Origin of the sequence: Paenibacillus algorifonticola, from assembly GCF_000971975.1 — a bacterium.
GTDB classification, from domain to species: Bacteria; Bacillota; Bacilli; order Paenibacillales; family Paenibacillaceae; genus Pristimantibacillus; species Pristimantibacillus algorifonticola.
Map to the genome: position 1 here is coordinate 1 of NZ_LAQO01000039.1, position 57,671 is coordinate 57,671.

The 57,671-nt window shown below is 48.8% G+C and carries 49 protein-coding genes and 1 pseudogene (1 of these 50 running past the window's edge); 31 read left to right on the forward strand and 19 right to left on the reverse strand.

Annotated elements, in window-relative coordinates; genetic code table 11:
* From WH37_RS36120 to WH37_RS28295, 7 genes are all read left to right on the forward strand, one after another.
* A partial coding sequence (locus WH37_RS36120; RefSeq protein WP_046234012.1) for a hypothetical protein occupies positions 1–3,016 on the forward strand: 3,016 nt, incomplete at its 5' end.
* A 4-nt stretch (positions 3,017–3,020) separates the two neighbouring features.
* On the forward strand, positions 3,021–3,545 hold the full coding sequence (locus WH37_RS28260; RefSeq protein WP_046234013.1) for a hypothetical protein: 525 nt from the start codon (positions 3,021–3,023) through the stop codon (positions 3,543–3,545).
* 708 nt (positions 3,546–4,253) lie between these two features.
* Entirely contained in the window at positions 4,254–7,124 is a 2,871-nt protein-coding gene (locus WH37_RS28270) for a CdiA C-terminal domain-containing protein (protein ID WP_046234014.1), read from the forward strand.
* Position 7,125: 1 nt separating this feature from the next.
* Positions 7,126–7,647, forward strand: a complete 522-nt coding sequence (locus WH37_RS28275) for a hypothetical protein (RefSeq protein WP_046234015.1) — start codon at positions 7,126–7,128, stop codon at positions 7,645–7,647.
* A gap of 120 nt (positions 7,648–7,767) precedes the next feature.
* Complete coding sequence (locus tag WH37_RS34015) at positions 7,768–8,967, forward strand: hypothetical protein (protein ID WP_052737271.1); 1,200 nt, start codon at positions 7,768–7,770, stop codon at positions 8,965–8,967.
* Between the two features lie 15 nt (positions 8,968–8,982).
* The gene (locus WH37_RS28285) at positions 8,983–9,471 is read left to right on the forward strand and encodes a hypothetical protein (RefSeq protein WP_046234016.1); all 489 of its coding nucleotides are present in this window, start codon (positions 8,983–8,985) and stop codon (positions 9,469–9,471) included.
* Between the two features lie 379 nt (positions 9,472–9,850).
* On the forward strand, positions 9,851–11,620 hold the full coding sequence (locus tag WH37_RS28295; protein ID WP_046234018.1) for a hypothetical protein: 1,770 nt from the start codon (positions 9,851–9,853) through the stop codon (positions 11,618–11,620).
* A 317-nt stretch (positions 11,621–11,937) separates the two neighbouring features.
* Here the strand turns inward: WH37_RS28295 and WH37_RS28300 are convergent, their stop codons facing one another.
* The 4 genes and pseudogenes from WH37_RS28300 to WH37_RS37550 all read right to left on the reverse strand — a co-directional run bounded on the left by WH37_RS28300 (position 11,938) and on the right by WH37_RS37550 (position 13,260).
* Complete coding sequence (locus WH37_RS28300) at positions 11,938–12,213, reverse strand: hypothetical protein (RefSeq protein ID WP_143088696.1); 276 nt, start codon at positions 12,211–12,213, stop codon at positions 11,938–11,940.
* A gap of 40 nt (positions 12,214–12,253) precedes the next feature.
* Positions 12,254–12,707 (reverse strand): annotated as a pseudogene (locus WH37_RS28305) (NAD(P)-dependent oxidoreductase).
* Positions 12,708–12,764: 57 nt separating this feature from the next.
* Positions 12,765–13,067 carry a Dabb family protein gene (locus WH37_RS28310; protein WP_046234020.1) on the reverse strand — a complete coding sequence of 101 codons (303 nt, stop codon included), beginning with the start codon at positions 13,065–13,067 and terminating at the stop codon, positions 12,765–12,767.
* Between the two features lie 28 nt (positions 13,068–13,095).
* Positions 13,096–13,260 (reverse strand): NAD(P)H-dependent oxidoreductase, encoded by a 165-nt coding sequence (locus WH37_RS37550; protein WP_414812493.1) that lies wholly within the window; start codon positions 13,258–13,260, stop codon positions 13,096–13,098.
* Positions 13,261–13,418: 158 nt separating this feature from the next.
* On the opposite strand from WH37_RS37550, the gene WH37_RS28315 reads away from it, so the two are divergent.
* A complete protein-coding gene (locus WH37_RS28315; RefSeq protein WP_046234021.1) occupies positions 13,419–14,276 on the forward strand; it encodes a helix-turn-helix transcriptional regulator in 858 nt (285 codons plus the stop codon).
* Positions 14,277–14,541: 265 nt separating this feature from the next.
* Here the strand turns inward: WH37_RS28315 and WH37_RS28320 are convergent, their stop codons facing one another.
* The gene (locus WH37_RS28320) at positions 14,542–14,904 is read right to left on the reverse strand and encodes a winged helix-turn-helix transcriptional regulator (protein ID WP_046234022.1); all 363 of its coding nucleotides are present in this window, start codon (positions 14,902–14,904) and stop codon (positions 14,542–14,544) included.
* Between the two features lie 177 nt (positions 14,905–15,081).
* Here WH37_RS28320 and WH37_RS28325 point away from each other — a divergent pair, with 177 nt between their 5' ends.
* The 4 genes from WH37_RS28325 (at position 15,082) to WH37_RS28340 (ending at position 20,730) form a co-directional block, all read left to right on the forward strand.
* On the forward strand, positions 15,082–16,284 hold the full coding sequence (locus WH37_RS28325; protein ID WP_046234023.1) for an MFS transporter: 1,203 nt from the start codon (positions 15,082–15,084) through the stop codon (positions 16,282–16,284).
* A gap of 220 nt (positions 16,285–16,504) precedes the next feature.
* A complete protein-coding gene (locus WH37_RS28330; RefSeq protein WP_046234024.1) occupies positions 16,505–17,986 on the forward strand; it encodes a carboxylesterase/lipase family protein in 1,482 nt (493 codons plus the stop codon).
* 301 nt (positions 17,987–18,287) lie between these two features.
* Positions 18,288–19,922: a GMC oxidoreductase gene (locus WH37_RS28335; RefSeq protein WP_231594408.1), complete on the forward strand. Its 1,635-nt coding sequence runs from the start codon at positions 18,288–18,290 to the stop codon at positions 19,920–19,922.
* Positions 19,923–19,944: 22 nt separating this feature from the next.
* Complete coding sequence (locus WH37_RS28340; protein ID WP_046234026.1) at positions 19,945–20,730, forward strand: sugar phosphate isomerase/epimerase family protein; 786 nt, start codon at positions 19,945–19,947, stop codon at positions 20,728–20,730.
* 120 nt (positions 20,731–20,850) lie between these two features.
* Here WH37_RS28340 and WH37_RS28345 read toward each other — a convergent pair whose 3' ends face one another.
* Both WH37_RS28345 and WH37_RS28350 read right to left on the reverse strand, forming a co-directional pair.
* On the reverse strand, positions 20,851–22,038 hold the full coding sequence (locus tag WH37_RS28345) for an MFS transporter (RefSeq protein ID WP_231594410.1): 1,188 nt from the start codon (positions 22,036–22,038) through the stop codon (positions 20,851–20,853).
* 73 nt (positions 22,039–22,111) lie between these two features.
* A complete protein-coding gene (locus WH37_RS28350) occupies positions 22,112–22,717 on the reverse strand; it encodes a TetR/AcrR family transcriptional regulator (protein WP_046234028.1) in 606 nt (201 codons plus the stop codon).
* Between the two features lie 137 nt (positions 22,718–22,854).
* Here WH37_RS28350 and WH37_RS28355 point away from each other — a divergent pair, with 137 nt between their 5' ends.
* The 5 genes from WH37_RS28355 to WH37_RS28375 all read left to right on the forward strand — a co-directional run bounded on the left by WH37_RS28355 (position 22,855) and on the right by WH37_RS28375 (position 26,645).
* Positions 22,855–23,721 (forward strand): YitT family protein, encoded by an 867-nt coding sequence (locus WH37_RS28355; RefSeq protein WP_046234029.1) that lies wholly within the window; start codon positions 22,855–22,857, stop codon positions 23,719–23,721.
* Between the two features lie 215 nt (positions 23,722–23,936).
* Positions 23,937–24,251: a metal-sensitive transcriptional regulator gene (locus tag WH37_RS28360; protein WP_046234071.1), complete on the forward strand. Its 315-nt coding sequence runs from the start codon at positions 23,937–23,939 to the stop codon at positions 24,249–24,251.
* 29 nt (positions 24,252–24,280) lie between these two features.
* On the forward strand, positions 24,281–24,481 hold the full coding sequence (locus WH37_RS28365; RefSeq protein ID WP_046234030.1) for a copper ion binding protein: 201 nt from the start codon (positions 24,281–24,283) through the stop codon (positions 24,479–24,481).
* Positions 24,482–24,687: 206 nt separating this feature from the next.
* Entirely contained in the window at positions 24,688–25,635 is a 948-nt protein-coding gene (locus tag WH37_RS28370) for a hypothetical protein (protein ID WP_143088697.1), read from the forward strand.
* Positions 25,636–25,667: 32 nt separating this feature from the next.
* Positions 25,668–26,645: an AraC family transcriptional regulator gene (locus WH37_RS28375; protein ID WP_046234031.1), complete on the forward strand. Its 978-nt coding sequence runs from the start codon at positions 25,668–25,670 to the stop codon at positions 26,643–26,645.
* Positions 26,646–26,779: 134 nt separating this feature from the next.
* Here WH37_RS28375 and WH37_RS28380 read toward each other — a convergent pair whose 3' ends face one another.
* From WH37_RS28380 to WH37_RS28400, 5 genes are all read right to left on the reverse strand, one after another.
* Positions 26,780–28,171, reverse strand: a complete 1,392-nt coding sequence (locus tag WH37_RS28380) for an allantoinase (RefSeq protein ID WP_046234032.1) — start codon at positions 28,169–28,171, stop codon at positions 26,780–26,782.
* A 100-nt stretch (positions 28,172–28,271) separates the two neighbouring features.
* Positions 28,272–29,381 (reverse strand): ABC transporter substrate-binding protein, encoded by a 1,110-nt coding sequence (locus tag WH37_RS28385; protein WP_046234033.1) that lies wholly within the window; start codon positions 29,379–29,381, stop codon positions 28,272–28,274.
* A 101-nt stretch (positions 29,382–29,482) separates the two neighbouring features.
* Entirely contained in the window at positions 29,483–30,364 is an 882-nt protein-coding gene (locus tag WH37_RS28390; protein WP_082111049.1) for an ABC transporter permease, read from the reverse strand.
* The gene (locus WH37_RS28395; RefSeq protein WP_046234034.1) at positions 30,361–31,107 is read right to left on the reverse strand and encodes an ABC transporter ATP-binding protein; all 747 of its coding nucleotides are present in this window, start codon (positions 31,105–31,107) and stop codon (positions 30,361–30,363) included. Before WH37_RS28395 ends, WH37_RS28390 begins: the two co-directional genes overlap by 4 nt.
* Before the next feature lie 121 nt (positions 31,108–31,228).
* On the reverse strand, positions 31,229–31,924 hold the full coding sequence (locus tag WH37_RS28400; RefSeq protein WP_231594411.1) for a GntR family transcriptional regulator: 696 nt from the start codon (positions 31,922–31,924) through the stop codon (positions 31,229–31,231).
* Positions 31,925–32,251: 327 nt separating this feature from the next.
* Between WH37_RS28400 and WH37_RS28405 the strand changes: the two genes are divergently transcribed.
* From WH37_RS28405 to WH37_RS28420, 3 genes are all read left to right on the forward strand, one after another.
* The gene (locus tag WH37_RS28405) at positions 32,252–32,671 is read left to right on the forward strand and encodes an S-layer homology domain-containing protein (protein ID WP_046234036.1); all 420 of its coding nucleotides are present in this window, start codon (positions 32,252–32,254) and stop codon (positions 32,669–32,671) included.
* 727 nt (positions 32,672–33,398) lie between these two features.
* Entirely contained in the window at positions 33,399–33,719 is a 321-nt protein-coding gene (locus WH37_RS34020) for a hypothetical protein (protein ID WP_052737273.1), read from the forward strand.
* A gap of 55 nt (positions 33,720–33,774) precedes the next feature.
* The gene (locus WH37_RS28420) at positions 33,775–34,092 is read left to right on the forward strand and encodes a hypothetical protein (protein ID WP_046234038.1); all 318 of its coding nucleotides are present in this window, start codon (positions 33,775–33,777) and stop codon (positions 34,090–34,092) included.
* A 169-nt stretch (positions 34,093–34,261) separates the two neighbouring features.
* Here WH37_RS28420 and WH37_RS28425 read toward each other — a convergent pair whose 3' ends face one another.
* Positions 34,262–35,689: an FAD-dependent oxidoreductase gene (locus tag WH37_RS28425; protein WP_082111050.1), complete on the reverse strand. Its 1,428-nt coding sequence runs from the start codon at positions 35,687–35,689 to the stop codon at positions 34,262–34,264.
* Positions 35,690–35,928: 239 nt separating this feature from the next.
* Here WH37_RS28425 and WH37_RS28430 point away from each other — a divergent pair, with 239 nt between their 5' ends.
* The 4 genes from WH37_RS28430 to WH37_RS28445 all read left to right on the forward strand — a co-directional run bounded on the left by WH37_RS28430 (position 35,929) and on the right by WH37_RS28445 (position 41,418).
* Positions 35,929–36,603, forward strand: a complete 675-nt coding sequence (locus WH37_RS28430; RefSeq protein ID WP_046234039.1) for a response regulator — start codon at positions 35,929–35,931, stop codon at positions 36,601–36,603.
* A 197-nt stretch (positions 36,604–36,800) separates the two neighbouring features.
* On the forward strand, positions 36,801–37,862 hold the full coding sequence (locus tag WH37_RS28435) for a DUF4198 domain-containing protein (RefSeq protein WP_046234040.1): 1,062 nt from the start codon (positions 36,801–36,803) through the stop codon (positions 37,860–37,862).
* 148 nt (positions 37,863–38,010) lie between these two features.
* Complete coding sequence (locus WH37_RS34025; RefSeq protein ID WP_052737274.1) at positions 38,011–40,512, forward strand: copper resistance CopC/CopD family protein; 2,502 nt, start codon at positions 38,011–38,013, stop codon at positions 40,510–40,512.
* 324 nt (positions 40,513–40,836) lie between these two features.
* The gene (locus tag WH37_RS28445; RefSeq protein WP_231594412.1) at positions 40,837–41,418 is read left to right on the forward strand and encodes a TetR/AcrR family transcriptional regulator; all 582 of its coding nucleotides are present in this window, start codon (positions 40,837–40,839) and stop codon (positions 41,416–41,418) included.
* A gap of 112 nt (positions 41,419–41,530) precedes the next feature.
* Here WH37_RS28445 and WH37_RS28450 read toward each other — a convergent pair whose 3' ends face one another.
* A complete protein-coding gene (locus WH37_RS28450) occupies positions 41,531–42,451 on the reverse strand; it encodes an alpha/beta hydrolase family protein (protein ID WP_046234042.1) in 921 nt (306 codons plus the stop codon).
* A 449-nt stretch (positions 42,452–42,900) separates the two neighbouring features.
* Between WH37_RS28450 and WH37_RS28455 the strand changes: the two genes are divergently transcribed.
* A complete protein-coding gene (locus WH37_RS28455; protein ID WP_046234043.1) occupies positions 42,901–44,895 on the forward strand; it encodes a methyl-accepting chemotaxis protein in 1,995 nt (664 codons plus the stop codon).
* Positions 44,896–45,080: 185 nt separating this feature from the next.
* Here the strand turns inward: WH37_RS28455 and WH37_RS28460 are convergent, their stop codons facing one another.
* The 5 genes from WH37_RS28460 to WH37_RS28480 form a co-directional block, all read right to left on the reverse strand.
* Positions 45,081–46,250, reverse strand: a complete 1,170-nt coding sequence (locus WH37_RS28460; RefSeq protein WP_046234044.1) for a MalY/PatB family protein — start codon at positions 46,248–46,250, stop codon at positions 45,081–45,083.
* An 18-nt stretch (positions 46,251–46,268) separates the two neighbouring features.
* Positions 46,269–47,009, reverse strand: a complete 741-nt coding sequence (locus tag WH37_RS28465) for an amino acid ABC transporter ATP-binding protein (RefSeq protein WP_046234045.1) — start codon at positions 47,007–47,009, stop codon at positions 46,269–46,271.
* A 10-nt stretch (positions 47,010–47,019) separates the two neighbouring features.
* Positions 47,020–47,688 carry an amino acid ABC transporter permease gene (locus tag WH37_RS28470; RefSeq protein WP_046234046.1) on the reverse strand — a complete coding sequence of 223 codons (669 nt, stop codon included), beginning with the start codon at positions 47,686–47,688 and terminating at the stop codon, positions 47,020–47,022.
* 3 nt (positions 47,689–47,691) lie between these two features.
* Positions 47,692–48,507, reverse strand: a complete 816-nt coding sequence (locus tag WH37_RS28475) for a transporter substrate-binding domain-containing protein (RefSeq protein ID WP_046234047.1) — start codon at positions 48,505–48,507, stop codon at positions 47,692–47,694.
* Between the two features lie 208 nt (positions 48,508–48,715).
* Positions 48,716–49,765, reverse strand: a complete 1,050-nt coding sequence (locus WH37_RS28480) for a LacI family DNA-binding transcriptional regulator (RefSeq protein ID WP_046234048.1) — start codon at positions 49,763–49,765, stop codon at positions 48,716–48,718.
* Between the two features lie 208 nt (positions 49,766–49,973).
* On the opposite strand from WH37_RS28480, the gene WH37_RS28485 reads away from it, so the two are divergent.
* The 6 genes from WH37_RS28485 to WH37_RS28510 all read left to right on the forward strand — a co-directional run.
* A complete protein-coding gene (locus tag WH37_RS28485) occupies positions 49,974–50,774 on the forward strand; it encodes an enoyl-CoA hydratase/isomerase family protein (protein WP_046234049.1) in 801 nt (266 codons plus the stop codon).
* Between the two features lie 74 nt (positions 50,775–50,848).
* On the forward strand, positions 50,849–52,444 hold the full coding sequence (locus tag WH37_RS28490) for an acyl CoA:acetate/3-ketoacid CoA transferase (protein ID WP_046234050.1): 1,596 nt from the start codon (positions 50,849–50,851) through the stop codon (positions 52,442–52,444).
* 377 nt (positions 52,445–52,821) lie between these two features.
* Entirely contained in the window at positions 52,822–53,409 is a 588-nt protein-coding gene (locus WH37_RS28495) for a nitroreductase family protein (RefSeq protein WP_046234051.1), read from the forward strand.
* A 141-nt stretch (positions 53,410–53,550) separates the two neighbouring features.
* On the forward strand, positions 53,551–55,527 hold the full coding sequence (locus WH37_RS28500; RefSeq protein ID WP_046234052.1) for an AraC family transcriptional regulator: 1,977 nt from the start codon (positions 53,551–53,553) through the stop codon (positions 55,525–55,527).
* Between the two features lie 231 nt (positions 55,528–55,758).
* Positions 55,759–57,459: a sensor histidine kinase gene (locus tag WH37_RS28505; RefSeq protein ID WP_046234053.1), complete on the forward strand. Its 1,701-nt coding sequence runs from the start codon at positions 55,759–55,761 to the stop codon at positions 57,457–57,459.
* Positions 57,459–57,671 carry the start of a response regulator gene (locus WH37_RS28510; RefSeq protein WP_046234054.1) on the forward strand. The gene runs 1,509 nt beyond the window's last position, so only the first 213 of its 1,722 coding nucleotides appear in the window; it begins with the start codon at positions 57,459–57,461; its stop codon lies off the right edge, out of view. Before WH37_RS28505 ends, WH37_RS28510 begins: the two co-directional genes overlap by 1 nt.

Here is a 57,671-nt window from a genome sequence, read left to right on the forward strand (position 1 = left end):
GCCTAAGGCGGAAAGCTGGTTTGCCGGGGGCATTACGCATGTAGACATTGAAATGGAGGATGGCATTCCTCACGTCAAGGTCGAGGCGCTGTCGCGCACGTATGCAATGGATTTGGAGCCGAAAAATCGATCTTACCAAAATAAGCATCTGACATACACGGATGCGATTCTGCAACTGGTTAAGAACTATCCCCGCGGAGATGCGCAAAATAGGGCGACGAGTGATCAAGCGACGATCGGCTCCTTGATGGTCCAGTTCGAGGAAACGGATTGGCAGTTTCTGAAGCGGTTGGCATCGCGGGTTGGGACGGTCATTTTGCCGGATGTGGTAATGGATACCCCACGCGTGTATTTCGGTGTACCCGATTTATCATGGGGGAAGGAGCTGAAGGCGAAGCGTTATACGGTTCTGAAGAATCGCGCTGCCTATGAAGAGCTGAAAGCCCATGCGGAAGGCATTGATGCGGATCGCATTCACGAAGCGGACTTCGTCAGCTACCGGATAACCAGCGAGCAATTTTGCCAGGTTGGGGATGATGTCGTATTCAAGAAGCAGATGTGGGTCGTAGCGGAGTCGGTCATCAGCTATGCCTCGGGGCTGCTGACCTATGAATATGTGCTGGTCCGTCGCCAGACGCTGAGGCGGAAATCCCGGCAAAATGAAGGAATTCAGGGTGTATCTCTGGAGGGCCGCGTCGTGAAGCGAGCGAACAATATGGTCAAGGTGCACCTAGATATCGACAACGCCCATGATGAGCAGGGAAATTGGTGGTTCCCGTATTCAGGGGAAGGCAACAATATGTTTCACGTGCTGCCCGATGAGGGAGCACGGATAAAGGTTTATTTTCCAAACGGTGTGGAAAAGAAGGCAATGGCGATCAATTCGGTGCGAGGCGGCAGCGAGGAGATGAAAAATCGGACGGTGTTCCAGAAGCCGACGACGAAGGTGTTCGAGTCGCCGGGAGCGGCCAAGATGCAGCTGGGGGACGATGGGGTTCTTTTTGAAAAAGGAACGGTCAGCCTGCATTTGGATGGCGGGAACATCAAGGTGAACGCCAGTGAAGATGTGCTGCTGGTCGCGGGCAATAAAGTGGAGCTGGGCAGCGGAAGTGAGAAGGGGATTCTCGAATCGATTCGAATGCGGGCGACGAATCAGGTCGCTTTGCAAACGAATGCGGATCATTATGTGCTGATCAGCGATAACCGGGTCGGCATCAAGAGCGGCAAGCTGGATTTTCAGAAGGTGGAAGTCCCGTTCACCGAGCTGCTGACGGATGAAGAGATTGAGCAAATGTATATCAACGAGCAAGTGGAAGCTGAGGTGGAGGAGAGGAAACTTTTTCGGCAGGCGGACCGGAATGTCGGTTCCCTGTCACCAGAAAGCTATAAGGACCAGATCCGTGCTGGTGTGGAAGCGAAAGTGAAGGCTGACCCGACAGCGGCACGAAGCTGGATGAGTGGGCTAACGGTGGATCAGCAGAGGTCGGCTTACGAGAATAGGAATGCTTCCTCCTCGAACGAGTCCAAGGATAAAGGGAAGAAGGACAAAGAGGCTGAACAGGCGAAGCAGCAGCAGCGCTATGATCAGCAGGACCGGGATCGAACGGCGGTTTATCAGTGGAAGAAAGAGGCAGTGGCGATAAGAGAGAAAGGGGAGAAGGAAGGGAAGTCGCAGGCTGAAATCGAGTCGATGCTGCCCGCACTCCCCGTGCTTTCCGCTAGCGGTTCGCAGGAAAGTGGCTTGTCGGGGATGATTCATCAGGCGCTGAATACGCCAGATGCCCAGCATTTTCTGGAGCTAATCGCCCCAATGGCAGATGCCTGGGCGTTGGAAAATGTGATTCCGCAAAAGCCGGAATACCTGAGCAAGCAGACGGTAAAAACGGTATACTTATCTCGATATACGTATCAGGAATTAGAACTGAACCCTCAGATTCTGATGGCACAAATGAACATCGTTTTTGGTACCGTGGCCATCGTTCTGGCTATTGGAACGGGTGGGGGATCGTTGTATGTCTTAGCGATAGCGGATGGTGTTCTAGGCGCGGCGATGGTTACGGTGAATGGAATGAAGGCGTACGCCTTATCTCACGGTAATGTAGATACGCCCCTATTGGATCTGGAGCAGAAAATACTGGATGACATAGGAATTACCTTGGCGGTTGTGAATTTAGCGCTTCTGCTGAAGCATGGTGTATATACGGTAGCTAACAAGATGGCGAACGGGCGGAACATAGCAGCGGTGGATGATGCTTGGAAAGCGTTCAAGCTGGATAATGTCACACCGCCTAAACCGAAGGAGCCACCTGAGCTGCCGAAAACGAAGCCCAAAACGAAAGAGCCTTCAAAAGGCGGTCCTGGTGTAAATCAGCCGATTGATGAGTTTAATGATGCGGCTATTTATCAGGGGGCGGGGAAGGGTAGACCAGAGCCTCCGAGTGCAACTGGTGGGAAAGTTGAGGGGACGGGGCAACCTAAGCCTGTTGAGCCAAGAGGTGAACCTAATGTATTTATCCCTGCATTTGAAGCGGAAATAACAGCATTAAAGATATATGATAGATTAAGAGAAACAGGATTAGATACAAAGGAACTTGAAATATTCTCTAAAAATACTGGTCTAAGTTTAGAGGAAGCTACTGCGGTGAAGAAACATTTATTTTTAACTAAGCATGTTAATTTAGTTGATGAAAATGGAAAATATTATTACGAAGGATACTTCACTCCAGATTACAATATAGCGTATGGATGGGGTAAAGCGTTGAAAACTGAACTCTCGTCTGAGGAAAAAGCGTGGTTTAGACAACTAGCTGACCATGAATTGGAAGAAAGTAAGTTGATGCAACAAGGAGAGCCTATACGCAAAATCGAATCGTGGAAAGGTGTTGGATCAACAGGAGATCCACCAGGTGCCCATGATTTGGCATCTCCTCAACCGGATGAATTTCCAGAATTTGTTAATAAAAACGAAAAATATATTAACACGAAAATGAGAGAGATATTAGCTGATAAGGAGTAAAAATATGAATAAGATATTTGAAGAAGCTAAATGCATTATTCAAGACATAAATTGGAGCCATCGGGAGTTTAATAGACCTTCATATGTTATTTTATTATCTGAGCACCTAAGAAGAGGCTCTTTATTCTATGATTATTTTCACAAAGATTCGATGAGAACATTAGTTTATAGTGCTACGAAATTAGCTGACATACAATTACCTGCAAATATATCGGATAATTGTGAGGAATTAACCCGAACTATAGAACTTAGATTTGTCAGACAAATGTGTACACATTATTTGGAGTGGGCTTATTTGATTGGTGAGGGTGTACCTACTGCTGTTAAATTTCAGGAGCTATATGTACCCATGATGAAGCTATTTGAAAGAGGGGGCAGAATACAGTATCATCATGGGCAATTGATAATTGGGGGTATAAGCCGTTCACAATTCATACCTTCGGATTTTAGTCAGGTTGAATCAAAGGATACTAGTGACAGTTATTTAGATTATATAGACAACAATGATTCGGATATGAAAAGTCTGTAAAATATTTTGTGTAGTGCAGCCGGGTAAGGTCGTTCATTCTAGTGGGTGGGAGTCACATCAGGATTATATTCTCGAGTTGATACCTGCCTTATTAGTTGATTTCTATAATAAAATATTACTATTTTGTTCTCCCAAACCTGCTTCTTTTGAAAGTTTTACCCCTGACGGTTGGAAAGGGAAGTATGAAGATTTCTAGGACAAAGTACCGACTGAATATAAATATTTGATTATAAATTTAAGGATTATTTTTGTTTTGATAATGGAAAGAGTGTTGAATAATATGGAAAATTAAAGCAAACTAAGTTTGTTAAGCGAAAAGTTTGTGAACGGAGAGACTGGTCAAGAGGTAGAGGGAATTACAATCATAATTGATGGCAAATTCAAACAGGCGCTTGATATAATTCTGAATCAAAAAGCTGAGTACACTAGTTATACTGAAGTTATGCGGGATGTTATATTTAATGGTACATCACAAATTATTGAGTCTATGAGAAAATAATATTGCTTGATTCTGTAGTAGAATCTTAGCAAAATCTCTTTGAAATTAATTCTGAATTTAAAATTATTTGCATACAACTGTTTACGGCATTTTAAACCTAATAAAAAGATTTTAAGTTAAAAGGCTTTTTCTACTTGAGTTTTGAGTAGGAACTAGCCTTTTTGCATTGAATTTTCTTCAAGAACTACCCTCGCGGGGACGCGCAAAATATGGCGACGAGCGATCAAGCGACGCTCGGCTCCTTGATGGTCCAGTTCGAGGAAACGGACTGGCAGTTTTTGAAGCGGTTGGCGTCGCGGGTTGGGACGGTCATTTTGCCCGATGTGGTGATGGATACCCCACGCGTGTATTTCGGCGTACCGGACCTGTCTTGGGGGAAGGAGCTGAAGGCGAAGCGTTATACGGTTTTGAAGAACCGCGCCGCCTACGAAGAGCTGAAAGCCCATGCGGAAGGCAGTGATGCGGATCTCATTCACGAAGCGGACTTCGTCAGCTACCGGATAACCAGCGAGCAATTTTGCCAGGTTGGGGACGATGTCGTATTCAAGAAGCAGATGTGGGTCGTAGCCGAGTCGGTCATTAGCTATGCCTCGGGGCTGCTGACCTATGAATATGTGCTGGTCCGTCGCCAGACGCTGAGGCGGAAATCCCGGCAAAATGAAGGGATTCAGGGTGTATCTCTGGAAGGCCGCGTCGTGAAGCGGGCGAACAATATGGTCAAGGTGCACCTGGACATCGACAACGCTAATGACGAGCAGGGAAACTGGTGGTTCCCGTATTCAGGGGAAGGGAACAATCTGTTTCACGTGCTGCCCGATGAGGGAGCACGGATAAAGGTTTATTTTCCAAACGGTGTGGAAAAGAAAGCGATGGCGATCAACTCGGTGCGAGGCGGCAGCGAGGAGATGAAAAGCCGGACGGTGTTCCAGAAGCCGACGACGAAGGTGTTTGAAACGCCGGGAGCGGCCAAGATGCAGCTGGGGGACGATGGGGTTCTTTTTGAAAAAGGAACGGTCAGCCTGCATTTGGATGGCGGGAACATTACGGTGAACGCAACCGAGGATGTCTTGCTGGTGGCGGGCAATAAGGTGGAGCTTGGCAGCGGGAGCGATAAGGGGATCCTCGAATCGATTCGGATGCGGGCGACGAGTCAGGTCGCTTTGCAAACGAATTCGGATCAATATGTGCTGATCAGCGATAACCGAGTCGGCATTAAGAGCGGCAAGCTGGATTTTCAGAAGGTAGAAGTACCGTTCACCGAGCTGCTGACGGATGAAGAGATTGAGCAGATGTATCTGGACGAGCAGCTGTCTGAGCAACTCGCTACGAATATGGAGCAAGAAAAGCAGAAGCATAACGGGGCTCCGATATCGGAGGAATATTTGTATCAGAAGGTTCATCCTGCAACCAAGGAACAAATAAAAAATGATCCGAACTTAGGCGCGAAAGCGAAGGACTGGATCAAGACTCAATCGACGGAAAAGCAGCAAGAATTTTATCAGAACCGATATGGTCCGAAATCGAGTGAACCAAGCAAAGATAAAGAGGCGGAGCTTGCGCGCAGACAGCAGGCGTATGATCAGCAGGAACGGGACCGAACGGCGGTGCATAATTGGAATCAAGAGGTAGCGGCGATCAGCAAGCGTGGTCGAAAGGAAGGGAAGTCGCTGGCGGAGATCCAATCGATGCTGCCCGCGCCGCCAGTGCTTTCGTCTAGTCCTCCGAAGGAGAACATGTTGTCAGGGATGATTCACGAGGTGCTGAATGCGCCTGGGGTTCAGAGCTTCTTGGAACAAATGGCTCCTGCGCTAGAGGCCTGGCAATTGGAAAATATGATTCCGCAAAAGCCAGATTACCTGAGCAAGCAGACAGCAAAAACGGTATACTTATCTCGATACACGTATGAGGAATTAATATTAGGTCCGCAAATGCTGATAGCAGAATTTAATATTATTTTTGGGGTTATCGCGATTATTGCGGCGATCCCGACAGGCGGAGGATCGCTGTATCTCTTAGTAGTGGCTGATGTCGCTTTTGGCGCAGCCATGATTTGGGTCAATGCAGAGAAATTAATGGATCTGAGGAACGGTGATGATAGCACAAATCCTTCCATATTGGGCATCGACCAGTCTATGCTGGACAAGTTGGGCATTGCACTGACAGTTGTGAACTTGGGTATTTTGCTGAAGCATGGCTTGTACGCCGCAGTGAATAAACTGGCGAATGGCCGAAATATAGCGGCATTGGATGATACTTGGACGAAGTTCAAGCTGGAAAATGTCAAACCGCCTAAACCGAAGGAACCGCCTGCGCCGCCGAAAACGAAGACAAAAACGAAAGAGCCTACAAAAGACGGACCTGGTGTAAATCAGCCGATTGATGAGTTTGATGATGCGGTGATTTATCAGGGGGCAGGTAAGGGTAGATCGGAGCCTCCGAATGCAACGGGTGGGAAAGTTGAGGGGACGGGTGATTCTGCAAAGATACCTAAAACAGGACCAGAATGGGATGAGTATTTCCGTTCAAAATATGGCGATCAGAATGTGGACTGGAAAACGAGTTCAGAATACAAGCTATATGGTGAAAAACATATTCCTTATACACCTAAAATTAGACCCAATGCTATAATTACAAAGCCTTCATTACCTAAGGGTGGCAAACCAGAAGGAAATTATGCTAAAGATACAGGTAAAGATGCTCGAGGATTAAAAAGACAAAATGAAGCTGCTGATGTTCTTGCAGAACAAGGATATCGTACGACAATGCTTGACGAATTTGATGATGGAAATGGTTATGGTCTTGATCCTAAAAAAAGTCCTGATTTCATCATAGAAGGGCAAGTATTTGATTGTTATTCTCCTAATTCAACTAATCTATCGAATATTCTTAGAATGCTTAGAGATAAAACTACGGATCAAGCTAGAAGAATAGTATTAAATTTAAATGATTATCCTGTTGACAAAAGGTCTGAACTTATTGGGTTTCTATTAAGTCAAACTCAGAAGGATTTAAAACATTTAGATGAACTATTAATCATTGAAGGTCGTCAAGTAACTAGAGCGTACTGGAGGTATGAGTAAAATGGATTTTTGGTTATGTATTGGTTCTAATTTGCCTAAAGAAGAATTGAGGAAATTGCTCTACAATATGATGTGCGAAGTATTATTTGTAGAATTAATTGATTATGAAGCAGAAGTATGGGATTGGTCCGATACTCAACGCGTAAGAATCGGTTGCACATATTTTTCAATGAGTATTAATTTAGAGGATGAGGATGACTATATAGAACGTTATCGGAAGGCGAACTTCGAAGCGTATGGTGTAGATACAAATGTGTTTATTAGTATTCAATTTATATCGCGAACTTTTGATATTGGGTGGTTAAAGATGCTTGAAGTTATTGGGAAACTACTGCGGTTGAACGATAAGGATTTGGTTGTTGAAGACGATACCTCTTACCCATTAATAAAAAGGATTAAAGGGGGGGTACTGATCAATACTCATTTAGATGAATATGAAGCTAATTATTTGACTAAAGAGAATCTAGAATTACTGAACTACCCTTATCTAGAAGATGATTTTTTTAAAGATAGGAGTCTGTAACAGTTTTGTGTAAGCTCGTTCCACAGTTCTGATAAGAGGATCGTACAATACAACTAACTAAGCCACAATGCGAGATAGCTATCCGTATTGTGGTCTTCTTTTGCGTATGTTCCTGTTTTAATGGTTGATGAGCAGCCCCACCCGGTAAAAACGGTATACTTATCTCAATATACGTATCAGGAATTAGAATTGAGCCCCCAGATACTGATGGCACAAATGAACATCGTTTTTGGTACCGTGGCCATCATTCTGGCTATTGGAACGGGTGGGGGATCGTTGTATGTCTTAGCAATAGCGGATGGTGTTCTAGGCGGGGCAATGGTTACGGTGAATGCAATGAAGGCGCACGCATTATCTCACGGAAATGTAGATACGCCCCTATTGGATCTGGAGCAGAAAATACTGGATGACATAGGGATAACCTTGGCGGTCGTGAATTTAGCGCTCCTGCTGAAGCATTGTGTATATACGGTAGCAAACAAGATGGCGAACGGTCGGAATATAGTAGCGGTAGATGATGCTTGGACAGCGTTCAAATTGGATAATGTCACACCGCCAAAACCGATGGAACCACCTGAGCTGCCGAAAACGAAGACAAAAACGAAAGAGCCTTCAAAAGGCGGTCCTGGTGTAAATCAGCCGATTGATGAGTTTGATGATGCGGTTATTTATCAGGGGGCAGGTAAGGGAAGACAGGAGCCTCCGAGTGCAACGGGTGGGAAAGTTGAGGGAACGGGTAAGGGTAATTATTTAACAAATCCTGAAGAAATGAGGCCGTATATCGTACCTCCTAAAGATGGATTTGACGCACTTGTAGAGAGGAAATATATAGAAATTAGAAAAGTAGGTTTAGAAGATGTATCAACGGTTGCTAAAAATACAGGATTAACTGAAGCACAAGTTACGAAGATGAAAGAACACTTATTTTTAACTATTCATAATTTATCTGTAGAGGGTCAACCATACAAAAAATTATATTTTCAGGCAGATGCTGATGTTGCTTATGCATGGCAATTAGCACAAAAGAGGGAGCTTACAGATATAGAAAAAGATTGGTTTAAAAGACTGGCAAATCATGAAATAAAAGAACAAGAAATTATGAAATATGGATATATAGATGGAAAGGGAAACAAAATAGGACCTTTGCCTTTAAGAGATCCAACTACTTGGGATATAGAAAATAGGTACAAACCAGATCCGACAAAAAATGCCCATGATGCGGCAAATGCTTTAGGAGCCAAACAGCCGTCTGAGGATTTTCCAGGGTATGATAAATTTAGTGAGTATCTTAAGAGTACCGATGAAGTTATTGAATATTAATTTTGAGGTGAGTAAATGTATCTGAATAAGGCATTAGATAAAATCAATAATATTAAATGGAATGAAGTGGGAACAATAATATCGAAAGAAGATGCAGACTTAGGTCGTGAGTTTTTGAGAAGAGTCGCTGGTTTTTATAAAGAAGAGTCTATAAAGCCAATGAAGCCTATGTTCACACATATTGCAAAATTGCTTGGTGACACTGAGGAAGAGGTGGAGATATCTAAATATTGTAGTTCATTAGTATTAGAAACGATAGTTAAAAATACAAGTGCAAAAAGGATTTTTGAATTTTATATACAATTATCAAAATATGTTGATAAAAATTCGGAATATGAAAAATACTTAAATGTATATGAACCTTTAATTAGAATTTTTGAAAGAGGAGGGTCATTTATTTTTAGAATGCATGAACTGGAGATAGAAAATGTTGCGTACATATCCATGAATGAATGGTATGACAGATTTGTAGAAATGGAGCCCATTAATATAGAGGGAATGTAATTCTATCTAATCTGTTCAGTCTGAGTCTATAAAATAGATTCATACTAAGAATAGGTTGTCGGGACTTTTTCGATAGCTTGACGAGTGTGCCCCTTTCTTATGTATGAACACAAAAAGAGAAACCCGATGTCATAATAATGATTGAGTTACTCAACAAGTAGAGGTTAACCAGCTAAGTCTAGTTAATCTCTTTTTGCTTTGAAATGAGCATTAGTCGAAGCGCTATACGGTTCTGAAGAATCGCGCCGCCTATGAAGAGCTGAAAGCCCATGCGGAAGGCAGTGATGCGGATCTCATTCACGAAGCGGACTTCGTCAGCTACCGCATAACCAGCGAGCAATTTTGCCAGGTTGGGGACGATGTCGTATTCAAGAAGCAAATGTGGGTCGTAGCGGAGTCGATCATCAGCTATGCCTCGGGGCTGCTGACCTATGAATATGTGCTGGTCCGGCGTCAGACGCTGAGGCGGAAATCCCGGCAAAATGAAGGGATTCAGGGTGTATCTCTGGAGGGCCGCGTCGTGAAGCGGGCGAACAATATGGTTAAGGTGCACCTGGACATCGATAACGCACATGACGAGCAGGGAAATTGGTGGTTCCCGTATTCAGGGGAAGGCAATAATATGTTTCACGTGCTGCCCGATGAGGGAGCGCGGATTAAGGTGTATTTTCCCAATGGCGTCGAAAAGAAGGCAATGGCGATCAACTCGGTGCGAGGCGGCAGCGAGGAGATGAAAAGCCGGACGGTGTTCCAGAAGCCGACGACGAAGGTGTTTGAATCTCCGGGAGCGGCCAAGATGCAGCTGGGGGACGATGGGGTTCTTTTTGAAAAAGGAACGGTCAGCCTGCATTTGGATGGCGGGAACATCACGGTGAACGCCAGTGAAGATGTGCTGCTGGTGGCGGGCAATAAGGTGGAGCTGGGCAGCGGGAGTGAGAAGGGGATCCTTGAATCGATTCGGATGCGAGCGACGAACCAGATCGGACTGCAAACGAACACCGATCATTATGTGCTGATCAGCGATAACCGGGTAGGGATAAAGAGTGGCAAGCTGGATTTTCAGAAAGTTGAGGTACCGTTTACCGAGCTGCTGACGGATGAAGAGATTGAGCAGATGTATTTGGACGAGCAGCTGTCCGAGCAACTCGCTACGAATATGGAGCAAGAGAAGCAGAAGTATAACGGGGCTCCGATATCGGAGGAATATTTGTACCAGAAGGTTCATCCTGCGACGAAGGAGCAAATGAAAAATGATCCTAACCTAAGTGCTAAAGCGAAGGATTGGATCAAGACTCAATCGACGGAAAAGCAGCAAGAATTTTATCAGAGCAGATATGGTCCGAAATCGAGTGAACCAACCAAAGATAAAGAGGCGGAGCTTGCGCGCAGACAGCAGGCGTATGATCAGCAGGATCGGGATCGAACGGCGGTTTATCAGTGGAAGAAAGAGGCAGTCGCGATAAGGGAGAAGGGGGAGAAGGAAGGGAAGTCGCAGGCTGAAATCGAGTCGATGCTGCCCGCGCTCCCCGTGCTTTCCTCTAGCGGGTCGCAGGAAAGCGGCTTGTCGGGGATGATTCATCAGGCGCTGAATACGCCAGGTGCCCAGCATTTTATGGAGCTAATCGCCCCAATGGCAGATGCTTGGGCGTTGGAAAATTTGATTCCACAAAAGCCGGAATACCTGAGCAAGCAGACGGTAAAAACGGTATACTTATCTCGTTATACGTATCAGGAATTAGAATTGAACCCCCAGATTCTGATGGCACAGTTGAACATTATCTTCGGCGTCGTGGCCCTTATTACAGCCTTTCCAACGGGTGGAGGATCGTTGTATGTCTTAGCAATAGCGGATGGTGTTCTAGGCGCGGCAATGTTTACGGTGAATGGGATGAAGGTGTACGCCTTATCTCACGGTGATGTAGATACGCCCCTATTGGATCTGGATCAGAAAATACTGGATGACATAGGAATTACCTTGGCGGTCGTGAATTTAGCGCTCCTGTTGAAGCATGGAGTATATACGGTAGCTAACAAAATGATAAACGGGCGGAATATAGCGGCGGTGGATGATGCTTGGACAGCATTTAAGCTGGAAAATGTCAAACCACTCTCGGCAGACTTCCACATTATCGGAAGTGCTAATCAATGACTTCATAAAGTGAGTTACTTTCAGTTAAAGGAGTTTAAATCCGGATAAATGGAGGGGAAATATGCTGCATTATTGGGAAAACCTTAGAGCGCAGAAAGAACCCCGTACTCAATATTACATCGATCCTGTTAAGATCATTTGGCAGTCGGATAATAGCCATTCAGTTGTAGAGCATGCAGAGCTACTTTTAACTGGACGTGACGGTCAAGCAGTGCTTAGGTACATCGATGGATAAGGCTTGTGTTATGCGCCATGAAGGAAGTGTACCTGGCATCCAACGAGCGCGGGGCTTGCCACCTTGGCAACAGGAATCCATATTAGCACTCCGATAACGTCGGCAATCCCCCAAATGCCCAGCGCTCCCCGACAGGCATGAAATCTCGCTTGCAGCGGCGCTGAGAGTCTGGATGCCAAGGCGCAGAGCCGATGTTGAGCGATATCGTATAAATCGCGATCATCGCAGGAACCTTGGCTGGAAAATGATGCTTGATAAAGCCGGATATAAGTGGCCCAATGGCCCAATCCCGACACCTACGATCGCTGCGGTCAGAAGCAACAGGAACGTTGCCGTCCCGAGACACAACGGTTCGCATATCGCTGAGCCGCATGTCTCGAATTAGGCTGCTTCGTTCGTTATTCCCGTTCGGAAACCAATGTGAATCGCTCGTTCAGATGCTGCGGTCGCTCTATTTCATCCACAATGGCAATCAAAAAAATCGGCGTAGCTGACATAGCTTTCCCCTTTTGAATTGTGGATCATATGGTCTTTGCCCTTCTGATAGGTTCTTGTTCGTTTGCCTTTAGGGTCGAAGATCGCCGCCGGACTGACAAATGTCCAGTTAACCCCAGAGTAACGCCGAAGCTGTTCCAGGTTTTTCGCTTGATTCGAGGCTCCCTCATAAAATTCGCGGAGAAAATGCAAATACGAACGATCCGGCAGCGTGCCGAATGCATTGACGACCGTATCGAAAGATTGAAGATCTTCGGTACGCAGATCCAAAATGTCCCTTTCGACGACTTCAGCCTCGGGCACAGCGATTTTGGCCGCATTTCGGACGATCGCGGTCACTTTGTGGCCTCGCTCCAAAGCCTTCTTGACGACTAGGCTGCCTACAGATGTTCATTTTTTCTTCTCCCACTTTTTTTAATCGATCGGGTAGTCCACAACAACAACGCCGTCAACCAAGGGAATTGCGCTTTGCAGCAGTTCCTGATGCAAAGGATGATGCATATAGTCCCGGCTCGCCTGCAAGTCTTGGAAGGTCACCCGTATCCCGACCGTATAGCCGTTGATATTCTCTACCTCCTCGGTGACGTTGATTCCGGCGGTCAACTCGACAATCCCCGGAATGGAACCTTTGAACGATTTCACCTTTCGAATGAGTTCTTCCTGTTTGTCCTTTGTACCGTTTCCGTTAAACTTAAAAAGTATAATATGCTCGTACATGCGATCAGCCTCCTTAGATTTCCTTTTATTATTTTTTCTGCTTTAACCAATTTACAAATTTATAGACGACCGAGTCCATAAATTCCATACTTCGAGGTCGAAATGATGGCGGTAATTGCTGAACGATGAACCGGGCCAGCATCAGGTTATACGAATGTTGGCGAATGCTTCCTACAATGGCTGCAACTTTCATATTGGAACACCTCGCGTAACTTCATCCAGTTCCTCCTTCTTGCCATTGATTTTTGGTCACCCGGTGACATAAGCTATTGTATATAAGTTGAAATCGCTCAGGAAGTGATCTGGTTATCCTGGGACTGGCAATCCTACTTTATTTGGAGGGAAAAAGATATGCAGCTAGATCGTTATCGGGAATTGGCCCACTTTTTGCGAACTCGCCGGGAACGAATCACGCCTGAGCAAGTCGGGCTGCCAAGCGGCGGACGCAGACGCACCCCCGGACTTCGCCGGGGAGAAGTCGCAATGCTGGCCGAGGTCGGCTTGGATTGGTACACCTACCTGGAGCAAGGTCGTCACATCAATGTATCGAGAGATGTCCTCGAACGAGTGGCCGATGTATTGATGCTTGACGCGACCGAACGCAAGCATCTGTTCTTCCTGGCCCACAAGCAATTGCCGCTAGAGCGCCGTCAGGATTCCCCCAAGGTCGGTCCGGCTCTTCAACGATTTTTGGACGGTCTCGGCGATTCCCCTGCATGCGTCATGGATACCAAGATGAATATTGTGGCCTGGAACTCCGCATACTGCGCATTAAACGGCGACTACTCCGTCAAATCCGAGCAAGAACGGAATTTTGTCTGGCTCACCTTTACCTCTTCGCAATTTCGTTACCTTAAGGGAGAACAATGGGAAATGCATGCTCGCCGAATCGTAGCTCAATTCCACGCCTGTTATGCGCGGTATACGGACGATCCTTGGTGGTCCAAGCAGTATGAAGCGTTGTCCAAAGTGAGTTCCGAATTCCGGGAGTTTTGGGAGACGCATGATGTACGGGAAGCGATCGACGCGCATAAAGCGCTGAATTGTCCGAATTTGGGCGTCTTGAATTTCGACCATATCTCCTTTCAATCGTTGGAAAATCCGAATTTGACCGTTTCGATTCACATTCCGCACCAAGACGGTACGATCGAGAAAATGCGGCAACTCATGAGCGGAAACAAAGTGGATATTTTAATTGCCGGAAAATAAGCAAGGCGATTCCACAAGTTGCCGAACGATAAAAAGCCCGATCCTGGGCAGGCTCGGGATACTAAAACGTCATTTAATTCTACAGTCAATCTAATTTCTTCTACTACGTCTAATTTCAGAATCGTACTTGAAGAACATTTTACATAGCGAATGGAAAAGGCTCGTTCCACTTGGATTACAAGTAGGAACAAGCCTTTTTTTATGATATCTGCATAAACACTTAAACTCCGATACTACCTCTACAACACCACTCAGTAGACCGTGCTTATTTATTCAAAACACTATCCTCAAGCATCGAATATTTATCGCCATAAATTCGGATAATATGCTCTTCGCCCCAGTTGCAGAGGGCACTGAGAATGCTGTCGAGGCTGAGTCCGTATTCGGTAAGCTCGTATTCGACTTTAGGCGGCACCTGATTATACGTAATCCGGTTCACGATTCCATCGTCCTCCAGCTCGCGGAGCTGCTGAGTGAGCATTTTTTGCGTGATTCCTGGCATGAGCCGTTTCAGGTCGCTGGTCCGTTTCTTGCCGTGAGTAAGATGGCAGAGAATGACGCATTTCCATTTTCCTCCGATAACCTCAAGCGTTGCCTCTACGGAAATATTGTATTTCTTCTTTGTCATGCTGCTCCTCCTTGCTGATCGGTATTTATAGGTACTTTTTAGTGCCTACATTACTGAAAAGTACGTACTATTCTTTTAGACAGATATAACCTATCATAGCACTTATCGATCCACTGCGGCTACTCGCGAAGTGAACCGTACCCAATAGATACACGACAGGATAGGAGGCAATATAGCATGACTGTTAATCAAAAAAGAAGCACGTTGGCATTGTTGGCTCTCGCCGTAAGCGCATTTGCCATTGGGACGACGGAATTTATAAGTGTCGGGCTGCTGCCCCTGATTTCAGAGGATTTGCACGTATCGCTGCGGGCAGCGGGGTTGACTGTTTCCCTTTATGCACTGGGTGTAACGGTCGGGGCGCCAATCCTTACATCCCTAACGTCCAGCTTGTCGCGCAAAACGCTGCTTATGTGGATTATGCTTATCTTTATTATCGGCAACAGCTTAGCAGCCGCATCGGCGAGTATTGAAGTGCTGCTGATCGCACGCGTCGTATCCGCTTTTTCGCATGGCATATTTATGTCGATTGGATCGACCATTGCGGCTGATCTTGTTCCGGCGAACCGCCGTGCCAGCGCGATTTCGATTATGTTCAGCGGATTGACCGTTGCGACGGTAACAGGTGTGCCGCTCGGTACATTTATCGGCCAGCTCTGGGGCTGGCGAACGGCTTTTGTCGCTATCGTGATTGTCGGCATTCTTGCGTTTATCGCAAACATGCTGCTCATTCCGGGCGATTTGCGCAAAGGTGCCCGTTCTTCCTTTAAAGATCAATTGCAATTGGTCAAAAATGGCCGACTGCTGCTGCTGTTCGCCATCACCGCTTTGGGCTACGGTGGCACGTTTGTCGTATTCACTTATTTATCCCCGCTATTGCAACAAATAACCGGATTTAAATCGGGAACGGTTACCGTTATTTTGCTCGTATACGGTATTGCGATTGCGCTCGGTAATATGATTGGCGGAAAGCTTGCCAACCGCAACCCGATAGTTGCTTTGTTTTATATGTTTATGGTGCAGGCCGTTGTGCTCGTTATCCTGACATTTACGGCGCCTTTCAAAATCATCGGTCTAGTGACGATTATTGCGATGGGACTGCTGCATTTTATGAACGTGCCGGGGCTGCAGGTGTACGTTGTGATGCTGGCAGAACGGTTCGTACCGCGAGCAGTTGATGTGGCATCGGCCATCAATATTGCTGCCTTTAATGCAGGCATTGCCATCGGCGCTTATCTCGGCGGCATTATCGCCGCTTCTATTGGGCTTATTCATACGACCTGGATCGGCGCGTTGATGGTGGTGGGAGCGGTGCTGCTGACTGGATGGAGCATGGCGCTGGAGCGCAAGGATCAGAGCAGAGGCCAGAAGGCGGCCTGATAATCCAATAACAATATTTGTGAAAGTGTTTAGTCTAATGCCAAACGACAGCTAATCTTGCGGGATTGGTTGTCGTTTTTTATGCTGGTTCAAAAAATTGATAAGCGGACGCCCATTTGCTATCATAAATAGTAAGAAAGTGACCAGAAAAACAAATCAGTCATTTCGTTAGTTCTCACTATTTTAACGTTTAATAATGGGCAATGAGGGAGAGTGAAGCATGACAACGATCGAGGTAAATATGAAGGATGGCACGGTTAAAGGTCAACAGTTGAACGGAGTTTCCGTTTGGAAGGGGATTCCCTATGCCAAGCCGCCAGTAGATGAGCTGCGATTTGCAGCGCCTGTTCCGTTTGGGCAGTGGGAGGGTGTCAGAGAAGCCTTCCATTTTGGCCCTGAAAACATACAGCCCAGGCAAAATGGGGCAGCAGCGGAGCTTGCCGCAGGTACGCGACTCGAATCGGAAGATTGCCTCTATTTGAATGTATGGGCACCAGAATCAGTCGTTGCTGGGGACGCAGCAGCCGCGCCGCTTCCGGTTATGGTATGGATTCATGGCGGCTCTTTTTTGACCGGAGCAGGAAGCTTGCCCTTCTATGATGGATCGGAGCTGGCGAAGCGGGGAAATGTGATCGTCGTGACGATCAACTATCGCCTAGGGCCGTTCGGGTTTCTGCATCTCGCGCCGCTTGGCGGCTCCTTCGTATCCAATGCAGGGCTTCTCGATCAAATAGCTGCACTGGAATGGGTGAAAAATAATATCGCGGCGTTCGGCGGCGATCCCGCTGCCGTCACTATTTTTGGAGAATCCGCAGGCAGCATGAGTATTGCAGCACTGCTGGCCATGCCGAAGGCGAAAGGCTTGTACAGTCGTGCCATTATGCAAAGCGGAGCCTCGCAATTCATTCCTCCGCAGCAAGCGGATGGCATCCGGGCAGGCCTGCTTCAATTGCTCGGCATTAGCCCGTCCGAGCTGGACAAGCTAAGGACCGTGCCAGCGGAGCATATTTTTGCAGCAGGGGAAAAACTGAAAGAGCAGGCTGGAAACCGGCTTGCGCTGCTGTTTCAACCGGTGCTCGACGAGGCAACGCTTCCGCAGCCGCCGCTGCAGGCGATTCATGAAGGAGCGGCTGCGGATATTCCTCTGCTAATCGGGACGAATTTGGATGAAGGGCATTTGTTCATCAGGCCCGATATGCCTTTTGATGATAACATCGATATGTCCGAAGCGTTGACCTTTATGGCGCCTGATATCAAAAACGTCGCAGCCGCCGCTGCCGCTTATCCGCCAACGACAGACGGACAGGCCCAAATGATGACCGAAGCTTTCTTTTGGCGCTCGTCCCTGCAGTTTGCCACCGCGCAATACGAGCATGCGCCTGTATGGATGTATCGCTTTGACTGGGTGCTGCCGGAGCATCCGCTGCTCCATAAATCGATTCATGGCATTGAAATCTTCTTTGTGTTCAACACGCTGGAGCATATGCAGAGCATGGGCGTTACACCCGATGAGTCCATGCAGCAGCTTGCCTGGCGCATGCAGGATGCATGGATTGCTTTTGCTAAACAGGGCACGCCTGAAGTTGAAAATGTCGCATGGCCTGCGTATAGCAAACCGGAGCGTTCGACACTTATTTTCAACCATAGCACTGAGGTCATTACTGACCCTGATGCGCAAAAACGTGAGCTGCTTGAGCTGTAAAGCATTAGCTTCTGTCCAGCAACCAGCACAATAACGCCTTTAAACGGATGAAACTCCCAATAAAATAAGCTTCAAATCGAAAAGCACCAATGAAGCAGGCGCAATCGCCTATTTCATTGGTGCTTTGTTATTCATTATCACATTATCCACTTGGCTGCAAAACCGCAACTAGAGTCGTATAGCCCACTGCCTCGCCATCGCCTCCTACTTCAACACTGGAATTAGTTAAAGCTTCCTGACTCATAGCTTCCCTCTTGCCGCATATACATCTAGAAGGATGAATGAGGAAAGGATGCGAACGATGAGGCTTTATATCGCGGGCAGCACCGACAATCTTCGAACAATAGCGCTTAAATACAAGGTCAGAATCGAGGAGCTTATTAGCCTCAATCCTCATATTATCGCCCCTTTATCGAATATTGCGGGCCAACAGATTAAGCTTCCGACTCTGGGAGGGGTATTGGATAAGACTACGGAGCTCCCTCCGTGCACCTTGCAGCTTATTAACCCGGAGGCATGCGAGCAATGGATCCCTTTAAACTCGTTGGACGAGATGCAGCATAAGGAATATGATGTGCTTATCGTCGGAACAGGAGCCGGAGGCGGTGCCGTTCTGAGGCGCTTGATACAGCAATTAGCCGACAGCGGGAAACGAATCGGAGTTATCGAGAGAGGCGGATTGTTAATCCCAACGCATGCACAAAATATCGAAACGATGAATTCGAGGCGGGTTTTTGATTATTACTCCAGTGAAGCTTATTATATCGACAATTATTTATCCGGCCAAATTTATGCCCTCGGGGGCAGAACCTTGTTCTGGAGCACGACGAGCCCACGTATGACGAACTCTGAATTGTTACAATGGCCTGTACCGCTCTCCGAGATGAATCGTTATTACGCCCTAGCAGAAAAGGCTTTGAGCGTCACGCCAAACTTTACCAAGGGTGCCCCGCTCACGCAGTTGCTGCTAGATCGCCTACAACGGAACGGTTATCCCGATGCCACTGATGAACCGCTCGCCGTTAATCTTGAGCCGTCCAATGCGTTCGGCGTCATGAATTCAAACCCGGTTTTCAGCTCTGTTCATTTTTTGGCGGAGGCTCTGAACCGCCCTTACGACCTCGCGATCCATGCAAGAGCAGTGAAGGTGCTGACCGATCAGAACCGCTGCGTCGGCGTCGAGGTGATTTCCCCGGATAAACAGACATTCAGATTAAAAGCAAAAAACGTCGTTCTGTCGGCAAGCACATTTGGAAGCGCGCAAATTTTGTTGAATTCGGACATTAAAGGGAGAGCCATCGGTCACTATATGACCAATCACTCCAGAGTGCTGGGTTTGGGCCAGGTAAATCGCAACGAGTTTCCCGAAGTGCTCGGCCCGCTTCGCATTTTGGTGCCAGGACAGATTGACCGTCCTTATCAAATTCAAATCGTCGGGCCTGGTGATTATCCGTGGGTGCAATATGCTGAACAGCCTTTGCAGGAAAAATGGAATTTTTTCCTTGGAACACTTGGCAAGGTTGAGGCACGCTATGATAATTACGTTTCGCTTGACCCGGTCAAGCGGGACGAAGACGGTGTGCCGGAGCTTAACATTCACTTTTCGTATAGCGTAAGGGACGAAGAGGTGATCCGGCAAATGGGCGAAGGCGTAAAGAAAGCGGCAGCCGCCATGAATGCTTCATTGGTATCGGCCGAGGGTCCAGCTTTGTGTCGGCTGCCGATTGGCTCGGACATTCATGAAATGGGTACCTGTCGAATGGGGGAGGACCCGTCAACATCGGCTACGAACCATTTCGGACAAATCCATGGCATAACCGGACTTTACGTGGCGGATAACAGCGTGATACCAACAAGCGGGACGGCTAATCCTACACTAACGACTGTAGCCCTTGCCTTTCGTACGGCGGATGAGATAGCAAAACGATTGAAATAATGAGAGCTGCGAGGAGATAACAATGAAATTTATAAGATGCGGCGACAAACTGAGGGAACTGACTGCTACCCCTCCGGGCCTGCAGCTTTATACACTTCGCAACGAGCTGGAGAAGGATTTCTTTGGGACGCTAGAGAAGATTGCAGCTATAGGTTATAAGCTAGTGGAGCCCTTCAGTTGGGGATATGCCGATATTCCAGCTGAGCGAATGAAGGCGGAGCTCAATCGTCTTGGATTAAAAAGCGTGTCAACTTACGTCTACCCGCTAACGCTGGAAAACCTGCAAAGTCAGCTTGACTATGCCCAAACCATCGGCGCCCATTACATTGTAACCTCCTTATTAAAGGAGAGCTATGCAGATGAAAGGACGCTTAAAGCGTCTATCGCTTTGTTGCGAAAGCTTGGCTTGGAAATCCAGCGCCGCGGTATGCAGCTTCTGTATCATCCTCACGCGGAAGAATTTGAAATACGGGATGGAAAAAGAACGATCGACCGCTTGCTGGCGGGCGTCGGCACCGACGTGATGAAACTTGCGCTCGATATGTATTGGGTGAAGAAAGCCGGAATGGATCCTTATTCTACCTTACTCGCATATAAGAGCTTATCACCTCTTATTCATGTGAAGGACATGGATGAGAGCGGTAATTTCACGGAGGTCGGGCAAGGCACGATTGATTGGGCTCCTATTTTCAGCAGCTTCAACGAAGCCGGAGTAATGTATTATTTCGTCGAGCAGGATGAAAGCTTAAATCCCCTTCAGAGCATTCAAACAAGCCTCGATTATTTGAAATCGAGACTTGTTGGATGAGGTCCTATCTCTCTCGGCAACAAGTGCGTTCGTTATTCCTTTGCGTCTTCAACATGATTCTCGGCATTCCACCGTTTTTCGCTTTTTTTGGTCAAGGACATTTTATAAGCGGAAAACAAGCTAAGCCGCTTCTTTCTGTAAACCTACCTTCAGTGACGGAGCGACAGCTACAAGGCAAAGGACAGCAGACAGAGCATATACGACAAACAAGCCGAAGGAAGCAGCCAGCAGTCCAGAGGCTGCCGTTCCGAGCAAAATGGACCCCGTAAATAGCGGTGTCATTAGGCCATTGACCTTGCCGACCATTGCGTCTGGAATTTTGGTAATGACGAAGCTGGCGACTGCCGTATTGAAGACTGCTAGCAACAGGCCGTTGGCAAAGCGGAATGTGCCAGTCACAAGCGGCCAAATGGAGGAGCCCTCCACTAAAAACGTAATGCCCAGGAAAGCGAGAGCAAGCGGCAGCAAGTATTTGGCTTTAAGCAGCTTGGGGAAGAGCCCGGCTAATAGGGAGCCCAGCAGCAAGCCGATTCCGTCAGCAGCGGCGAACCACTGCACGTTTTCTTTATCCAAGCCAAGCCGCTCAGTCACGATGAATATTTCAAGGGGCTGAACGAGTCCGGCCGCCAAGCCGATGAAGGCGAAAGTCAGAAACAACCGCAGCAATCCTTTCTCTGCGACGATGAAGCGATAGCCGGAGGACAAATCATTTTTCAATGAAACCTTCTCCTGCTCCTCGGGACGTGCTTCCTTGGGAAGCAAAGCAAGCGCAGCTGCAGACGCGAGAAACAAGACTGGCAGTGCAAGCAGTGACGTTGTGAGTCCCGCCCATTGATAAATCGCCGTTCCAATAATAGGGCCGAGTATGAAGAACAGCGACGACATGCTTTGCGACAGACCGATTGCCGAAGGAACCTGATCTACAGGAATATGTCGCTTGAACACCTTCGCTGACGAAGGCTGTGAAAATTGGCTGACGATGGCGGATACGAACACCGATACATACAGCGCTTCCCACCAATCATTTGCAAGCATGAGTAAAATAATACCGATCGATACAGCGCTGAGAAGATCGCTGGCAATCATCGTGCGTTTCGGATTCCAGCGGTCGGCAAGCACGCCACCAATAATCGAAAAGATAAGAATCGGCGCATATTCCAAAATGGACAGCAGGGATACGGCAACCTTATTGCCATTCGTCTGCTCCATGACAAAAAAGAGGAGTGCCATATTGCGAATCCAAATCGCGAGCTGCTGCAAAACATCAGAAAAAAGAATAATGCGAAAAGTACGGTTCTGGTATAACATTGTGTTCATTCCCTTCATTTATAGACCGACCAACCGGTCCAATTAATAGCTAAAAAAAAGCGCCAGTTATTCTTCACTTAGCGCGTATACCATTCAACAGCAGCTTGGCTGCCAGATGGAACAGCTTCGAAATCCGATCGGGTTCCTGCTCCCGGTCAATCGTATAATACACTTTTCCAAGGCCCTCCATCATGCTGCTGACAATCAAAACAAGCTCTTCCTCATCACAAGCAACAAATAGGCCACTGGCTTGCCCCTCGCGAATAAGGTCGCGGCAGGCTTGCGATGCATTATTCATGATCTGGAGAAGGCGATTGAATATTTCCTCCTGTGTGAACGCCTGACTGCGTGAAAATTCTTCCATGGCTTTCATGAGCGGATTTTGAAAGTCATGGGCGTAATGCTCTGCAAGTGCAAAAAGCTGTTCCTCAACAGTAGTCAGCTTCTCTCGTTTACGATCCCATGCCAAACGCCATTGCTCACTATCTTTCTCAACCACCTCAAGAAAAAGCTGCTCCTTGCTCGGGAAATGATGATATAGGCTGCCTTTGCTGACCTTGCTGCTCTCGCATACCTCATTCATGGAAACGGCGCCATAGCCTTTCTGGACAAACAGTTGCTTTGCCGTGTTGGCGATGCGGCGTTTGGTTTCTTCACCATCCGAACGTCCTCTGACCATTTGCTGTCCCTCCTAATAGACCGACTGATCGGTCTAATTATAGCGGAGTAAAAGCTCACTTGCAATATTTCCAGCCGTTGTTTTGAAAAATATCCATTTCTATGCTAGTCTTAAAAGAAAATAGTCGGAGGCAAAGCATGGCAAAAGCACATAAGAAACTCTCAAAGCTTGAAATTTTGAAAAGAGCGATGTTTATTACAATCGGAGCCGTCCTTATGGGCGTTGCGCTGGAGCTGTTCCTCGTCCCAAATAGCGTCATCGACGGAGGAATTACCGGTATTTCGATTATGGTCTCTCACCTTACGGATAAGCCTCTGGGTATTTTTATTTTCCTCTTGAACCTTCCATTCCTGTTCATCGGTTTCAAGCAAATTGGTAAAACGTTTGCGATATCTACTTTATACGGTATCGTAGTCATGTCTGTAACGACGCAGCTGCTGCATCACGTGGATGCTTTTACAGAGGATAAGCTGCTTGCAGTATTGTTCGGCGGTATTATTCTGGGCGGTGGTATCGGTCTCGTTATCCGTTTCGGCGGATCGCTGGACGGCACGGAAATTTTGGCGATTTTGGCCTCGAAGAAATTTTCCATGCCGGTCGGACAGTTTATTATGATCGTCAACGTGTTCATTTTTATTTTGGCGGGTTTTGTTTTCAAATGGGATTCCGCAATGTATTCGATGTTCACGTATTATATAGCGACGAAAGTGATGGATATTGTGGTAGAGGGTCTCGATGAGTCGAAATCCGTCACGATTATTTCCGCCGAATACGAGGAAATTTCTGAAGCCGTTATGAGCCGCTTGGGTAGAAGCACAACGTATATTCAGGCAAGAGGCGGATACTCCAGAGAAGAAACGCAAATGATCTACTGCGTAGTCAACCGTCTGGAAGTGGCGAAGCTTAAATCAATCGTCCATGACATTGATCCCCGTGCTTTCGTTGCAATTGAGCATGTATCTGATGTTAGCGGCGGCAACTTTAGCAAGAAAGAAATTCACTAAACGTACTCATACACGACCTTATACGATCTTATTTCTCAGGAAAACAGCAGTTCAGGACGCACATTTGTTGTCTGGGACTGCTGTTTTTTTTGATCTCGTACATATGGCTTTACATACCCTATAGGGGTATGTTAATATAAAAATAAGCTTATGCTATACCCCCTGGAGGTATTCGAATGGACAAAGAAACGAAATCAGCTTGTTTGCATCAGCATATGGACGCAGGCGGTGCAGGCGACGGCCAGTCCATGGAGCGCCTTAGCCACCACTCTGATGAAATGAAGGCGAATTTGATCAGGCGTCTGAACAAGGTGGAGGGCCAGATCCGCGGAGTGAAGGCGATGATTGAGAAGGATACGTATTGCGATGATGTGCTCACTCAAATAGCGGCTGCGCAATCGGCATTAAACGGGGTAGGCAAGCTGCTGCTGGAAGGCCATATGAAAAGCTGCATAGTGGATCGTATTCAGGCAGGCGAGCATGAAGTCATTGACGAGCTGTTGATTACCGTTAAGAAATTATTGAAATAATAAAACATAACTCAAGGAGGCTATAAAAGATGGAAAACGTAACACTTAAAGTAGAAGGCATGTCCTGCGGGCACTGCGTGAGCACAGTAGAGAAGGCTGTAAATGAAGCGGGAGCCAGTGGCAAAGTCGATTTAGCAGCTGGACAAGTAGCGGTGGAGTTTGATGCGGCGAAAGTATCGCTGGCTTCCATTAAAGAAGCGATTGAAAATACCGGTTTCGACGTCGTATAACACGGGGCATAAGCTAAGCTTGCACAGCCCTCTTTTTCCGAAGCGAACATAGCAAGATGGTTTGGACTTTGGGGAAGGAGCGGCTTTTTGTGTTTTTTAAAATAGGAGCAAGGATCGTTTCGGAGCGTATATAAGCCGTTATTTCGCTGTGAACAAGCGCATTGCGATCTAAACGATTTCTGCATAAAGGAGCTAGGATAAAGAAAATGGCAAAAAGAAAAGCGGCGCTCTATATGACGATGATCGCCCTTGCGGGCATGCTGGCAGGCTGCGGAACGAATGGTGCAAGCACAAGCGACGCAAGCACAAGCGGACATGAAGGGCATCAGCAGTCCAGCCCGTCAGCTGCACCGGAGGCTTCGGAGTCAGGCGCGCATAGCGGGCATGATGAGAATGAGCAGGCAGAAAGCGATAACAGCCATAGCGGCCATGGCGATATGGACGGTATGGAGCATGAACAGGCAAATGCCCAGGTGAAGTGGAGCTTCCAGAGTGGACAGCCAGTAGCAGGCTCGGAAACAGTTATTGAACTTAATGTCACCGATGCTGCGGACGCGCCAATCGAGAAGTTTGACTTGAACCATGAGAAGCTCATGCATTTGATTGCAGTAAGCAGCGACTTGAGCTATTTTTCGCATATACACCCGAATTATGAAAGTGGCGGCAAGTTTACAGTGAAGGAAACGTTCCCGGCGGCGGATACATATAAGCTGTTTGCCGATTTTATACCATCCGGCGCTCCGCAGCAGACGATTAGTACAGAGGTGGAAGCTTCGGGACAAGCTGCTGCTAAAGTCGAGCTGAAGGCAGACCATGAGCTTGTGCAGACAGTGGAAGGACAGAAGGTGAAGCTTGCGCTGTCGACGACGAAAGCGGGAGAGGAAGCAAAGCTCACGTACACCTTCGAGGATGCGGCGACAGGTGAGCCGGTTACAGATTTAGAGCCTTATTTGGGCGCTGTGGGCCATGTCGTCATTATTAGCGGCGATTTGGCAAAATATTTGCATGTGCATCCGCTAGATGAGGCTGCAACCGGCCCGGAGGCTGTTTTTGCCACCGAGTTCCCAGAGCCTGGTTTATATAAAATATGGGGACAATTTCAGCGCGCTGGGAAGACGTTTATTGTCCCGTTCGTCGTGAACATTCAAGCTTAAACCTAACTTAGAAGCAAGAGGAGGAGAGGCGGTTGCTTCCTTTCATACAGCTGCTGCAGCATCGAACGGCTAGGCCGTTGGTCCGCTTCGCCCACCTGTGCGTTCGCACGATAGCGGCAGCGCCGAGAACGATTTACGATCATGAGTTTATTTTTGTGCTGAAGGGGAGCGGTATCGTTTCTTCTGAAGGCAAGCAAGCGGCATATAAAGAAGGCTCGGTCATTATGTTTCCGCCGGGCGTCGCCCACAGCTTGACGCAGGAGCAGGAGGAAGAGCTGCATATCGCGATTCATTTTGATTGGGAGCAGGTGCAGCCGCATGAGGAGCTACGGCATTTCATTGATAACGAAGCGTCCGATGCGGAGGCGGAATCAGCAGCATCAGAATCTGCGCCAGTACCGGCGGCAACAGCATCAACATCATCGCCGGGTTCCATTTGGCTGCCGCATGTGACGGTGCTTGAATCGGCATCGGACGAGCTGTTTGCGTGTGCAGGCTGGACGCTGCGCGCCTATGAGCAGGGCGGTGCCTACCAGCGGCTGCGTACCGATGCGGAAATGCTGAACTTAATAGTGCAGCTGGTCCAAAATATAACGGAAGGCCCGCAAGCTATCCAATCGCTGCATTCTTATGAAAATCAGCAAGCGGCAGCGCAGCAGGAGAGCAGCGATATGGTCGCGTTCGCGCAGCGGATGGAGCAGCTTGCGGAAGAGCTGCCGATTTCGGCAGCAGCATTTGAGGAGTTATGCCGGGAAAGTTATTTCTCGGAAAGCCATTTCCGCAGGCTGTTTGAAGAGCAGATGGGTATGGAGCCGCATCCATATTTCACGAGCCTCCGCTTGAGACGAGCTTCACAGCTGCTGCTGGATACCGAGCGGCCCATTCAGGAAATCAGCTATTTGTGCGGCTACGAGGATGCTAAATATTTCAGCCGCCTTTTCCGCCAGCATGAAGGCATGACACCGCAGGAGTTCCGGCAATCGCTGAGAAATGCTGTGCGAGACCTGTAGCTTGCATGTCTAATGGCTGAAACGATTTCAGAACGAACAGCTGTATAACAAAGAGCAGCCCTTCAGTCATCTTGCGGGATGATTGAAGGGCTGCTTCATTTTGTCAGCGAAGAAATGTAACAATAAGATAGAGATCACACCTGCTGCTTCGCGCATGCAGGAGCACCGCTCAGCCATTGCCCTGCGAACGGCTGAGCTATGCCTCTTTTAACCTCGTATACCATGTTCCCTCTGCTCCAGGTAGCCATGACACGGCAGCCAAATTTTCTGCCGATATAAGGATTATGCTTATGGCGGTGATAAAGAAGCTGCGCTTCAAGGGTGTACGGAGCATCAAGCTGAAGCATAACAAGGTCCGCATCTGCTCCAAGCCGTATCTCGCCCTTCGTATCGCTGAGGCCGAACCTCTTGGCGGGCGCGAAGGAAAGCATGCGACTCAGCACCGGGAGTGGAATTTCCCTCTTCGTGTAGCCTTCGTCAATCATTAGCTCCAGCGAATTTTGTGCTCCAGCTATGCCTCCCCACGCCGTAAAATAATTGTCCGATTGCTTCAATTCGCTTGGGCAGGGAGAATGGTCGGAAGCGATCATATCGATGTGTCCAGCAGCAAGCATCGCCCATAGCTTTTCCTGCTCAGATTTGCTCCGTAATGGAGGTGCGCATTTGGCCGCCGGGCCAATTTGCTCCAAATCACGGTCTGTGAGCACCAAATAATGAGGGCAAGTTTCCAAGGTCACATCGACACCGCGCTGCTTGGCATTGGCTATCGTCTGGACGGCATCCGCACTGCTAATATGGACAAAATGCAGAGCGCATCCCATCTGCTCTGCGAACAGGAGAGCCCGATTAACCGCCTCAAGCTCAGCGCGCACTGGACGCGAGGCCGTATAATCTGCCGCAGATATGGCGCCCTTGGCCAGCTTTTCTTTCGTCAAGGCAGCTACGATGGGCTCGCTTTCCGCATGAAGCGCCAGTACATGACCAAGCTCTGCGATAATCTTCATCCCTGCCAGCAGCGTCGCATCATCCACCTCGCGGAAGGCATCCTCGGACGGATCGCCGGGAGAAGACATAAATGCCTTGAAGCCGATAACTCCGGCCTCATCCAAGGCTCGCAAGTCATCGAGATGCCCCGGCACAAGTCCGCCCCATAATGCATAATCCACAATGGATTTGCCTTGTGCCGCAGCCAGCTTTTGCTGCAATGCTGCAACGGTAACGGTTGGCGGAATGCCATTTAGCGGCATATCGATATAAGTGGTGCAGCCGCCTGCTGCAAGAGCCGAGGAGCCGCTAGTAAAACCTTCCCAAGCTCCAAGTCCCGGCTCGTTCAAATGGACATGGGCGTCTATCATTCCGGGCATCACAATCATGCCGGATGCCAGAACCGATTGTTTGGCGGGAGTCGTCAGCCGCTCGGCCAGCTGTACAATTCGCCCATTGTGGATTCCAATATCCATTCGGCGAACATCATTACACAGGACAACCGAGCCATCCCGGATGATTAAATCCAATGGTTCCTTCATAAGCTCACCTCTGTCCTATTATGAGGATATAAACATAGAAGGCAGAACCACAAGGGCTCAGCCTTCCCGTTATACGCATCTTATTTTTATTGCTACTTTGTTACTCTGTCACTAGCGCAGGATCAAGCGCTTTGAGCAAACTTAGATCATGGTAAGATGCGAATTCAGGTATGCTCTTAATGTTGCCAACACTTTTCAAATACTCGCCTACGGCCTGGCCGTTGCTTCCGTTAATGTAAGTATCATTCACTTCCATGGCGTACACGTTGCGGTTCATAATCTCTCTGAGCTCGTCCTCGGTTAAGTGCAGCTCTGGCGCCAATATTTTAATCGCTTCTTCCCGGTTGTCATTAATGTAAGCTGTCGCTTTCTCTAGAGCGCCAAGCATCGCTTTGATCGTGTTTGGATTTTCCTTCAAATACTCGTCAGTTACTTGCACCGTTGTGTGTACGCTCATCCAGTTCACAGCGCCAGTTTTATCGGGAAGCTCGCTTTTCGTACCGCTGAACAGAAACTTGCCGCCACCTTGAATCGCCTTCGTTATGAACGGCTCCCAAGCTGCCATCGCATCGATAGATCCGTTCTGCAGCGCAACAACGGCGTCACTTGGCGCGAGGTTGACATAATTAATCTTGCTTACGTCGACGCCGAGCTCCTTGCCCATATTATCAATGGCGAACTTGACATCTGCCCCGCTTGGAATGCCGATCGTCTTGCCTTCCAGATCCTTTGCACTTTTCAATTCGAGCTTGCTGGAGCCAACGACTGCTTGTGTTCCGGCAATTTGAGCCAGCGGCGCTACTATTTTCACGGGAATATTGGAGGATTTTAAAATAATATCCATAAAGTTCGTCTGAATGCTGACAGGAGCGCTGCCCCCTGCAACCAAAGGAGCAATATCCGGGCCGCTTTCAATGAGCTGGCTTGTTACATCGAGGCCTGCTTCCTTGAAGTAGCCAAGCTTATCGGCAATAATTTGCTGGGAGGAAATTTGGGCGTCACGTACGCCGACGAGTGTAACGGTTGTCGTCTCGGGAGTGTCGTCGGCAGCAGCCTCAGGCGAGCTTGTTTCCGTAGCCGCGGCAGTTGGGGCCGAGCTTGCGTTTCCGCTTGCGCTCGTAGCTTCTTCCTTCGTTCCGCATGCCGTCAACGCTAATGCCAAAGCGGAAACGACCAATAATTGTTGAACCCATTTTTTCTGATTAGCCATCGTAATCTCTCCCTATACCCAATGTTTTTTTGTCTCTAATTTCTAATTTGCACGATGCTTCCAGCTGCCTTAAGCGGATCAAGCTCCCCTATGTGCACACGCTATTTCTCAACCGCTTCGTTCATCCCTCCTTTACGCCAGCTAAGAACTTTGTTCTCCAGCAGCTTAAGCAACGCCGAGAAAATGCTATAAATCAAGCCAATAAAAATAATGGCAACGAACATATTGGAAATTTTAAAATAATTCCGTGCGTCTACGATAATATAGCCGAGTCCGGATTTGGCCCCCATCATCTCGGAGACAATCAGGGCGGAGAAGGATAAGCCAAGGCTGACTCGGGCACCGACGATGAAAGTCGGAATGGCGGAAGGAAGCAGCACTCTTCTGAAAATTTGCCGCTCCGAAGCGCCGAGGCTCATTGCCGAGCGAATAAGGGTGGAGGGAACGGTTTTGAACCCGTCTACCGTATACACCAATACCGGAAGGAACGTCGTCCAGGCGATGAGCAGCACCTTCGGAAATTCGCCGATTCCGAACCAGATAATAATAAGAGGGAGCAGGGCAAGTGCTGGGATTGGCCCTACTAGATTAAGTAGGGGAGACATCCACCGCTCGACCTGGCGAAACTTGCTCATTAATACACCCATGAAAACCGCAAGCACACATCCGATTACAAAACCGGCTGCAATACGCAAGGTGCTGGACAGCAGGCTGTCAAAGAGAAGCCCGTTTTGCGCAAGTGCCCAAGCATCAACGATGACGAGTGAAGGGGGTGGAAGGAAGAGCGGATTGAACAAGGCCAGCTTCATATTCATTTGGGAAAAAACTTCCCATAGAATGAAAAAGGTCAAATACGGAATGAAATTTGATGTTTTCATAAAGCCGGAGCCTGTCGTTACCCTCGCCTTGCGTGCGGTTTTATGCGCTCCAAGCTTGCCCACGTGCGCCCCCTCGGCTGTGAAAGAACCCGATGTCTCGCTCATTGTATGGCCTCCTCCAATTCATTCTCCATCAATACATGTTCGATTCGCTGCATAGCCTCGCCGAAGCCAGGCATATCGAAGGTGCGGGGATGCGGAATGTCGACCTTGAATTCATCAGCAATGACACCATTTTTCATGACAACAACACGGTCAGCCAAATAGATCGCTTCGCTTATGCTGTGTGTCACGAACAAAGTAGTCGGCTTTAGCTTCTCACAAATGCGGCGAAGTTCTCTGCGCATCATGTCGCGGGTCAAAATATCCAAAGCGCCGAATGGCTCATCCATTAGCAAAATATCGGGGGAGCTTGCGAGCGCCCGGGCAATACCCACCCGCTGCCTCATGCCGCCTGACAATTCGGCTGGGTATTGGTCTGCATATTTTTCCAAGCCTACCAGCCTTAAAAACTGTCTGCCGACTTCCTTAGCTTCTGTTTTTCCTGCTCCTTGGACTTCCGGCCCGAAGCTGATATTTTCAAGTACCGTATACCAAGGGAACAGGGCATGATCCTGAAAAACCATCCCGCGAGCTTTGGAAGGTCCGCGAATGAGCTCGCCATCTACGAGCAGCTCCCCTTCATCAGGAAGCAAATAGCCGGCAATCATATTAAGCAGCGTAGATTTGCCGCAGCCGCTATGTCCGAGTATGCATACAAACTCATGAGCTTCCACCATCAAATCGACATTTTTCAAAATCGTCCGTTCCCCAAAGCGCTTTCCCGCATTACGCACCATCAACTTCATAGCTATCCCTCGCTTTCTCCCATTCATGCCCTGCGTTGTACACCATTTATGAGCCTACCCAACACAACATCTAATCCAAGATTGGATACAATCCTAATCAAAAAAATGATGGGCTTCTGATTCAGCCTTTCACGCTGGCGTAATGACCGTTTGCCAAACGGAAAACCTCGCTTAAGGTTTGAGGAGCCGTTCCTTTTTCTTCAAACTGAAGCGTATCCTCGATTTCCTTTAAATGCTCGATCATCAACCGTTCCGCCTGCTCCGCCTCGCCTTGCTCGATCAAGAGCATTAATCGTCGATGATCGCTGCAGTGCATGTGCTTACTCATGCCATATAGAGCGATGATGACGTAGGTGAGTGATATAAGCTCCTCTAAATAGCGGAAATAATAATTGTTGCCTGTGAACTCGGCGATTTTGAGATGAAAGTTGCCCGAGAGCCGAACGGCAAGCAAAGGGTCTCCGTTGTGGTGAGCCGAGTGCTCCTCATCCAGCAGCTCGCTAAGCTGGCTGAGCTGATCTCTAGTCAGCTTTCCACTTACCTTTTTCACCCCGGAGGCTTCAATGACTCTGCGCATTTCGAAAACTTCCTTGGCCTCTTCGACCGTAGGGCATGCAACGAATGTTCCCTTGTATGGAATAACCGTCACAAGTTTCTCTCCGGCCAGCTTGCGCAGCACATTGCGTACGGGCGTGCGGCTGACGCCAAACGATTCGGCAATGACCTCCTCGACGAGCTGCATGCTAGGGCGGAGCTTTTGCTGAATGATGGCATCTTTAATGGCTATATAAATATCAAGTTCATTTGCTACCCCCACTGGGAACATCTCCTTTCTTAGGTGGATCAGTCAAACGAAAGTTCTTGTTATGTTTTATAACATGAATAGTAAATTAAAAGCACTTTATAAGTCAATAGTTATTTTTGAATGGGGTGAAATGATGATTTCCAGGAGTTTTTGCAGGTTTTCAGCTGATTTCAATGTTTTTACGAGTAGAAACTTGTCTTTTTTGTTAGCCAACCTTTAGGTAATGGCATGTTTATGTTATTTTAAATTACACTGATTATAAGCTAAATAGATGATTTTTCATTTGCGTTTTGTCCTACTTTTGAATTATAAAAAACACCTATATAGTGGTAGAATTGGATGAATGGCTTCCAGCCTGACAAGCCGATGACTCGTTTTGAAATGATGAAATGGATGGCTAGCGGACTTGCGGCGTCCGACAAAAGCTTCAAGCAAGCGCTGGCGGATACTGCGAACACGCTGCTGCCTACTCCTGAGACTTATAAAGGCGGCATTGCGGACAAGCAAGTTCCGTTCATTGCCGTTATTCGAGGAACGGGCATTATTACAGGGATGCAGGATGGCATGTTCCGACCTGCTGATCCCGTTTCGAAGGCTGAGCTTGCAGCTAGTCTGCTCCGCTGCTTGGATTATCACCATTTTGTAAATGGCTATAGCAAACGCTACAAATTCGTCAGGCTGGAGGAGCTGGGGATGAGTCTGGAGGCTGCAATAGCAGATGCATATGACACAGGGTATATGCCGCATCTTGGGGTATAGGATCCCAGCAAGCTTAGCCAGAATACGGATTTTTCAAATTCAACCGTCTTGCTCCCGAAACGATGGAGAAAAATGGATTGACTACCGTTCCGATGGCTACTTCCACCTATTTTATTAAAGATAGCGTCAGACGCTTTTGGACCTTTGGCACCTATCTAAAAAAATACCGTGATCCAGTCCATCTCAAAACCGACTCAGGAGCTTACTTTAGAGCGTATTACCAACCCTAATCGAAGCATCCCTTGTCCTCTCTTTATGAGAGCGAAGGGGTGCTTTTTCTCTTGCTGCTCAAAGGATGAGCGGAATGTGTGTCTATTTTGGCTAACTACCTTGCATAGCAATGTATATAAATATATAAGCAATTTTAGGAGGTGACACCTTTTGCCAATTGAGAAAGAGATTTTGAAGGGGGATATCGATATTATTATTCTTTCGTTGCTGTTTGAAAAAAGAGATGTATTTGTAATACCGCTCATGTGAGAGAGCTTAAGGAAGAAATGCGTGTCCACTTATTGGAGTCCATAGGTGAATTGCTAAGCCAGGGTCATTCTGTTTTTTTTAGATTTGTCTTTGCTCTTGATGAAAGGATGTCCAAAAAAGGACTTCCTGTTCTATTTTTGGATACCTTTATCATAAGATGGGCATATATACCATTTAGTCCTAATATGGTATTTGTAGTATTAATTGCATTTAATGGTTAGAAGCTTATTACTAGGAGGGATCGTTTATGGAAAGGCCTATTGGGATTATTGTGTCAGAACCACATGCTTTAGCAGGGCAAGGTAGTCGTTCAAGTGGAAACTTCTCTACGGAATGGTTTGGAGGTGCCCATGTCATGTTGGTTGAAGTAACGGTCGATGGTCAAATTGATGATACTATAACTTTCAATATTGCCGAAGATAAAAGTGGCAGTGATCCTGTTAGAGCTCGTGATGTGAAGAATAACTATCAAGTGGGATATATAGGGAGTAACTCGTTATACATTTGCGAGGTTAGATGTCCAGTGAATAAGAATTTTATGATTACATTTAAACCTTATGTCAAGTAAATCATTCAAAATGAATTTTTATGAAGATAGTCCATTAAATTTAGGAGTGTGAATCATGAGCAGACCAATTGCTGTTGTTGTATCCAGTAATACAGTTTTAAATGATGAAAGGAGTCGCACAAGCGGTAATTTTTCGACGAAATGGTTTGGCTCTTGTAAATATATGGAGGTTGAAGTGAGTGTAAATGGTAAAATTAATAATGATATTAAATTTAGCATGGCTATTGATATTAGTAATGGAAACGATGTTAAGAAATATAATGACGTCAAAAATGGTTCTAGAATAGATTATTATGATTCAAATACTTTCTATATTTGCGACGTACCTTCAAGTCAACGTGAAAATTTTATGGTTAAGTTTTTTCCCGTTTAGGAGCAAGGTACAGCTTGTTCAATTAACGTGATTGTGAAGGTGAGCCAATACAGCCTCACTATTGCAGAGGGTTGAAAAAAGGGATGTCTCCGACCGTTAGGCTCGGGGCATCCCTTGCTGCATCATGCAGGGAAATTGAAGGTTGAGTGGGAAATGTCGGTACCAACTGTTATTTCACCGGGCTGACAGGTGCCGTCGGTGTTTCCGCAGCGGCTGGGTCAGCCTCACGTGTTGGCTGAGCTTGCGTCTCCCCCTGCTCAGCAGGGGCGAGCATCGCTTGAAGCGCTGCTTGGTTAAGCAAGCTCCACGGCTTGTTGTAATGCGGCTGGAAGAAGAAGTCGACGAAGCCAAGCTCATCAATCGTCATGTGGTTTTGGATGCAGACCGACATCGTATTCATCATTTGCGTCAGATCGGCTTTCGATAAAATTTGTGCGCCTACGATGCGCTCGCTATCCGCTTCATAAACGATTTTCAGCGTTACCTCCTCAAAGGTTGGCATGAATTCCGGACGGTAGTTTTCGACAATTGTGACAGTTTCCACATTCATTTCGGCAGCAAGCGCAGCCGTTTCAGTCAAGCCCGTCGATGCAATATTGTAGTCAAAAAGCTTAATGGCCGACGTTCCTTGCGTGCCTAAATATTTCACTCGCGGCTGCAGCAGGTTTTTGCCGATGAGTGTTCCCATCCGGACCGCATTCGTTGCGAGCGGAATATAGGCATGCTGGCCAGTTGGGTTGTACATCACCGCACAGCTGTCTCCGGCAGCGAACACATCCGGCTTGCTGGTGCGCATATATTCGTCGACGATGATCGCGCCATTCGGCAGCATATCGACTTGGCCTTTCAGCAGCTCTGTATTAGGGCGGAAACCAATGCACATAATGACAAGATCAGCCTCATATTCGCCCTTGGTTGTCAAAATCTGCTTCACTTCTCCGTTCGTACCCTTGAAGCCGGTAACGGTCTGGCCAAGCGCAAGCTCGATGCCATGGGCGGCGAGATCCATTTCAATGACATCGGTATATTCCTGATCCAAATATTTGTACAAAATGCGATCCATATTATCGATCAGCGTCACCTGCTTGCCAAGCTGCTCGAACGCTTCCACAAGCTCGATGCCGATGTAGCCAGCGCCGATAACAGCAATGCGGTTTGCATATTTCGCTTTTTCGATAATCGTTTGTGCGTGATTGTAGTTTTTGCATAAAAGAATATTTTCAAGCTCCATACCTTCGAGCTTCGGAATAATCGGCCACGAGCCAGTTGTCACGACGAGCTTGTCATAGCTATTTTCAAACGTTTCATTCGTCAGCAGATTGCGGACGGTTACGGTTTTTGTCTCGGTATCGACGTTCAGCACCTCATGCTGCATATGCGTTTGAACGCCCATTACGGCAAGCTGCTCAGGCGAAGCGTAGAAGAGCTTGGTCGGGTCTTTGACGACGCCTCCCACATGAAGGGCAATGCCGCACGACAGGAAGGAAATGTTGTCATTTTTCTCGAAAACGGTAATTTCCGCTTGCGGGTGGAGCTTGATGATTTGATTAATAGCGGCAGTTCCTGCATGTGTACATCCAATAACGGTAACCTTCATAGTAAGGGCCTCCTCGAGTAAGTGTGAATGTTTTCACAATCATAATGTTTAATGTGAAATGATTCACAATGTGTTGTTGGTATTATCATAAAACATTCGATGCCTGAAAACAAGGTCGGAATTGTGAACTTTTTCACAAGGTATGGCATAGCCCCTTCGAGCCATATTCAAGCGGGTTATTTTCAGCCACAATATAAGGTGTACAATAGTAGAGCGACAATGGCGCGAGGCCAGACGGAATGAGAAAAGAGGGGTGCGGCGTGACTCAGCCGGTTCGAATATTGATTGTGGACGATCATCATCATGCGCGTGAGGGCATTCGGGCGATTTTGCAGGCGGAGCCTTTGTTCGAGGTAGTCGGCGAGGGCTGCAGCGGGCTTGAGGCGCTTACGCTTACGGAGCAGCTGATGCCGGACTTGATTTTGATGGATATTAATATGAAGGAGATGGACGGGCTCGAAGCGACCAAGGAAATTAAAGCCCGTTACCCCTATGTGAAAATAGTAATTATAACCGTATCGGATGATATTACGCATCTGTTCGAGGCGCTTAAGAAGGGTGCACAGGGCTATTTGCTCAAAAATTTAAATCCCGGCGCCTGGCGCGAATATTTGAAGGCAATTGCACTTGATGAAGCGCCTTTGTCGCGGGAACTGGCCCAGCGCATTTTGCAGGAGTTTGCACTTGCTGGAGCGGGCAGGCAGCAGGCTGAGGAAAGTCCGCTCACGGCGCGGGAGCAGGAGATTTTGCGCTGTGTGGCGCAGGGGGCGGCCAACCGGGACATTGCCGGCATGCTGATGATTTCAGAGCATACAGTAAAAAATCATCTCAAAAATATTTTGCAAAAGCTTCATCTGGACAATCGCGTACAGCTGGCAAAATATGCGTTCGAGCAAGGGTATTTGCGGGAATAGAGCTTGGATAATGCTCGTTTAGTGCTCGTTTAAAGCCTTGCTACACTCGACCAATGCTTGCGAAGCGTCATCAAAGGTTCACAGCTTTGTGGCACATTAGGCGCAGAATAGCCCTTTATAGTCATTCTTTCCCCGAGTGCAGGTCGATATAATAGGATTTAGTTATCCAATATCGATGCTCAGGGGGCTAATTAATCATGATTTGGAAAAAGAAACTGGCAGCCGCAGCGCTTGCCGCAGTACTAACATTCAGCGTATCGGCGACGGCGTTCGCCCATGACGGCTGGACGCAGACGAATGCGCCGATTATTGCGCAGGGTGAGGTTGCGTACGTAGATTTGCTTTTCGGCAACCACTCGAATGATCACAAAAGCTATCGCATTACCGGACAATGGGGCGCAGACAGCTCGAAGGTTTATGTGACTTCTCCAGCAGGTGTGAAGACGGATATTACGTCTACTCGTTTTTACACAGGTGAAGCAGCTACAGAGACGGAGCCGGCCGTAAACAATGGTTTTGTCGCTTCCTTCTCGGCGGCATCTCCAGGAGCTTACATTGTGACGGGTGAATCGGACAGCGTGAGTACAACCTCGCTCAGCCGCTCAATGCGCAGCGCGAAATCGTTCGTAGCGATCAGCGATCTTCCGCTTATTGCCCGGGTCAGCGCGCTGAAAGGCTTTGCGAATCCAGTGAGCCTTGACCGTGCGGAATTCGTTCCGCAATTCAATCCAGCAGCTGTTGTTCCAGGGCAGGATGTAAAGGTGCAAATGCTGCTGAAAGGCAAGCCGGTAGCGGATACTGAAGTATCGCTCATTCGCCGCAGCAATTCCGAAGGGCAGACGCTGACAACTGATGAGAATGGCATGGTGACTTATAAAACGGGAGCGGCCGACTATTATTTGCTGCGCGCTTCGACGTCTACGAATGAGAGCAAAGAGGGCGAATATACGAAGGTCAATTATACGGCAACGATGACCTACACGGTGCAAAATGCCGGCATTAAGCTGCCAGCAGGCAAAGTGAGTCCGATTCCTTATGTTTATGTAGATGGTAAGCTCGTATCCAGCGACAGCCTGACCGTTGTAAAAGGATCAACGAACGCTAGCGCTGACTTCATCAAGCAGTATATTGATCCAAGCTACAGCAGCAAAAACGCAGCTTCCTTGCGTCAAACAGCAGAGAAAGCGGGAGCGGTTGTTGAGTTTTTGCCGGCAGTTGGCGACACCCGTGCAGCTGTGCTGATTTATACGAAAAAATAGAAAATCTTAAGCGGCAGCGAGCATTAGTGCTTTGCCTGCAAGCAAACATCGAATAAAAGCAGCTGCTCGAAACGAGCAGCACTGCTCATGCATAGCGGGGTCGCCATCAATAGGCGGCTCTGTTTGCATGAGAAGGAAGGAGAGGCGAATGATTCCTCATAAGTTGAAAATAAACCTGCTCGCGCTGGCGGCGCTGCTGCTGTTCGTGCTCTGCTGCCCGGCCCTTGCGGACGCGCATGCGAATATGGAGCGCTCGACTCCGCTCCAGGATGCTGAGCTCAGCGAATCGCCTTCATCCATTCGCATCCAATATACAGAAGAGTTCGATCCGGACTTAAGCCGGATTGTGCTGGAGGATGAGGCAGGCAATGCGATAAAAGGCAAGCTGTCTGTGGAGAAGGACAGATGGCTGGTTTATACGATTCCGAAGCTATCGCCCGGTATTTACAAGGTGAAATGGCAGGTGCTGTCCGTGGATACACATGTCACGGACGGTTCCTTCCGCTTTGCGGTCGGCGTGCCGCTCGCAACGACGAAGCCGAGCGATACGATTTCGCTCGACGGCGGTTCCGGCGATGCTTCGCCGTCCCCGGCAGCAACGGCGAAGCCTAGCGCATCGCCCTCACCGAGTGCCGGAAGCTCCGGCAGCGGCAACAGCGCCACTGGAGGTAAAGGCAGCGGCTCGCAAGGGAGCGGCGCCGCTAACGGCAGTGGAACCGGAGGAAATGCGTCCGGCGAAGCAGCGGGAAGCGGCGGTTCCTCAGGAGGCAGCGGCGCTGCTGATGGAACTGTAAAAGGCGGTGGCTCTTCTGTCGGAGCAGGAGCGTCAGGAGGCAAGACGAATGGCGGTGGTGGCAGCTCTGTGAGCCCTTCAGCGAGTGCTGGCACAGGAAGCGGCGGAGCAGCTGCAAGCGACGCTGGGTCAGGGGCCGGGGCAGCGGAAGGTTCAGCGAGCTCCGGTCAAGGCGGTACTGGCAGCGCAGCAGGCGGCAATAGCTCGGTAACGGAACCGGGGGAACAAAACGGCTCGATTGTTTCTGGGAGCAGCGAAGTATCCACAGGGAGTAAAGAGGTCGCAGGTACTTCTAAAAATAGCGACGGAAAATCGGCAAGCGGCGATTCTGCTGAAGCAGCAAGCGGCGAGCAGCAAGCTGCAACGGGCCTTGATTCGTCAGCTACCTCCACCGATACGCCTACTGTGACAGATGTGGATTCATCAACCGGCGAGACGGCTGATGAATCGCAAGGGCATTCCATACCTGGCGAACATGGATCAGCAGATCATGGAGCCGATTCTGGCATGGAGATGGATGAGGATGGCAGTATGGTCGGCCATTCTGGAGATCACAATGCCGAGCATCAGAGCGATTGGCGTACGGTTATATATACGCTGCTGCGAATTATTGAGGTCCTTGCAGCGGCTTGCATGGTTGCTTTTTTATATGCCAGATATGTGCTTTGGTCACGTGCTGATGGCTCAGCGATACCTCGGCTGCTCAGCAAGCGAAGCGAGCGTCTCTTGTTAATAGGTGCGGCGATAGCGCTTGGCGTCACAGGTTTTTTCCACGTATGGCTGTTAGCGGAGCAGCTAAGCGCATTTGAAATGGGAAGCGGCGGCACGTTGTATCAAAAGATTTTAACCGCGACGATGGTTGGACGTGCAGCCTGGCTGCGGCCTGCTTTGGCGGCGCTCATGCTGCTGCTGGCGTATGCGCCGCAGCGCGATGAACGCTGGGTCGCGCCGCTGAAATGGCTGATGGCCTTGCTGCTAACGGTGCTTTATCCATTAACGGGCCATGCCAATGCCTCCCCATTATTTTCGGCAGCGGTTTTGTCTCATATTGTGCATATTTGGACGGCGGCGATTTGGTTTGGCGGTCTTGTGGCCATTATCAGCGCCACCTTGAAGTCCAGTTTTCCTAGTGCCGAGGAGCAGGGGCAGACGCTGCACCAGATGATCAAGCGATTTTCGCAGGCTGCGCTGCCCATTATTATTTTGCTGGCAGCAACAGGCGTCATCTTGTCCTTGCAGCGGCTTAACGTTTGGACGGAGCTCGTGGACAGTAGTTATGGCCGTCTGGCCTTGCTAAAAACGCTGCTGCTGGTTGCCGTTATCGGCATCGGCGCCTATCATCGCTTTTCCCTAATGCCGCGTTTGACGGGGATGGGAAAATGGGCAGCTGACAACACCAGCTCCGCTCATAAATTTGTGCAAGCGGTGCGTGTAGAAGCACTGCTTGCACTGGCAGCTTTTATCGTGGCCGGCATGCTGTCTTCCACCGCGCCGCCAGAGCAGCCTGCTTATGCTGAACCTGTGTACTGGCATGTTATGGGCGATAAAGCCCATATGTCTATGCGCATTAAGCCAGAAGAGCAGGCCTACCAGCTTGATGTGTGGCTGCCGACTGGCATGGGCGCTCCAACGCTCATTGACGTGCAGGCGAAGGATGATAGTGGGCAGGGAGAAGTGCGGGACATTCCTTTTGAGTTTAATAAGGGTGGGCCTGATCCTTACGGCTATGAAGGCTTTGACAAATATACGTATTTGTCGAAGGCCCCTGTGCCTGCGGTCGGCGATGTATGGGATATGACGATTGTCATTACCGATCCAACGGGCGAGGAGCATCGCTATGAGAAGCGCATACCTTAATGCCCAAATAAGTGATAACCCCTAGCGCGTGATGCTGCTATTTTGGCGAATGATCCAAACATAAATGAATGAATATAGAATGGTTAGAGGGGCAGATGCTGCTCCTCTTTCATTATTTTAAAGGCTCATCGGAAAATATGGTTGAAACCAATCCACTTACACAATGAGTTGAAATCGGAATATACAGTTGATTGATATTACTGTTAATAGTGTATAATTATTCGGGTATGCGGTAATGGATGAATTCCGTAAGTGTAAATTGAGGATTAAATTTTTTGGAGGGACTAGTCAATGAAAGACAAAGCGGAAGACCGCAGTGATGGCTTGGAGCCTCGTGACCATACGTTTAAATATGTACGCGCCGACGCACAGCGAAACATCAATGCTTTGCTCCAGTCCGCGATGACAGTGTTCGCGACTTCGGGAGTAGACGCTCCAGTTCGGGAGATTGCGGAGAAGGCTGGCGTCGGCGTCGGCACTGTTTACCGCCATTTTCCACAGCGCTCGGGCCTGATCGAGGCTGTCTTCCGTCAAGAGATCGATGCTTGTGCAGATGCTGCGGGGGATTTAGCCGCTAAATATGAACCCGTTGAGGCACTGGAGCGATGGATGCAGTGTTACTTGGACTTCATAGCGACTAAACGCGGACTCGCGGCGGCTCTACATTCAAACGATCCGGCATACGAGACTTTGCCTGTCTGCTTCGTAAAGGAACTAAGTCCTGCACTGAAGACCTTGCTTGAAACAGCGACGGCTGTGGGTGAGGTGCGTGCTGATATCGAGCCAGACGAATTGCTGTGGGCGGTCGCGAGCCTTTGTACGGCGGTACACAACGGCGATACTGTGCATGCGCAGCATATTGTTGCTTTGCTCGTAGATGGGTTGCGCTACCGCGCGAGCCGCTAACGTCTCGCCAAGTGCGCGGAGGTTGTCCACGACGAATCAATCAGAAATCGACAGCGCGCCCCCTCACCGACTTCGAGCCGGTGAGGGGGCGCGCTTTGCACTTCTTAGAGCTTCACTTGGATTCAATTCGACCCAGTGGATTGGCGCTCTCCGACAAAGTCTGTTGCACTGCCGACCAGTTGTCATGCTCAATGTCGAGTGCATGGCGAAGGTAAGCCCATGTGACCCGTTGGATCAAGGCGACTCGTTCGGGGTTTTCGTCCGTTGTTTCCTTAACCTCGTAACCGGCGATTCCGCCAAGCGAGTGTTCTGCTCCGAACAGAGTAAGCAGGCTCTTGTCGCCGGGGCTCAGGAAGTAGGGGTCGGTCATCCATTCCGGTCCTCGAACGGTCAGCGGAGAATTGTCCTGATCCCCCACGATCACGAGGGTCGGCTTGGTCATATTCGCGAAGCTCGGGTTCAGGAACGGGAAGTTCTCAACTGCGAACGGTGTCAGGTTAGCACCTCCCTTTCCGGCCGTGGCAAGCAGCACGCCCGCTTTAACTCGCGAGTCGGACAGGTCCTCTCCCTTCTTGGTCTCCGGATCGAGGACTTGCAAGCCCAGCAGATTGCCCGCCGTCTGGCCACCGAAGGAGTGTCCGACTGCGGCGATGCGGCTTCGATCAAGGCGCCCGCTGAGGCCGGGAACGGCAGATTCAATAAGATCAAGTTGGTCGAGGATGCGCTTCATGTCCTCGACTCGGAAACGCCAGAGCCGTGGTTTGCGAGGATCGTCCTGAGGAAGTCCCACAGTCCTCGAGTCGAGATGAGTGGGTTGAATGACCACGAAGCCGTGAGCAGCCCAGAAGTCGGCCAAGGGGCCATAGCCGTCCAATGACGAGCCAAAGCCGTGTGCGAAAAGAATAATCGGCAATTCGCTCCCAATCGTTGGCGCAGACACTTTCACTAGCAGATCCTCACCACGGCCCGGGGCTGATAGCACTATCGGCTTCACCGAGACGACTGGAGTGGGTGCATTAATCTTGATTTCCATATTAAATGTTCCTTCCCCTCTTTAATAGATATTAAGATTTATGGCTAACGTCGCCTTTGTAATGCTAAAAACAAACCTAAGCGGAACCACGTTCCTATTATATACGGAACATAGTTCCGTTTACAATAAGTTTTTCAATAATCACTTGTTTAGATTGGAAAAGGGCGAATTATAAGCCCTTTTCCACCACAAAATCCGAATACCCAATCCGAATACCCATTTTAAATATGTGATAAGGAATAGAAAGGAAATAATGACTCTAGAATGGAACGATTTGGCATCCTTTTATATGGTGAACTAAAGTTGAGGCTGAAACAATAAGGATTTTGTTGAAAATTTGTTACAAATACAATGAAAAATCTATCAATTTTCAAATCAGGTCTGTCGACTATATTACATATGCGAGAAATACAAGCTGGAGAAATTACATCATGAAGGAGAAGAGAGAGATGAAGAAAAAATCGCAATGGAAGCAAAAGTTTTATATGAGGAGGCTCAGAGGCAGGCTTCTTCTCTATATTTCCCTGATGCTGATCATTTCCCTGCTCGTTTCTACATCCTTTTCTTATAACAGCGCTAAAATTCAGCTTCAGGATAAAATGGGACAAACAGCAGCCTCCACCGTGTCCTCGCTCAATATGTCGATCGATCAGATCATCGGGCTTGAGAAAGCCAATGTAAAGCAATTAGCCTACTTGCTCTCATCGGCAGCAGTAGATGAAAAGGCGGAGACTACTCAGGCGCTTATAGACAATTTTACGGCAAATCATCCCGAGGTGGAAATAGTGACGGTTGGCAATGCGAACGGCAGCTGGATGAAATCGCCGATTCCGGGGCAGGAGGATTATGACCCGCGGGAGCGCTCTTGGTACAAGGCGATTATGGCGGCCCCAGGAGAAGTTGTCGTTTCTCAGCCAGGCTTATCAGCAACGACGAATAAATATACGATTACCGTATCTCAAACGTTTGCCGACGGGCAAGGCGGGGTTACAGTTGCTTTAAGCATAGAAGCGATCGGGCAACTAATTCAAAATGTTAAAATTGGTTCAGAGGGCTTTGTCTATTTGATGGATCAACAGGGCGTTATTTTAGCGCATCCTACGATCGAAGTCGGCACTCCTATTAATAATGAAGGTATTCAGGCTATTCTGGGGCAAGACAGCGGGGAGCTCTTTTACAATGATCCGATTAACAATGTGGAACGCAAAGCTTTTTATGTGACGAATAAGGATACCGGATTAAAATTGGTCGGCGCTCTGCCAACCGAGGAGTTTACTGAAGCCGCACTGCCTATTTTGATTAACTCGCTCATCGTCATGATCATTTCGCTTGCTGCGGCATTCCTGATTTTATTCTTTATTATCCGGGCGATTACAAGGCCTCTCGAGCAATTGAACCGTGCAGCTAGACGGGTAAGCGAAGGTTATTTGCAGGAAAGAGTAGAGACGAAGCGCCGGGACGAGATCGGGGAGCTTGCTGGCAACTTCAATGCAATGGTTGATTCGCTCCGCGGTATTGTAATGGAAGTGGCTGATTCGTCAAATCAACTTGCTGCTGCCAGCCAGCAGCTTAGCGCCAGCACAACGGAAAATACGAAAACGGTGGAGCTTGTATCGGGACTAATCGGTGGAGCGGCTCAAGGGGCGGACAATCAAGCACGCATGACTGACGAGACGCGCAGAACGATGGAGGAAATGGCAATCGGCATTACGAGAATTGCTGAAGCGTCTTCCGAGATTGTTCAATCGTCGAAAGAGACGGAGCAAAATGTTGCCGAAGGCAGTGACAAAGTACAGGAAGTAACGCTTCAAATGAGAAAAATCGGCGAATCCATCGACCAATCTTCCGCGCAAATTGAGCAGCTGCACGATCTTAGCGCGCAGGTGACGCAGATGAGTACGGCGATTGGAGGCATTGCCAAGCAGACGAATCTTTTGTCACTTAATGCGGCAATTGAAGCATCACGGGCGGGCGATCATGGCAAAGGCTTTGCCGTAGTTGCACAGGAGGTACAGAAGCTGGCAGACCAGACGAAAACGACAGCCGATCAAATATTGGAAACGATTGGCCAGATGACGAAGCTGGTTGCGGCTACGTATGATGTGATGAAAAATAAAGTTTCCGAGGATATGCGGGGAGGACAGCGCGTAACGGAGGAAGCGAGGCAGGCGCTAGCAAGCATTGAACAGTCCACGAGGCTGATTGTCCAGCAAATCCATGATGTATCGGCGGTGACAGAGGAGATGTCAGCCAGTGCCGAGGAAGTAGCGGCCTCCATTCACGAGGTATCGGGCATAGCGAACCAATCTTCAGAATCATTCCGCCAAGTGACGCAAGCTGGCAATCAGCAGCTTGATGCGATGGAGGGCATTTCCTCATCGGCAGTAGGGCTGTCGGAAATTGCCTCCGAGCTGCAAAACAAAATAGGCAGCTTTAAATTGTAAGCTGCGATCGCTCGACAGAACGCCTGAATAAAAATAGAAATAGAAATAAAAATAAAAATAGCCGTCCTGCGCAGCCTATTGGCTGTCATGCAGGACGGCTATTTGCTTGCATTGCACGCCGAACGCTATAGCGTTCGGCAAGCGACGCAGCTTCACGGGCAGTCTATGCCCAGTTAGGCGGTGCTTCACCCGAGCTTGGAGACGGCTTGCTTCATTTGGTGAAGGGCTCGCTCCAGCACAGCTATGGGGAAACCGACACTCATGCGAAGGAAGCCTTCGCCGTTGCCGCAGGAGGAGCCATCCCTGAACGCGATTTTTGCCTCACGCATAAAATAAGGGGCAAGCTGCTCTGGCGGAAGACCCAGCTCCCGGGCATCGAGCCATAATAAATAGGTTGCTTCCGGCTGAATGAGCTTGATTTGAGGAATGTGCTCCCGCAGATATTCCCCTACAAACCGTACATTTTCCTCAAGATACGCAACGAGCTGATCGACATAGTAGCCGCCATGCCAATAGGCGGCCTCCAGCGCTACTATGCCGAACACTGGGCGGTCAATCGCTTTGTTGTTGATCAGGGCAATACGGAAAGCTTCACGCCAGCGCTCATTAGGAATGATAGCGGCTGATGCACGCATGCCAGCGAGGTTGAACGTTTTACTCGGATTGACGGTTACCATACATTGCTGAGCGATTTCTTCCGAAATGGCAGGCAGCGGAATGTGGGTAAATGCTTCGTAAGCCAGATCAGCATGTACTTCGTCTGCGATAACAAATACATGATAGCGCTGGCAAAGCTCTGCGATTCTTGTTAGCTCAAGCTTTGTCCAGCAGCGTCCGACCGGATTGTGCGGATTGCAAAGCAGCATCAGCTTCGTACGCGGGTTGCTGAGCTGGCGCTCCAAATCCTCAAAATCGATTTCGTAGCGTCCATTGTGAAGCTTGAGCGGATTTTCCGCTTTAATGCGTCCGCTATTATCGATCAAGCTGTGGAAAGCATGATAGACAGGCGTCTGAATCAACACCCGGTCGCCAGGCTGTGTGAAAGCTTGCACGGCAAATACGAGCGAAGAACCAACAGAAGGAGAATACTCGACCCACTGTGGCTCTATTGGAAATTGAAAGCGGCTTGCCATCCAATGCTGGACAGCAAGCGCCAGTCCTTCGCTTTCGGCGACATAGCCAAACATGCCATGGTCTACCCGTGCAGCGAGCGCATCAATAATGGGCTGTGCCGTTGTAAAATCTGTTTCTGCCAGATGCATGGGCAGCACATCTTCCGGAAATAGGGTGTGCATTTGTGAATCGGTATGACGTCGATCGAGCTGTACGCTAAAGTTATGTGTGCGAGTCATCATTTGCCTCTTCCCCTGTCGTCAGTTTTTGGAAAAGACCGTTCCTAAAAATTTCTTCGTCCGCTCCTGCTGCGGTTGTCCAAACAGGCTTTGCGGATCGCCTTCCTCGATAATCGAGCCATCCGCCATAAAGATGACGCGGTCAGCAATTTCCCGGGCGAAGGACATTTCATGGGTCACAATCAGCATCGTTGTGTCCGTATCAACGATGGAGCGGATGACCTGCAGAACTTCTCCTACAAGCTCGGGGTCAAGCGCCGAGGTCGGCTCATCGAGTAAAATCACCGCCGGATTGACGGCGAGTGCACGAGCAATCGCCACGCGCTGCTGCTGTCCGCCGGACAGCATGGCAGGATAGCTGCTTGCTTTGCTTGCCAGCCCGACCTGATCCAGCAGCTTGTGGCCGAGCACTTCGGCATCGGGCTTGTTCATCTTTTTGGTGACAATGAGCGCTTCAATGACGTTTTGCAGCGCCGTTTTATTTTTGAATAAATTGTAATGCTGGAAAACCATCGCCGATTTCTGTCTCAGCGCGTAGGCATCCGATTTCTTCAGCCTTCTCGCATCAACCTCGAAGCCATCGATTTCAATATGGCCGGCATCCGGCGTTTCCAGCAGGTTGAGGCAGCGAAGCAGCGTGGATTTGCCCGAACCGGATGGTCCAATAATTGCAACGACCTCGCGGCGCTTCACTTCCAGATTGATTTGCTTCAGCACCTCGTTATCGCCGAAATGCTTGCTTAACCCGCTCACTTTTAGCATAACAGAACTCCTATCGATAAGGCTTGCTCATTGCCTTTTCCAATTTTCCCTGCAGCATGGTCAGCACAATCGTTACGGCCCAATAAATGAGGGCAACGGCGATGTAGCTCTCCAAAAAACGGAAGGAGTTGCTGGCCAAAATTTTCGTTTGCGCGAAAATGTCGGTCACACCAACTGTAAAGGCGAGCGAGGACTCCTTGACCAGCATAATCAAATAGTTGCCCAGACTCGGAACGGCAACCCGCATCGCTTGCGGCAAAATGACTCGGCGGAAGCCCTGCCATTTGGTCATGCCGACAGACAGGCAGGCTTCCATTTGCCCGCTATCGACCGCATTCAGCGCCCCGCGGAATTCTTCCGCCAAATAGGCGGCATTTTTAAAGCTGAGGGCAACAATCGTTGCGGTAATCGCATCGATAAAGGTGAAATCCGGAAAAATTTGCGGGATTCCCACATAAAAGATAAACAGCGTAACAAGAGTAGGCACCGAGCGAAAGAAGGAAATATATACTTTCGCCACCGGTGACAAAATAAAAATTTTATTGTTAATAATGAGCGCCAGCACAATACCCATAAGACAAGCCAGAAGCATTGAGCCGACCGCCAGCATCAGCGTCATCGGCAAATATTTCAGCAGCTTGGGTATCGCTTCGAATATAAACGCTGTATCGAAATTCATCGTTTAGTTAGCCTTGCTAATATCTTGCTTCAAATGTTCATTGGACAGCTTTGTCAGCGTGCCGTCTGCCGCAAGGGCTTGCAGCGCTTCGTTGAAGGAATCGCGCAGCTTCTTGCCTTCCTCAGTGTTCGGGAACGGGAATGCTTCCTCATACGTATAAACCGGGTCTCCTGCTTTCTTCAAAGCAAGGCCAGAGTTGTCGATCAGCAGCTGTGCACCGGCGCGGTCCATAATATAAGCATCAATCCGTTTCAGCGCAACATCGTTCAAGATTACGCTAGGATCTTCATAAGTTGTAATGTTCAGCTCGTTGTTGGGATCATTGGCGCGCAAGTAAGCTTCTTTGCTTGTGCCAACGTCAACGCCGATTTTTTTGCCTTTCAAATCCGCTAGCGATTGGATGGAATCATCATCCGCACGGACGATCAGCTGTGCCCCGGAATAAATATAGGTTTGGGAGAAAATGTACTTTTCTTTACGCTTTTCATTTGCTTCTACTTGGTTAGCGATCGTATCGATTTTACCAGCATCCAGCATGCCGAACATGCCTGCCATATCGGCAGTTGTCCAGTTTACCTTCGTGTAGCCCAAATATTTGGCAACAGCTTCTGCTACAGCAATATCATAACCTTCCAGCTTGTCCCCGTCTTTCTTGGAAAAACCGATGCTGACGCCGAACGTAGCCAGGTTCAGCTCTTTGCTCTCTACATTGCTGCCGGAGCTAGCGCTTTCAGAATCATTAGTCGTTTTTGACCCGCATGCTCCCAGTACTAACGTCATGGCAAGTATTAATAAGACCACACTTTTTTTTCCAAACATATTGACAAAAGCCTCCTCTTAGTAGATCGATCTAATTATAAGCCAAACGTGTCCGGATGCTGCTGTTGCCAGCGAAACCGTCCGCGCTTGATTCTATTAGTAAATAAACGCGTAACGTCTATTTCCTATTAGTTTTGTTGGAATTATAGCAAGTTAAAAATTGAATGTCAATGACCATTTCGCCAGATAAATGGTAGGGCTGCATCAATTAATGCACGCCCATAAAATGAGTGGAGGATTCGCGAATAACAAGCTTTGGCGGCAAAATAATTCTAGCCGTCTCCTGGGCAGCCGGAGCTGGCGTTTCGGCGCTGATGCGCTGGTGCAGCAGATTCGCTGCTTCGATTCCCCACTGCCCAGAACCAACGGCAACCGTCGTCAAGCCAGGATTTGCAGTAGCTGCTTCTTTAATATCATCAAAGCCCACGAGAGCCATATCCTTGCCAGCGACAAGCCGATTTTCCCTAAGCCCGACAATGACCCCAAGCGCAACAATATCGTTATGGCACAGCGCCGCTGTAGGCAGCTTGTCCTGCCGGATGAGCTGATTAATAATGACAGCGCCGCTTTCGCGTGTAGGCGGGCCAGGAATAATATGGTGCTGATCGGTCGGTATGCGGGATTCCTCAAGTCCTTCCAGGTAGCCAGCGAGCCGCTCGTTATAAGCGGATGTATGAGGCGTACCGCCAAGCAGAGCAATATGCTTATGCCCTTGGTCGGCCAAATGCCGGACAGCCATCTTCGTGCCCCATTGGAAGTCGGTGCCGATATAATCAACACGTGCCCCAGAAATTTCACGGCCAATAAGGACGCAGGGGACGTTTAATTGCTTTAGTCGGGCAAATACAGTGGGGTTTGTACCAGCAACGGGAGCCATAATAATGCCGCAAACATGATGCTCCAGCATCGTCTCCAGTATTCGCTCCTGCTTGCTTTCCGATTCAAACGTCATGCCAAGCAGCGTTGTATAGCCGAGTTCATCGAGCCGGTCCTGCAAATTGGCGAGCAGCTCAGAGAAGAAGGGATTGCCGATATCCGTAATAATAATGCCCACAGTAGAAGAGCGTCTGGAGCGAAAGCTTGCTGCGACGCGATCATAGACATAGCCGAGCTTATTCATCGATGCAAGAACCTTCTGTTTCGTCTGCTCAGTAATGGACGTACTGCCTCTGACAACGAGCGATGCCGTGGCGCGTGATACGCCTGCATCCTTCGCGACATCCTGAAGCGTTACGCGTTTTTCTTTTTTATCGCCCACAATCAGTCACACCTCTTTCATTAGTGAAAATTATAGTACATAATCGCAGCTTATGGAATGACTATAGATTCCCTGCCTTGCTGTTGACAGGGGGGATGCCGTTTTTTATAATCAATGAAAAGATTAGATCGATCTAATAGCGGAACGGCAGCTGTTCAAATGGACAGCAAAATATAATTTATAATCTCATAATAAGGTGGTTATTGTCATGTCAGCAAATCCGGGAATTGAATTTCACAAGGAAGGCCGTATCGGAATTATCCGTTTCAACAATCCTCCGCTGAACTTGGGGACGAATAACGGGCTTGCGCTGCTTGAGAAGATTTTAGCCGATATTGAGTCAGATGGCGAGCTTCGTGCAGTTGTGCTTACCCATAATGGGAAAGTTTTCTCGGCGGGCTCAGACATGAATGAAATACAGCAGCATTTGGAAAAAGATACGTATGTCAGCGACAAAATGGAAAGCGAGATCCGGCTGCGCACTCGCCTGTCCGTCCTTTCGATTCCGACGATTGCTGCGCTGGACGGCTCTGCCTATGGCGGCGGTCTGGACTGGGCGCTTAGCTGCGATATGCGGGTAGCTGCGCCTCATGTGGTGCTATCTTTGCCGGAGGTAAACATTGGCTCGTTCCCGGGAAGCGGCAGCGCCTACCGGATCACTCGTCTCATCGGAGTGGGAAGAGCGATGCAATTTATGCTGTTCGCCAAACAAATGAGCGCTCAGGAAGCGCTTAGCTTAGGCGTAGTCAACGAAATTGCGAATGAAGGAACCGCCTATGAGCTGGCCTATCGTTGGGCGGAGGAAATTGCTGCAAAATCCGGCTCGGCCGTACGCGCTGTAAAGGAGGCGCTTACCCGCATCTTTATGCCAGAGCAGTCATGGCTTGATTTGACACAGCTCGATATTTCGCAAAAGGTCGCGGAAAGCAAAGATTTCAAGGAAGGCATGCAAGCCTTCTTCGAGAAGCGTCCTCCTGTTTTCGCAGGCGACGTTGTCCAGAAAGTGTAATATTCTAACCGCTGATTGGCTCGACTTATACAGCAGCACAGACGAAAGCAGCCGAAGAAGGAGAATTATCCATCATGTCTATTGCAACTTTGAAAAAAAGAACGGGCCCGGTTCCCGTTTTGACCGCTGAAGAGGCGGTATGCCTCATTCCAAACGGAGCTACCGTCGCCTTTAGCGGCGCCGGTGGCGGAATTGTCGAGGCGACAGCTGTCATAGAAGCGCTCGCAGAGCGCTATCATAAAGAGCAGCAGCCAAGCGGGCTGACTTATCTTCACACAACCGGTCTCGGTGACCGGGCAGATAGAGGGATGAGCCCGATCGCGATTGCAGGCTTGTGCGCCAAAGCGATTGGCGGGCATTGGGGGCAGTCGCCGCGGATGTCGGAGCTGGCTGAGACGAATCAAATCGAAGCGTATTGCTTCCCGCAAGGTGTCATTACGCAGCTGTTCCGTTCCACGGCAGCGGGGCATCCTGGTATTTTGAGCCATGTTGGGCTTGGCTCATTTGTCGATCCGCGCCAGCAAGGCGGCAAGCTCAATGAGCGTACGACGAAGGAGCTTGTCCGTCTGATGGAAATCGACGGCAAGGAATGGCTGTTCTATCCGTCGATTAAGCCAGATGTAGCGATTATTCGCGGTACGACTGCCGATACAGACGGTTATATTACGATGGAGGATGAGCCGACTTTTCTGGATGTGCTTAGCATTGCACAGGCAACGAAAAATAGCGGAGGCATCGTCATCGTACAAGTGCAGCGAATGGTTCAAGCTCGTTCGCAGCATCCGAAAACGATCAAAATTCCCGGCTTCCTGGTCGATGCCGTCGTCGTCGTTCCAGAGCAAATGCAGACGTACCAGACGGAAAGCAATCGCTATATGAGCGGCGATTTGCTTGCCGTGCAGGGCGGTATCGAGCCTTTGCAGCTCACCGAACGCAAAATTATCGCAAGGCGGGCGCTAATGGAGGCATTCCCTGGAGCTGTAGCCAATCTTGGAGTCGGCATATCTGATGGTGTTGGTTATGTGGCAGCCGAGGAGGGAGTTGGCGAAGCGCTGACGTTTACGGTGGAACTGGGTCCAATTGGCGGTACACCAGCGAAAGGCATTATTTTTGGAGCGACAATTAGTCCTAGGGCCGTACTCGATCAGCCGTACCAGTTCGATTTTTATGATGGCGGCGGTCTGGATGTCAGCTTCTTGAGCTTCGCTGAAATGGACCAAGCGGGAAATGTGAACGTTCATAAGTTTAATGGGAAAATTATGGGCGTGGGCGGCTTTATCGACATTGCCCAAAATTCCAAAAAGGTCGTATTTAGCGGTACCTTCACCGCTGGCGGCCTCGACGTCCAGGTAAAGGATGGCAAGGTCGACATTGCGAAGGAAGGACGCTTCCGCAAAATCGTGCCCGCGCTCGCAGACATTTCCTTCAATGGCGTCGAGGCGGCGCAAAACGGCAAGGAAGTAATTTTTATTACCGAGCGAGCGGTGTTCCAATTGACGGCACGCGGTCTGATGCTTTGCGAGATTGCCCCGGGAATCGATTTGCAGCGGGATATTCTTGATCTGCTGGCGTTTGAGCCGCTCATTTCACCGGAGCTCAAGCTGATGGATGCAAGGCTGTTTCAGGCGGAGCCTATGGGCCTCAAGCAAGAGTGGGATGCTACAGTATGATTTGGTTGCTTGGCCGTTGTCCGTTCTACTCATGTAAACCAGCCATAGGCTGCGTCACATTCATCTGAACTACCAAAAGTCCAATCAACTCAAACATACTTTCGCCTACAGTTAAAGAAAAGAGAAGAGCTATAACAGCTTTAAAAAAAAGCCGTCAAATCTGCCATTGATTTGACGGCTTTTTATGCTGAAAACGGACGAAAATAATTATAATTAAATGATAAATTTGTAAGATATAAGGGAGTGTATTTATTTTTCCAACAAGCATGCTGTGAAAAAACGCTATTGAATTCATCTGTTATTTGTATATAATGTTGTACTCAAGAAGGCGGCAGTACCCGCTTTTTCATTTTACCTAAGCTGGAGGCGTTTATTTAATGAGTCAACATCACCCTTTATCCTCCGAAATTCCGTCCGAATTTCCGGTCGCGCAAGCGATTCGGGAACGGCGGACAATTCGTCAGTTCAAAAGCGATCCCGTGTCGCAGGAGCTTCTGTTGTCCTTGCTCGATACAGCGAATTGGGCTCCTAATCATGGAATGAGAGAGCCATGGCGATTTATTCAATACATGGGAGAAGCTCGCCGTCTTTTCTCTAATGCGGTCATTGGCGCGATGTCAGTGGATGAACGCAGAAGAAACGAAGAACAGAAGCTGAAAGACTATATGACAATCCCTGTACATCTCATTGTCGTTATGGAGGAGGATTCGCGCAATAAGCAGTGGATGGAGGACGTAGGCGCTGTGAGCAGCTGGATTCAATGCTTTCAGCTTGCTGCCTGGGAGCGGGGGCTTGGGGTCGTTTGGAAAACAAATGGCTTTTTGAGCGCACCCTCATTTCGTGAGGCAGTTGGCGTAGAGCGTGGTGAGAAAATTATAGGTGTGCTGCACGTCGGTTATCCCGAGCATATTCCAGCGCCGCGTCCACGCACTCGGGCGATTGAGAAGCTTACAATTCACGAATAAGGTGGGGCGTATATCCCTGCTCTCTATTTTTTAGAATGCATTCCTCACATCTTCTAATCGACACTGAGAATTGTTATCACTATAATGGGGAGAGAAGCTTTACGGTCTGACCCATTTGATCCTTAGGAGTTGAACAGAGCGATGAACTTGAACGACCACATTCGATTGTGGAACCAAGCCTCTCTCAAAGTGCTTGATATCAGGCATGCAGCGTTGGAGCTTGGAGAGGAGCTGCGCTCCTATCAGCTGCCCGCGAGCGCCTTTCTTTTCTCGATGCGAGGGCGGGCGCGAATTAGGCTCGATGGGATGGAGCATCGCGCTGAGTCCTGTTATCTTTGCCATGCAGGCAAAGGGACCTTTCTCGATATTGACGACATTGCCGAGCCATTCGAATATTATTTTATTTTTTATAAGGCGACGCTGTCCTTGCCTGCCCGTCAGGAGCTTGTGCAGCTGCTGGAGCGCAGCAAGCCGTTCCACGTGCAATATGGCTTTGCGCCGCTTCATCATGCCGCTCTTTATTTGAAAATCGTCCGCATGAAGCAGGAATGGAAGCAAGCGGGTACTTTGGAGAAGCTGCGGACGAAATCGCTGTTTTACCAGCTTATCTGTGAGCTGCTTGGTCAACTGCATGATCAGGAAATTGCAACGATAGTTCCGGATGTAGCCGCGCAGGCGATTCGTTATTTGGACGAATATTATGCTGAGCCAGTTACGCTGGAGATGTTGTCCGAGCTGCTGCAATGCAGCCCACGGCAATTGCAGCGATTGTTTAAAGCGCGTTATCAAGCAGGGCCCATTGATTATTTAATCCAGGTACGGATGCAGAAAGCGCAGGAGCTGCTGCTTGGAACGGACGCTGCCTTGAAGGATATTTCCGCTGCAGTCGGTTATCCGGACAGCTATTATTTTAGCCGTATTTTCAAAAAGCATGTTGGCATCTCCCCCAGCAGCTTTAAAATGGCAGGACGGCAAGCGGAGGCTAGTCGCCATTATCCATTCGCTTTGTCGCGATATGCCATTGCTGCAAGGAAGGGGCACCCGTATAGTGGTAAAGGTAGTGATGAAAATCATTATCAATACCAATATAGGGGAGCTAGAACGATGTACTCGAACAGAAGCTTTAAGGCAGGATGGACGGTTAGCCTGCTGCTGAGTCTGACTTTGCTGCTGGCTGCATGCTCAGGCGCAACAGGCGCCAATACAAACGCAGGAGGCGGAGCATCGGCTCCATCCAATAGCATAACGGCGTCGCCTACAGTATCGGATGCAGGAACGAAGGCTGGTGCGCCGCGCACGATTAAGCATATGAAGGGTGAATTGAAGCTGGAGCAAACACCGCAGCGTATAGCCGTGCTTGATACCCAGTTCATGGATCAGCTCATTGCCCTTGGCGAGCAGCCTTCCGGCAGCGTTGTAACGGAATCGGAAAATTTGCAATTCCCAACCTACATGGCGGGCAAGCTGGTAGATGTTGCAGCTTTGGGGACGTTGGACGAGCCTAACCTGGAGGCGATTGTCGCACTTGAACCGGATATTATTATTGGTACGGAATTCCATGATAAAATTTATGATCAGCTGGTGAAAATTGCTCCGACGCTTATTTTTGAGCGAAATGAAGACTGGCAGATAACGCTGAAAACGTTTGGAAGCATTATGGACAAGGAGTTGGAAGCGCAGCAGGTGCTGGATCAATACAACAGCAAGGTTGCGGGGCTGAAGGCCAAACTGTCTGAGAAATACAAAGATCAGACGTTTGCGCTGCTCAGACCACGGGACAATATCATCCGCCTTCATACAACCTCCCATCGCACAGCGGCGCTTTTGTATAATGATTTGGGACTGACACCGCCTTCTATGGCGGTAGATGCTGACAACAGCAGCGCGTCGCTTGCACTGGAAAAGCTGCCGGAGCTTGAGGCTGACTATCTCTTCGTATTGGAGGACAAAAATAATCTGGAGCTTACAAAGGAATTCGAGAGCTCAGCCATTTGGAAAAACCTGAAGGCAGTCAAGGATGGTCATGTGTATAAAGAGGATACCAATCTGTGGATTGCCTATTATGGCCCGGTTGCGATAAATCTTGTGCTTGACCATATTGATGAGGCGTTGAATTAATAAGAAATTCTTGTTGAAAAAATACGGAAAACAGGCATTTTTTGCACAAGCTATTTGTGCGGAAGATGCCTGTTTCATTTGCGCTTTTTCGCTAGTAAACCGTCCTCCCTGTCTATGCAAGATTAGGTAAGCGTTTTCTTTTGCCCGAAAATGATGGTAGAATGGCGTTGATTCCCGTGACCCGCAGCAGGCAAGGAGACCGGACTTATCACATAAGGCGGAGGAAAAGCGATGAAGATGACGACATTTCGGAAAATGATAGCCTTGATTATTGCACTGCTCATCCCGATTATTTTGCTTTACGGCTATTCGAACCAAGTGAGCGTAGATGTGGTGCAGACGACGATCAAGGAGCAGAATCTTAACCGCCTCGGTTTTTTTATGAGCCAGCTCGACATGATGGTAGATCAGCTCGTGAAGCACTCCACCTCGGCAAGCCGTGATTACAGCATACGGGAGTATGTGGAGGGCCGGGGGAAAAATGATGAGCTTGTCCAGCTCCAGCGCCACTTGCGCCTCGTGGATATGCTGAATATGCAGACGACGACGAGCGCTTGGACGAACCAAATTATTTTATATTTGCGCGACACCAAGGAGCTGATTTCGACGGACTATTCGGCCCATTATGACGAGCAGAAGCTTGAAGCCCGAAACATGGGCAAATGGGTTCATGAATACGCTACAACGTTCGGCATTAAGGAAATGCTGTTCAGCCGGATGCAGCAGTCGGACATGCCGAATCTATATGTCGAGGTACGGTTCACCGATGCCAATTTAAAAAATATGCTCAATTCGCTCCAGCAAGATGAGGCGCGCGAGCCTTTTCTGTATCATCCCGGCGAGGAGCCGATCATTGGCTTTAACGGCAACTACCGGCTCGTTACGCAGGCAATGGAGCAGCTGGAAAGCTTGCAGCTCGCGGGCAGCGGCAGCCTCAATCTTGAAATTAATCGCCAGCAATATATCGTCAATTATATCCGTTCCGCAAGCCTTGGCTGGTATTTGGTCGATGTTGTGCCGCTTGCGAGCGTGTTTGCGCCGATCAACACGAGCCGCAATCTGTTTTATACCTCGATAGGCTTGCTAATGGCGCTCGGCGTTTTGTCTACCCTGCTGCTGTACCGCAATGTCCAGCGCCCGATTGTGCTGCTGGTGCGGGGAGTGCAGCGAATCAAGGACGGGCAGTTTTCCACCCGACTGAAGCAGCGCCCTAACAATGAATTTGAGTTTCTGTTCAGCAGCTTTAATGAGATGGCCGAGCAGATTCAGGAGCTGATCGACAAGGTGTACATGGAGACGCTGCGCTCCAAGGAAGCGACGCTGAAGCAGCTCCAATCACAGATCAACCCGCATTTTTTATACAACTGCTTATTCTATATTAAAAATATGGCGAATCTCGGCGATAAGGAAGCAGTCGTCGCGATGTCGTTGAATTTAGGCGAATATTATCGCTACACGACCCGGATGGAGAATAGCATGACGACGGTTCGGGAGGAGCTTAAGCTGGTGGAAAACTATTTGATCATTCAGCAGCTACGTATCCAGCGTCTGCACTATGAAATCGACATTCCTGAGGAGATGATGGATTTGCAAATTCCACGGCTGCTCATTCAGCCCATTGTGGAAAATTCGGTCGTCCATGGAATTGAAAGCCAGCTGCAATTTGGCATTGTTCATATTAAAGGAATGCGCCAAAACGGCTTGAACCGGCTCATCGTTGATGATAATGGCAGTGGCTTGACGAAGGAGGAGATGGTCAAGCTGCGAATGTCGCTCGCTCTCCCGTTGGATGAGCACACTGGCTGCGGCCTATGGAATACGCATCAGCGGCTGGCCCATTTATATGGCGGACAATCGGGGCTGCAGTTTTCGGTTTCGCCGCTGGATGGCTTTCGTACAGAAATCATTTGGGAGGACAAGGGGGAAGCGTGATGGAGGAGCAGCTGGCATTTAGACTACTGCTTGTGGACGATGAGGCGAGTGTGGTGGACAGCCTTGCCGATACGCTTCCATGGGAGCAAATCGGCATCGGCGCTGTGTTCAAAGCTTATTCCGGCGTAGAGGCGCTGGAAATTTTAAATACGAATACGATCGATATTCTGATTACCGATATCCGCATGCCGGGCATCAGCGGATTGGAGCTG

Excerpts from the sequence above, each read along its gene's own strand:
- WH37_RS28285 (WP_046234016.1), top strand. The coding sequence starts at position 8,983 with ATGTATCTGAATAAGGCATTAGATAAAATCAATAATATTAAATGGAAT.
- WH37_RS28380 (WP_046234032.1), bottom strand. The coding sequence starts at position 28,171 with ATGAAGGAACCATTGGATTTAATCATCCGGGATGGCTCGGTTGTCCTG.
- WH37_RS28310 (WP_046234020.1), bottom strand. The coding sequence starts at position 13,067 with ATGTACGAGCATATTATACTTTTTAAGTTTAACGGAAACGGTACAAAG.
- WH37_RS28315 (WP_046234021.1), top strand. The coding sequence starts at position 13,419 with ATGCAGCTAGATCGTTATCGGGAATTGGCCCACTTTTTGCGAACTCGC.
- WH37_RS28465 (WP_046234045.1), bottom strand. The coding sequence starts at position 47,009 with ATGCTAAAAGTGAGCGGGTTAAGCAAGCATTTCGGCGATAACGAGGTG.
- WH37_RS28420 (WP_046234038.1), top strand. The coding sequence starts at position 33,775 with ATGAGCAGACCAATTGCTGTTGTTGTATCCAGTAATACAGTTTTAAAT.
- WH37_RS28460 (WP_046234044.1), bottom strand. The coding sequence starts at position 46,250 with ATGATGACTCGCACACATAACTTTAGCGTACAGCTCGATCGACGTCAT.
- WH37_RS37550 (WP_414812493.1), bottom strand. The coding sequence starts at position 13,260 with ATGAAAGTTGCAGCCATTGTAGGAAGCATTCGCCAACATTCGTATAAC.
- WH37_RS34025 (WP_052737274.1), top strand. The coding sequence starts at position 38,011 with ATGATTCCTCATAAGTTGAAAATAAACCTGCTCGCGCTGGCGGCGCTG.
- WH37_RS28470 (WP_046234046.1), bottom strand. The coding sequence starts at position 47,688 with ATGAATTTCGATACAGCGTTTATATTCGAAGCGATACCCAAGCTGCTG.
- WH37_RS28435 (WP_046234040.1), top strand. The coding sequence starts at position 36,801 with ATGATTTGGAAAAAGAAACTGGCAGCCGCAGCGCTTGCCGCAGTACTA.
- WH37_RS28390 (WP_082111049.1), bottom strand. The coding sequence starts at position 30,364 with ATGAGCGAGACATCGGGTTCTTTCACAGCCGAGGGGGCGCACGTGGGC.
- WH37_RS34020 (WP_052737273.1), top strand. The coding sequence starts at position 33,399 with ATGGAAAGGCCTATTGGGATTATTGTGTCAGAACCACATGCTTTAGCA.
- WH37_RS28370 (WP_143088697.1), top strand. The coding sequence starts at position 24,688 with ATGGCAAAAAGAAAAGCGGCGCTCTATATGACGATGATCGCCCTTGCG.
- WH37_RS28345 (WP_231594410.1), bottom strand. The coding sequence starts at position 22,038 with ATGTTATACCAGAACCGTACTTTTCGCATTATTCTTTTTTCTGATGTT.
- WH37_RS28405 (WP_046234036.1), top strand. The coding sequence starts at position 32,252 with ATGAATGGCTTCCAGCCTGACAAGCCGATGACTCGTTTTGAAATGATG.
- WH37_RS28500 (WP_046234052.1), top strand. The coding sequence starts at position 53,551 with ATGAACTTGAACGACCACATTCGATTGTGGAACCAAGCCTCTCTCAAA.
- WH37_RS28455 (WP_046234043.1), top strand. The coding sequence starts at position 42,901 with ATGAAGAAAAAATCGCAATGGAAGCAAAAGTTTTATATGAGGAGGCTC.
- WH37_RS28475 (WP_046234047.1), bottom strand. The coding sequence starts at position 48,507 with ATGTTTGGAAAAAAAAGTGTGGTCTTATTAATACTTGCCATGACGTTA.
- WH37_RS28300 (WP_143088696.1), bottom strand. The coding sequence starts at position 12,213 with ATGCGAACCGTTGTGTCTCGGGACGGCAACGTTCCTGTTGCTTCTGAC.
- WH37_RS28270 (WP_046234014.1), top strand. The coding sequence starts at position 4,254 with ATGGCGACGAGCGATCAAGCGACGCTCGGCTCCTTGATGGTCCAGTTC.
- WH37_RS28505 (WP_046234053.1), top strand. The coding sequence starts at position 55,759 with ATGAAGATGACGACATTTCGGAAAATGATAGCCTTGATTATTGCACTG.
- WH37_RS28330 (WP_046234024.1), top strand. The coding sequence starts at position 16,505 with ATGACAACGATCGAGGTAAATATGAAGGATGGCACGGTTAAAGGTCAA.
- WH37_RS28450 (WP_046234042.1), bottom strand. The coding sequence starts at position 42,451 with ATGGAAATCAAGATTAATGCACCCACTCCAGTCGTCTCGGTGAAGCCG.
- WH37_RS28490 (WP_046234050.1), top strand. The coding sequence starts at position 50,849 with ATGTCTATTGCAACTTTGAAAAAAAGAACGGGCCCGGTTCCCGTTTTG.
- WH37_RS28335 (WP_231594408.1), top strand. The coding sequence starts at position 18,288 with ATGAGGCTTTATATCGCGGGCAGCACCGACAATCTTCGAACAATAGCG.
- WH37_RS28360 (WP_046234071.1), top strand. The coding sequence starts at position 23,937 with ATGGACGCAGGCGGTGCAGGCGACGGCCAGTCCATGGAGCGCCTTAGC.
- WH37_RS28260 (WP_046234013.1), top strand. The coding sequence starts at position 3,021 with ATGAATAAGATATTTGAAGAAGCTAAATGCATTATTCAAGACATAAAT.
- WH37_RS28385 (WP_046234033.1), bottom strand. The coding sequence starts at position 29,381 with ATGGCTAATCAGAAAAAATGGGTTCAACAATTATTGGTCGTTTCCGCT.
- WH37_RS34015 (WP_052737271.1), top strand. The coding sequence starts at position 7,768 with ATGGTTGATGAGCAGCCCCACCCGGTAAAAACGGTATACTTATCTCAA.
- WH37_RS28340 (WP_046234026.1), top strand. The coding sequence starts at position 19,945 with ATGAAATTTATAAGATGCGGCGACAAACTGAGGGAACTGACTGCTACC.
- WH37_RS28325 (WP_046234023.1), top strand. The coding sequence starts at position 15,082 with ATGACTGTTAATCAAAAAAGAAGCACGTTGGCATTGTTGGCTCTCGCC.
- WH37_RS28350 (WP_046234028.1), bottom strand. The coding sequence starts at position 22,717 with ATGGTCAGAGGACGTTCGGATGGTGAAGAAACCAAACGCCGCATCGCC.
- WH37_RS28365 (WP_046234030.1), top strand. The coding sequence starts at position 24,281 with ATGGAAAACGTAACACTTAAAGTAGAAGGCATGTCCTGCGGGCACTGC.
- WH37_RS28495 (WP_046234051.1), top strand. The coding sequence starts at position 52,822 with ATGAGTCAACATCACCCTTTATCCTCCGAAATTCCGTCCGAATTTCCG.
- WH37_RS28320 (WP_046234022.1), bottom strand. The coding sequence starts at position 14,904 with ATGACAAAGAAGAAATACAATATTTCCGTAGAGGCAACGCTTGAGGTT.
- WH37_RS28275 (WP_046234015.1), top strand. The coding sequence starts at position 7,126 with ATGGATTTTTGGTTATGTATTGGTTCTAATTTGCCTAAAGAAGAATTG.
- WH37_RS28485 (WP_046234049.1), top strand. The coding sequence starts at position 49,974 with ATGTCAGCAAATCCGGGAATTGAATTTCACAAGGAAGGCCGTATCGGA.
- WH37_RS28395 (WP_046234034.1), bottom strand. The coding sequence starts at position 31,107 with ATGAAGTTGATGGTGCGTAATGCGGGAAAGCGCTTTGGGGAACGGACG.
- WH37_RS28355 (WP_046234029.1), top strand. The coding sequence starts at position 22,855 with ATGGCAAAAGCACATAAGAAACTCTCAAAGCTTGAAATTTTGAAAAGA.
- WH37_RS28295 (WP_046234018.1), top strand. The coding sequence starts at position 9,851 with ATGTGGGTCGTAGCGGAGTCGATCATCAGCTATGCCTCGGGGCTGCTG.
- WH37_RS28425 (WP_082111050.1), bottom strand. The coding sequence starts at position 35,689 with ATGAAGGTTACCGTTATTGGATGTACACATGCAGGAACTGCCGCTATT.
- WH37_RS28430 (WP_046234039.1), top strand. The coding sequence starts at position 35,929 with ATGAGAAAAGAGGGGTGCGGCGTGACTCAGCCGGTTCGAATATTGATT.